The following is a 41,550-nucleotide window of genomic DNA, read 5'->3' on the forward strand; positions in this document are numbered from 1 at the left end:
GCTTATCTGTTCATGGCCGAAACGGATATTTCTCTTGCAACACCAAGTGGAACAATCGACGGCACGTTGAGTTTTTCAGACGCTCTCGAAAACCTGGATTTTGCGTTTATGGGCAGTATTTCCGCGTCTAACGGGCGCTGGTTGTTGCTTGCGGATTACAACTACACCGATTTGGCGTTCAGTAACTCAACTCCCGGCCCGGCGTTTTCGAGTTTGGATACCTCCGCCACAACACAATTTCTCAGCGGCTATGTCGGATACCAGGTTTATGAGACACCTGCGATCAGCGTGGCCTTAGCAGGCGGGTTCAGGTGGTTCAGCACGGAAACCACGTTCCGATTGCAACCGGGAGTTGCCGCCGGACGAAGTGTGACGACCGATGATAACTGGACTGATCCAATCGTCGCTGCCCGTGCACGCGTTCGGATTTCTGACAAATGGTCAGGGACCGGATTTGTGGATTACGGCGGATTTCGGAGTGGTAGCGAAACCTGGCAAGTTCTGCTGACCGCAGATTATGAAATCAATGACAGATGGCTGATCCGGGGCGGGTACCGCTATGTTTCCTTCGATCATGAGATCAACGGCAATGATTTCAAGTTTGACCAATCAGGTCCGCTGCTGGGCGCAACTTACAGGTTCTGAAGATAACGTCAGGCGCAACCCCGGTACTAGTCAATTAAATAAAAGCGGTTGAGCGCTGTTGTTAACAAGGGGCGTTGTTGCCCGCCAGACCGGAACGCACAACTTGATGTCTTGTAAGCAGTTGTTTTTATACAATTATTTATTGACTTTGGTGGGTGGCGGAGACGAAGGGATTCGAACCCTCGAGACGGTTTCCCGCCTACTCCCTTAGCAGGGGAGCGCCTTCGACCACTCGGCCACGTCTCCGCCGACGGGTATATCCGTGCAAGCAACGGAAATACAAGGTCAATTCCGCAGTGTTTGGATTTTTTTACAGATCCATCCGAACTCTTTGAAATAGAACGGAATCGCGCCGGTTTGCATCCACTATTGGTAAGAGCGGGTTCACTTTCTTCAGGCCCGATGCAATTCGCAATATCCTTAGAATCGCGGGCCTCACCTGTGGCATCTGGCCTTATGTGCGAGAATCTGAACGTGGCAAGTCTACAGCCGCGCTCAAGTGTTCGGTCGGCTTTGCAACGTGAAACCGGGCCACGATTTTTTGCGTGATTGCCTTCCGCACGCCAGCGAGAATCTGACAACTTATTGAAAAAGCGTAGAAAACACATTCCCTTTTTTGAAGTCACGATCTGGTAACGCCGTGATGCGATTCGTTCTGTTGTCGATGAGGAGAAAATCATGTCGCAACATACCGTTCCGTCTGAACCAGGGCAGAACCCTGATGAAGCCAATCAAAAGGTAGGTCGGGGTCGACGCCATTTGAGTATGTTGACGCGTTCCTCTCAGGAGGTTTTCAAGGATCACAACGGTGAATCGGACCTTTTTGAAGGAACATGGCCCACGAATTTCTCGAAGGGTTTGTGTCATGACGGAAACGGAGTTGTCGACGCGCAGGTCTATGCCGAATTTCTGGAAGAAGTGGCGGATCCGACCTGCACCGACAATCTTGGCAATCGGTTGGCGTTGTTCGACACGCCAGCCTATTCCGGGCCCTTCCGCACCGCGCCATCAGAGGGTGGTGAATTTAGGTGGCGTGCGTGGGAAGGGCCAATCCTGGGCCATCGGCTTGGTCTCAACGGATGTGACGCAGGGGGTTTGGGAATTGCCCCTGCGCCCCGGCTTGGCTCGGATGAACTGGCGGCGGAGATGGCCGAGATCTACGCGATGGCCTATCTGCGGGATGAGTCATTTGAAGCCATCAGAGATGGTGCCGGTGATGTGGTCAACGTGGTAAGTGCCCTTGGTCAGATGGAATGGTTCCGGCGCGATGGCAGCCCTCGGGACGCTGATCGCGCAGAGATTGGAAAGGTTTCATCGGCGCGGCGGGTTCGGGATGGTGGCGGCCTGACCCCTCAAACCCTGTTTCGTGGTTGCTCGCAGGGCTGTGCGCAGGGGCCATATCTGTCGCAGTTCCTGGTACAAGGCCACGACCCACTGACAGCAGAACAGGCGCGCCGACAAAAGCAAAAGCTGACTCAGGCAATGGCCGCCGGGGCGGTTCCCTTCGGCGCTTTGAGGATCGACCAGAAGATCCTGCCGCAGGCAGCGGGAGTGGATTACTTGCGGGATTGGGCTGAGTGGTTGGACGTTCAGAATGGGGCGGACACAACGGCCGAACAAGCCTTTGAGAGCGATGGATCGAAATTCATTGAGACACCGCGCGACCTTGCCTCTTACGTGCATTTTGACAGAATTTATCAGGCTTTTTTCAATGCTTGCCTGCTGATGCTAGGACAGGGCACGCCGACAGACGAAGGTCTGCCTGATGATGGATTTGCTGGTGTGCGTGATCCAGGCTCTGCTTGGGGCGGTGCGCATGTTTTGTCCCTGCTTACGGAAACCGGAGCGCGTGCCCTGCGGGCCGTAAAACGACAGACCTTTCAGGTGCATAATCGTGCCCGACCGGAAAAGCTGGGCAGTATCACGAGTTTGATGGCGAACGGTTACGGCACGGCACTTGGCGCGGCCGAGCCTTTCGCCGCGGCCCATCTGGGAAAACTCGAAGCTGCGACAAGCGAAGGTTTCAGCCTTTTGGATGCAATCGCCGCCTCGCCTTCGGTGAAGCGGTTTGCGCATAACGCCATGTCCCATAAAGGCTTGCCGCGAAATGACCGTAACTTGCTGCTGCCGGTTGCCTACCCCGAAGGCTCGCCAATGCACCCTTCTTATGGGGCGGCTCATGGTGCCGTTGCCGGGGCATGCGTCACAGTGCTCAAAGCTTTCTTCAGAACGCAGGCTTTGGATGGATCACGGGTGTCTTTGGCTGCGGCTGGTCTGCCTCGGGTCCTTGTGCCAGCTGCGGGGGGTAAGACCCTGATCGACTCGACCCGACCGGAAGACAGTGCAGACTGCCTGACGCTAAATGGCGAGCTGAACAAGTTGGCTGCGAATATTGCACTTGGGCGCAATCTGGCAGGGGTTCATTTCTACAGCGATTATTTTGACAGTATCCGGATGGGTGAGCGTATCGCGGTCGGAATACTTGCAGAGCATATGGCAAAATCACCGGCGTCATCGAAAGTGTCGCTGGAGACCTTTGACGGCGATCATCTCAGCATCTCGGGAAATCGGTCTTCTGGCAGTGAAATCCACGTAGCCAATAGTTCGCCTGAGTTGTGGTGGACCCGCCATCTGCCAGAGCAGGCAGGTTGGGGCGGATGAGGTTTCAGATTTTTTCGGAGGAAGATTTTTCATGATGCTTCCGTGCTCGTCAACGATGATGATCTCTCGAACCAGGCTGGAGCTGCCGTGGCAAATATTGATGGCGGATCAGCCCTGCGTTTCAGATACAGATCGGTGTTCCTCGATGGCCGTTTTTCAATCGCCAGGTTGCGCCGATAGGGGCGTGAGTGAAGCTGCCCTGTCGGACTGGAACTCGAGAATTGAAGGAATCTTCAATAGCAATGGAGTGAGCCCGTTCCTGGTCATGGACCCAGACGACATCGTCGATGGTCAGATATCGACGGGGTTTAAATGGTCTGCCAACCCGCGCGAGCCTCGGGATTGTCTGGGCGAGGAGTTGGCCGCCAGCCTTTCGGATCAGGGTTGGGCAAGCAGGGCTGAGCTGCACAATGAATTTCTGGAATATGCGCTGATTTTACGGCCCGATTCCGAAGGTAAAATGCGGCCGAAGCGCTTTGTCGCCACGACCGAACTGATGGAGTGGTGGAGAACCATGGCAGTGTTTGATCTGGATCACTTCCTTTCGGTCGTCGAAACCGTATCCAAATGTTCATATTCCTGCGAAGAGTTGTTCGGGGTTTCGCGAGCAGACTGGTGCGCATTGGACGTGCCTCAACGCATCGCTCGTTTTCACAAAAGACTGGTGGGAACAGATTTTGCCCATCCACCAGAGCATCCGTTGAATATCGAACATGCTCTGTTCATGATCAGAGAGACGAACAGCCTGAGCGACCTGATCGCCATAATGCATCTTTCCTCATTCCCCTATGTTGTCGGCCATGGTGAAAACAGAAGGCCCGCGCGACTTGATGAGGTGTTACATTTTGCCGACCGACTGGATCTGTATTGTCGCCATGCGGGATCTGGGTTGGCGGGTGAAGCCCTTGATCTGGCCTTCTCCAGGGGCACGGCGACACCGACAGGGCGCGCAATGGCGTTCGCGAATCCTCTGGGGCTTTGTATTCGGGCGTTTCACATGTCCGAACTGTTCGTGGATGCGGCGAATGTGCCGGCAGATTGGGTGCGTTACCCGCGCGGTGAAGCCGGGATGCCAATGCGCCTTGAGTTTGGGCCGGGTGACGATGATCCGCGGTTTCTGGACGATATCACCTTGGGAACAGGGTCAATCGCACGGCCTGAGTCGGGTTATGCGCTTGCCAGCCTGATCGAGGTTGGCCCCTTGATAACTGTAGCGGCCAAACCACGCGCGATCACAAGGGTCGAATTTGTTGAGGTGCCGCCAGTTGATCCAAGCGATATCGTTTGTGGACTGCCGGAAACCCAACGATGCAAACAGATTTCTGAATTTGCGGACCGGACCGAAACTGAGGTTTTTGGCAACGTGGCGCCAACTTGCCAATTCAGTCACTGACAGACGTTTCAAACCGGCACGGCTTTGACAACGGGCAAAGGTATTTCCGGTGCGGTCATATCGAATATGGCAATCGGACGACCGGCCGCGTTGGCCGTTGCTGTCAATGCGGTCATCAGCGTCGGGTCGGGGCTTTGCCAGGCATCCACATCGAAAGAGGATGCCGGAGTTGCCGGGCGATCGGTTCGCGCGCCGCGATACAGTCGGAACAAACGCGCCTGTTCCTCATTCATCGTGTCATCTGTCACGCCGGTGTGGTCAAGCGTCACCATATTGCGCCAGGAGACAACCGCTTCGCATGCCGCGTGCCAGACACCTGTCGCCAGATCGGCGGAAAAAGCCGTTCCGTAAGTTGGTCGCCCGCCATCCGCATCGGCGCAGACCGCACGCAGCAGCAGGCCGACGCCCGAAACCATGCGAACGTGAACGCTCAGATGACGCAGGTAGGTGTTCAGCCAGCGGGTCAGATCGCGCGGCAGCGCTGTTTCGGGCAACACCTGGTCGAACCCGTGTGGTTCAAGCGCGTGTTCCAGACATTCAAGCGCGGCCCACAGCGCAGCGGCTTCATGCGTTGGTCCCGCTGCGGCCCCCTTCGACGTGATCTGCCCGCCGCTGCCCAGAGCACCCAGAGCAAGGGTATCATTTGGCAGAACATGCGTGGCACCATCCGATGAAATCAGGCTTTCGCGGGTTTCGGGCGAATCCGCGCTGTATTGCAGCGCATAACGTTCGATCGCTTCGAAACCCGAAAGCCGGGCGGCTTCGTTCCGGTTACGCGCTGTGCCAAAGGACACGCGATGTTTCATTGCGCCAGCGGGTGGCACTGTTCCGTTTCGCAAATTGATCATGCGAAAAGCGGTATGGATCGGAGCACTTTTAGGAAATTCAGCAAAAGAAGGTCCGGAAATAAGCCCTGCGTTTTCGGCCAGTTCAATCAGCGCGTCGGTCATTTTTGTTTCCGGATAGGTATGTAACGGGTTATACAAATGGTTGTGGTTGTTAAGAAAGGACTTTTAATATGGCTCGTTTGATTATTAATCCGAAATACACACTTAAGGATCTTGGCTGTGAAGTTCTGAACGCCGCCCGGAGCAACGCGCTGGGGTCACAAGAGGATCGCGACGCGGCTGAGCGAAAGATTCATGAAATCCTTGCTGATGTCGGCAATCCTGCGGTGGAGTTTGTTTATGATTCCAAGGGTAAGGTTCATATCGTCATCCCCGATCTGAGCGATAAAGAGCCAGACCCAAATCCCGATCACGAGTCTTGGTGCTGTAAGCTGGCCTATGAAGCGATGGGTGGCATTGTTGTTTATGGCTGTGGTTCCTGATTGCAGTATCTGAACTTGCCTGAGGAGTTTATTTGAGCAAGGCAAAAACCAAGATATTCCTGACCGGTCCGTTTCAGGTGATTTGCGACGACGGTCAGGATGCAACACCACGCGGCACCAAGGCGAAAGCGCTTCTCGCCTTGGTGTTGTTGTCTAAGAATGCTGTTCGCAGCAGGGCTTGGCTGCAAGACAAACTTTGGAGCAAAAGCTCACCCGCGCAGGGTGCAGCTTCGTTGCGCAAGGAACTTAGTGTCCTGACCAAGCATCTGGCCGGGTTCAAGCTGGAGTTTCTGGACATCGGGCGCGAGAATGTCTCCATCGACCTGAAAGCGCTTGAAATCGATTTGTTTGATGAACCGCTTCAACCCGATCGCGCCGAGCTTCTGGAAGGGTTGGATGTTGCAGATCCGGAGTTTGAAGACTGGTTAGCCGTTGAACGGCAAGCGTATTGGGATGTTGGTTTTGACGAAAATGCACCCGTTCCGGTCGGCGCGCGCTTTCCACCCCATTGGGGGCGCCAAAGACCGGCAATTGTAGTCGAGTCGTTTGAAGTAATCGGTGACGATAACAACATCGACGTGGCAGCGGCGTCGATACGGGATGAGCTGCTTTTCCTGTTGGGCACCCTGTCGGATGTCATCGAATTGCGCGATGCGCGCAGGCAAGAAGGGCCTGTCGACGGTTATATGCTAAGCGGCAGCGTGGTAGCGGCCGAAGGGCTGCGGGTGGCGGCACAATTAACATCAACCGTGGATCAGGTGTGCCTGTGGACCGAACGTTTCCGGTTTCGGGAAAAGGATACGTTTGACGCCGTTGAAGAAATCGCAATGAAAGTTGTCGAAGCGCTTCAATTGCGGCTGCGGGATGGTCACTGGTCCGATATCTGGTCAGCACGCGCCACATCCACCGAAGTTTGGACCGCATTTCAGAATGGTCGCATTCAGGAGAGCCTTACGACCAAGGACGGCCTGTTTCGTGCCATTCGCCAGTATGAGGTCTGTTTGCAGCGCGATCCGGACTATCTGCCTGCGCGGATCGCTGTCGGATTCTGCCGTCTGGACCTGATCCGGTTGGGCATGGAAGATTCACCGGAGCAAATGTTGGCACTGGTCGAGGCCGACTGCGCCATCATGCGTGAAAAACACCCTACGGATCCCTATTGCGCTGCGCTCGAAGCGTTTACCCACAACGTTGCTGGCCATACTGCCGAAGCTTGTCAGCTGATGCGCAAAGTTCTTGAGCGGTTCCACAGCAGCCCCGAATTGCTGGGCTACTATGGTGTTTTGTTGATGTATGATGACCGGCTTGAGGACGGAATAGCCACGTATCGGCAGGCCCTTGCGTTAACACCGCACCCGCCCATCTGGATCGAGGCCAACTTGTCCATGACCCTTGCCCTCTCCGAAGACAAGGCAGCATGGCAGCACGCGCATAATGTCTTACGAGTGGACCCCGGCAGCGTGCGCGCACGGGTCGTGTTATGCATGTTGTCTGCCGCCGCTGGCAACCAGTCACTGGCACGCCGGCACGCCCGTCGCATCCTGGAATTGCAACCGGGTTTTACGGCCAAACGCTGGGCCTGGCCTGGCTGTTTCAAAAACAGAAAATACTATGAAGAAGGCGCACGGTTGTTGGCCGAAGCAGGTCTGTGATGGTGGCTATTTGTCTTCCAGCACTTGACGGGCGACGCGGAAACACTCCAACGCCTGCGGAACACCGCAATAAATCCCGACCACGTGGATGATGGCGCGTATTTCTTCTTTGGTCACTCCGTTGGTGATGGCACCACGGCAGTGTATTTCCCATTCATGCATCTTTCCCAAAGCGCCGATCATGGACAGGTTCATCATCGATCGCGTTTTTGCGTCGATCACATCATCCCCCCAGCCAAAACCCCAGCACCAGGCGGTCATGGCTTCCTGAAACGGACGCGTGAAATCATCTGCTGCTGCAAGGTTCTTTTCCACATACTCTGCGCCCAGTGTATTCTTTCGTTGTTCCAACCCTTTCAGGAATAGGTCTTCGTCAAATAAGTCGGCCATTGCGGGTCTCCGATTTTACAGCGTGTCAGGCGGTGTTTGTATGCGGGATCGTAGTGTGATTTCATCCGGTGGTGTACCTGTATACCCGGTCCGGCATGTCCACTATGTCGATATACCCAAGTGCTTTGGGCAAGAACCGGTCGATTTCGCAAGGGTGCCATTCCTTGGGGATCCGCGTGGTTGATCTACCCGCTCAAGGGCAGGGCAAACAGGTTGTGTCTGCCTGGGGTGGGTTTCATTCCACGGCCTCGCGCATCCATTGTTGCAACTTGGCGATTGAGTGTTCGGACATCACACCGCAGCCCGGATCCAGCACCAGCGGGCCGGGGCGGTAACCACGGGATCTGAGGCCGCGATGCACGGATTCCACAAGCCGGATGTCTTCTTCGACCGTTGTTTCCCTGTCCTGAACGGCCAATTGCCTGATCACCGCGCTTTCCGAACCACCTTCGGTGTACCAACCGCGCCAGACGGTGCAGTGATCCGTGTCACTTGCGCGCCAGTGATATGTGTTCAGCACATTGCCCGGATAGCACTGGAACGAAAACATCGGCCACAGGAACCAAGACTGGTAATCGCCCGCATGAGGCACTGACAGGTCGATAGGGTAGGTCATCTTGTCGAGACTCTGACATTCGGTCGTGTGGCGCAGCACGAAACCGCCGCCTGCATCGGGTTGGATGTCGTAGGTTTCGGGCTTGACGACACCTTCAGCGAATGTCGGGTGGTTGGTCGGACAGTGATAACACTCCGAGTAATTCTCGACGCTGACCTTCCAGTTGCAGTGTTCGGGGATCTCGACCCATTCCAGCGGCTCAAGCTCGTCGACATGCGGGACAAATGCACGGATTTCCTGCCGCACTCCGGGATACCAGTCATCCATCGGGGCTGCGTTGTCGTCGAGATTGACGAAGATGAACCCATTGAAGATTTCGGTCCGGACCGCCGTCAGGCAGATTGCACTGCGGTCAAATCCGGGGACGGATTTGATATTTGGACCTGCTCGCAGCTGGCCGGACAACTCGTAGGTCCACGCGTGGTAAGGGCAGACGACGACGCGGGTGTTTCCTGCGCCCGAGACCATTTCATGCGCACGGTGCTGGCAGACGTTATAGAAAGTGCGAATTTCGCCTTCGCGCCCGCGAATGCAGAACAGGTTTTGCCCGGCGATCTCAAAAGCAAAGTAATCCCCTGTTTCCCGAACCTGCGCGACATGGCCTGCGAATTGCCATGTTCGGGCCAAAAGCCCCTGCATCTCCTTCTCGAAAATTGCAGGGTCGGTATAGTAGCGCGCGTCCAGTGAGTGGGTCAGCGGTACGTTCATTCGGGTTCCTCCGCATAGATGCCAAGCTGATGGCGACGACGATGGAAACGTTCGACTCGTTCGACGATCTCGTCGCTGGATACCGCGATCACGAAAGACAGCAGCGTTTCCAGCAGCGCGATGGTCGAAACGGATGACGGGAAAAACTGCGGGGTATCTGCTGCGACGACAAACCCGTGATGGGCGTTCCGGATCACAGGGCTGGCCGGACTGTCCGAGATACCTATGACAGTCAGGCCCTGCTGACGTGCCAGTTTGACCGCCTCGATCACTTCCGTTCGGTAGGGATGACAGGTGATCGCAATCAGCACGTCCTGCTCATCGGCCCAGGCCAGATCGTCTACCGGGGTTGAACCGGGGCGGGGGATTGCATGAAACTGCTTCATCCCGGTCGAAGCCAGATAAGTAAAGTTGCGCGCGTTGGAGTTGTTGACGCCTACGCCGAGTGTGAAAATCTGGCGAGAATTCCAGATGACTTCGGCAGCAGATTTCAGGCGGTTTGCGTCGATCCCTGCAAATGTTTCCTCGATATTCCGGATCGCGGCACCGATCATATCGGCATACAGCCCGCCCAATTCACCGGATTTGCCGATGTCCTGAAGCCATCTGGCGCGGTCTGGAAACGACACGCGCCCTTTTCGGATCGCGTCGCGAAAGGGTTCGCGAAAATCTTCGTACCCTTCAAACCCCACTTGCCGTGCCATGCGCACAAATGTGTTGGGCTTGACCTTTGCCGCCTCGGCGATTTCGCGCACGGTTGAAACCCCTACATCCGCAGGGTTTTCCAGAACGTACCGCGCGGCTTTCTGCGCCTCAGGGGTCAGGGCGTCCCACTCTTCGGTCAGGCGGTCCAGAACAGTTGATGATACATTTGTGTCATTCATGATTGACGATGGTACAAATGTGGAATTAGCCTGTCGAGCAGAAAAGCGACTCGGGAAGAGGAAAAATCATGTCCGGGAATGAACTGCCGTCACACGCACGCGTGGTCATCGTCGGAGGCGGCGTCATGGGCGTTGGTCTGGCCTACCATCTGGCCCATGAAGGCTGGGGCGAAGAGACTGTTCTGCTGGAAAAGGCCGAGCTGACCAGTGGCAGTACATGGCATGCGGCGGGGCAGATTACGCATTCAACCTCAAGCTTTGGTCTGGGCAAATGCGTCGATTACAACATCGGCTTGTATTCCGGCCTGCTGGAGGCCGAGACAGGTCAGCCTGTCACGTGGCATGGCTGTGGCTCGTTCCGCCTTGCTTATACCGAGGATGAGATGGACTGGCTGCGCCACACTTTGTCGGTTGGTCGGTCGCTGGGCTTCAATATCGAGCTTGTCGGCCCCGAGAAGGTGGCTGAACTGCATCCGTTTTATAACCTCGAGGGTGTTCTGGGCGCGCTGCACACGCCCGATGACGGCCATGTGGACCCGACCAACGTGACCATGGCGATGGCCGCCGGGGCACGCCAGAAGGGCGTGCGCATTTTCCGCAGCTGCCGGGCGACGAACATCACGCAGGGCGCAAACGGTGAATGGATTGTTGAGACCGAACGGGGAGCCATCATCTGCGAGCATGTGGTGAACGCGGGCGGCACCTACGCGCGCCAGATGGGCGAATGGTCCGGGCTGCAACTGCCGATGACGTCAATGACGCACCATTATTTCGTGACCGAGCCGGTGCCGGAATTCCAGAATCTGGACAAAGAACTGCCGGTGATCCGCGATGACCGCAAAGTCTCGGGTTATATCCGGATGGAGCAGCAGCGTGGCCTGATCGGAATATACGAGAAAGCGAATCCGAACTCGGTCTGGCATGATCATTGCCCTTGGGAGTATGAGAACTGGTTGTTCGACGCGGATTATGACCGGGTAATGCCATGGCTTGAGGAAAGCCTGAACCGGATGCCGATCTTTGCCGAGCTGGGCATTCAGCGCGATGTGCATGGGGCGATTTCGCACCCGCCTGACGGCAACCCCCTGATCGGTCCTGCGCCGGGTGTGCGGAATTACTGGTGCTGTTGCGGGACGCAGATCGGGATCGGCTGGGGCCCGGGTCTGACCCGAGAACTGGCGCGCTGGATGGTGCATGGGGCTGCCGATATCTCGATGCGGGATTTCGATCCGCGCCGCTTTGGCAGCTATGCCACCAAAGACTGGCAAGTGATCAAGGCGGAAGAAGATTACTGCTTGCGGCACGAAATCCCGTTTCCACACTTCAATCGGCTTGCAGGGCGTCCGATCAAGCCGTCGCCACTGTACGAGTTGCTGAAATCCAAGGGCGCGGTACATGAAGAGGTCTATGGCTTCGAACGCCCCCGCTGGTTCGCCCGGGACGGCGTGGAACAGCGCGATCACTATTCCTTCCGCCGCACTCCTGTCGACGACATGGTCGCGGCCGAGGTCAAGGCAGTGCGCGAACGTGTCGGCATCATGGATGTCACCGCCTTCACCAAAGTCGAAGTATCGGGGCCGGATGCCTATACCCTACTTGATCGGTTGACTGCTAACAGGATGCCACAAAAAGTTGGCTCGATCACGCTGACCCATATGTTGAACGGTCGTGGCCGGATTGAGTTGGAGACTACGATTGTCCGCATCGCCGAAGACCGCTTCTATCTGGTCTGTGCGGCGTTCTTCGAACAGCGCTTGCTTGATCACCTGGCACATCAGCGCAAGGGTGAAGTTGTGCAAATCACCGCGCTGTCTTCCGATTGGTCGGCCTTGTCGCTGAACGGTCCCAGATCACGCGAAGTTCTGGCGCGCTGTACGGATACCGATCTGAGCAATGCCGGGTTCCGCTGGCTGTCAGCGCAAGAGGTCACGATTGTCGGTCATAAACTCTGGGCGTTTCGCATGTCTTATGCGGGCGAACTGGGTTGGGAACTGCATATGCCTAACGCTGCCTGCCTTGATGTCTACAATGCGCTATGGGCTGCGGGCGAAGCGTATGGCATTGCGGACTATGGCAGCTTTGCCATGAACGTGATGCGGATGGAGAAGGGCTTCAGAGGGGCAGGTGAGCTGACCAACGAGGTCACTCTGGCCGAGGCTGGCGTGCTGCGCTTTGCCCGTACGGACAAGGATTACCTGGGCAAGGACAAGACGTTGAACACCGATTTGCCATGGATATGTGCCTATCTGCAAATCGAGCCGGATGGCGAAATTGACGGCCATGGAGGCGAGGCGGTGATGCTGGACGGGCGTGTCATAGGCTCGACGGCTTCGGTCGCATTCGGCCACACGGTCGGTAAGATATTGGCCTTTGCATACATCAAACCCCAAGCAGCAAAAGTGGGAACCGAATTGGAGGTCGTGATTCACGGCAAGCCGCGTCCGGCCCGAGTACTGGACAAGCCCGCCTACGATCCAGACAGCCTGCTGCCCCGCACAGACGCAGTAGTGGAGACCGCCTGATGAGCCTGCCCGCCACAATGAAAGCCATGGTCACGATGGGCCATGGAGGGTTAGAGCAGATAGTTCGGCACGATAACTGGCCGCGCCCTGAACCTGCGGAGGGCGAAGTGCTGATCAAGGTTGTGGCATGTGGGCTGAACAATACAGACGTCAATACGCGGTCGGGTTGGTACTCCAAGACGGTCACGGCCGCGACAACCGGTGGCGCGTTTGAACAGGTTGGTGAAGATGATCCCACCTGGGGCGGTAATCCGATCACCTTCCCGCGAATTCAAGGGGCCGATATCTGCGGATATATCGTTGCCGTCGGCGACGGTGTTGATCGCGGGCGTATCGGCGAGCGTGTCATCACGGATGGCTGGCTGCGCGATCCGGTGGAACCATACAATATGGACAAGACTGGCTATTTCGGCTCGGAACGGGATGGCGGTTTTGCCGAATACGCGACAACTCTGGCGGTGAATGCTGTGGCAATCACCTCGGACCTGACGGATGCTGAATTGGCAACTTTTTCCTGCTCTTACTCCACCGCCGAAGGCATGTTGACCCGTGCCAATGTGACCGGCGAGGATACGGTTTTGGTTCCAGGTGCTTCGGGCGGTGTGGGCGGCGCGCTTGTGCAACTGGCCAAACGGCGCGGCACACGGGTGATCGCGATGGCATCCGAATCCAAACACGCGGACGTGGCCAGACTTGACCCCGATGTCATTCTGCCACGCGCACCTGCGAACCTGCGCAAGGCGCTGGGCGCGGAAAAGATCAGTGTGGTTGCTGATGTCGTAGGCGGGCCATACTGGCCGAACCTGATCGACATATTGGAGCGGGGTGGCCGTTATACCTGTTCGGGCGCAATTGCAGGCCCGATCGTCGAACTTGATCTGCGCACATTCTACCTGCGCGACCTGACCTTCACCGGTTCGACCGTCATTGACCCTCAGGTCATGAAGAACCTCGTAACATACATCGAGGCCGGTGAGATCAAGCCAGCGCTTGCCGCGACATACGCGCTGGAGGATCTCCGAGAAGCACAAGCCGCGTTCATCGCGAAAGAGCACACCGGCAACATCGTGGTGATGCCATGACGCTTGACGATGTTCTCGAAGCTGCCCGGCAAATGCACCATGCGCATCCGGGCCTTGCTGCGTTCGCGCCTTGGCCGGGTGATCTGACCCCGACGGGGTTGGATGCCGCACCCATTCCCGCAACGAGGCTGGTGGCAGCCTTCGATCTTGTTGAAGACACGCCAACCCGTGACTTGATCGCGGCGGTCAAAGCGACTGCGCATCTGGCACATTGGAAACACACCTACACCGAAAATGAAGTTGGTGCGGATTTCCTGAACCGATACGGCTATTATGAGCTGTTCGGTCTAACCGGACATTTTCACTCGACCCTGCTGCGTGGCTACATCGCGTTTTGGGGGGCTGGCCTGAATTACGATTGGCACAGCCATCAGGCCGAAGAACTCTACCACGTTCTTGGCGGAGGTGCGTTGTTCAAGGTCGATGGGGACGAAACATATGTTGGTGCCAATCAAACGCGCTTGCACGCAAGTTGGCAAAGTCATGCCATGGTTACCACAGATCAGCCGATCCTGACTTATGTTCTGTGGCGCGGTGAAGGCATGTGTGATCTGCCCCGGATGGATATCGCATGAAGATCAAGGCTATCACAGTATATCACATCGATCTCCCGCTGGAGCATCCATATTGGTTGTCTGGTGGGCGACTGAAATTCGAAACGCTTGACGCGACACTCGTGAAAATCGAAACCGATGCGGGGTTTGTTGGCTGGGGTGAAGGGACCCCATGGGGCCATACCTATGTGCCGGCGCATGGTCCGGGTATCCGCGCCGGGATTGAAACGATGGCGCCGTTCATTCTGGGCCTTGATCCGCGGCGGGTTCTGGATGTGGAACGGGCTATGGATCTTGCCTTGCCCGGGCACCTTTATACCAAAAGCCCTATTGATATGGCCTGCTGGGATATCGCGGGTCAGGTGGCGGGCGTGCCGATTGCCGATCTGATGGGGGGTGGATCGCGGACACCGCGCCCGATTGCGTCCTCGGTCGGGGCGAAAACTGTAGACGAAACGCGCGCGGTCCTAGAGCGTTACCGCCAGCGGGGCTACATCGCACATTCCGTGAAGATTGGTGGTGACGTTGAACGGGACATCGCGCGTGTTCGCGATGTCGAGAGTATTCGGCGACCCGGCGAGATCGTTCTTTACGATGTCAATCGTGGCTGGACGCGTCAGCAAGCGTTGCGTGTGATGAGCACCTGCGCGGACCTGAATGTCATGTTCGAACAACCTTGTGAGACGCTGGAAGACATTGCTGCAATCTCGGGGCTTCACCCGTCACCCGTTTCCGTGGACGAAAGCCTTGTGACTTTGCAGGATGCGGCCCGTATCGCCCGCGATGGTCTGGCTCAGATTTTCGGAATCAAGTTGAACCGCGCCGGCGGGCTGACCAAGGCTGCACGCATGCGGGATATCGCGCTGGCCCATGGGATAGACATGTTTGTAATGGCCACAGGCGGTACGGTTCTGGCCGATACCGAAGCATTGCATCTGGCCGCGACCATCCCGGATGACAACTGCCTTGCCGTATGGGCCTGTCAGGACATGATCACGGTCGATATTGCCGGGGGGCGTGGGCCCCGGAATGTTGATGGCCATTTGCACCTGCCAGAAGAACCTGGGCTTGGCGTTCATCCGGATGAAAACACATTAGGTGATCCAGTGGGAGTATACGCTTGAAAATCAACAAGATAACGCTCTGGTCTGTCGATCTGACAAGTCATGAAACGTACCACATGGCTGAAGGTAAGACCTGCGCCACTGTGAAATCCCATGTCCTGAGCCTTGAAACGGACACCGGTCACAGGGGGTGGGGTGAGGTTTGCCCGATCCCGCATTACTTGCCGGCCTATGCGGATGGGGTGCCGGGTGCCATTGCTGAGATGGCGCCTGAAATCCTCGGGATTACCCCATTTGGTGCAGACGCCCCCATGCGCAAGCTGGACGGATTTCTGCAAGGGCATCAATACGCGAAATCGATCGTCGATATCGCGCTTTGGGACCTGTTCGGTCAGGCGGCAGGGATGCCGGTTTATGCGGTGTTGGGTGGGCGAGCGCAGGCGGATATGCCGCTCTATCATTCAATCACTTGCATTGCGCCGGACGAGATGGCGCGCATTGCTAAATCCGCTTTTCAAACTGGTATCCGCCAGTTTCAGGTTAAGCTGGGCGTCGAGGGCGATTGGCAGGCGGATGCCGAACGGTTGATCAAAGTGCGCGAAGCCGTGGGAACCGGGCCATTGGTTTACGGTGACTGGAATTGTGGAGCATCGCGATTGCAGGCGACCCGTACCGGGCGTGCGGTGGCACATCTGGACGTGATGTTGGAACAGCCCTGCAAAACGCTGGAGGACTGTGCCGCTGTCCGTCAGGCTACCGGTCTTCCGATGAAAATCGACGAGAGTGCCTTTGATCTTGCCTCGCTGATGCGTGCGCATGACCTCGGGTGCATGGATGCGGTGGCGCTTAAACTTTCAAAATTCGGCGGATTGTCGGCAATGCGTCGTGCGCGGGACCTGACCGTGCATCTGGGCGCCGAGATTTGCGCGGAATGCACATGGGGGTCTGATATTATTACCGCGGCTTCACTCCACTTTGCGGCGTCGACGCCGAAGAGCTCCCTGATGAACACGTGTGACTTGTCGTCGTACGTGGCCCCGCGTCTGTGTCCTGATGCACCAAACCGTGAAAACGGCCGGATTGCTCCGCCCGAAGGTCCGGGATTAGGTGTGACCCCTGACCTCGAAATTCTTGGCACCCCGATTTTGGAGATTGATTGAGATGCTGAAGATCCAGACACAGTCCGAGTGGATAGCACGCGCAAAAGAGGTTCTGCCAGCTGGCGGTTTCGGCAACTTCGATCCGGGCATCATCATCGCCCGTGGTGAAGGCAGCCGTGTCTGGGACGAGGACGGCAACGAATATGTCGATTACCTGATAGGGTCGGGTCCGATGCTGCTGGGCCATGGCCACCCCGAGGTGATGGAAGCCGTATTGGAACAGTTGCCAAAAGGGATGACGTTTTTTGCAAACAACAGCAAGGGCATCGAATTGGCCGAGGCCATCATCGACGCCGTTCCCTGCTGCGAGCAGGTGCGCTTTGTCGCGTCAGGCGGCGAAGCCGACATGTATGCGATTCGCCTGGCGCGGGCTTATACCGGGCGCAGCAAGATTTTGAAGTTTGAAGGCGGTTACCACGGTATGAGCGCCGAGGCGCAGATGAGCCTTGCCCCAAGCCGCAGGGTCAATTTCCCACAGGCTGTTCCCGACAGCGCCGGTATCCCCGACAGCGTGGCCGAGCAGATGCTGATCGCGCCCTTTAACGATCTGGAAGCCGTCGCTGCTTTGCTGGAGGAAAATGACGACGTTGCCGCGATTATGGTCGAGCCTTTGCAACGGATCATTCCGCCAATGCCGGGATATTTGCAAGGCCTTCGAGGCTTGTGTGATCAACATGGTGTGTTGCTGATCTTTGATGAGATCGTCACCGGATTCCGGCTGGCTTATGGCGGGGCGCAGGAACGATACGGGGTCACACCGGATATCTGCACTCTGGGTAAGATCACAGGCGGTGGCTTCCCTCTGGCTGCGCTCGGTGCCAGCGTCGAGATCATGAAGCATTTCGATAAATCGAAGGTCGGGGAAGAAGGTTGGCTGATGCAGTTGGGGACCCTATCAGGGAATCCGGTCGCCTCGGTCGCAGGGCTTAAGACGATGGAGATTCTGCGGCGTGATGGCGCGTACGAGCGTTTGCGCGCAATTGGAAAACACTTGCAGCAGATTCAGACGGACGCCTTGAATGAAGCGGGTATCGCGCATCGGATATGCGGTGACGAGACTTTGTTTGACGTCTATTTCACCAACGCCGAGTGCCGCGATTATCGAAGTGCAAACCATGATGATCCACAGCGTAACGCCACTTATAATGCGGTGCTGCGCGCTCATGGAATTTTTAAGTCTCCGGGCAAGCTTTATCCGTCGCTGGCGATCACCGATGCGGATTTGGAACAGACACGCATCGCCGTCCGTCACGCCGTTGATGCGATTTCCTGAAGGTTGGATGTATACAACGTAAACGGGTCGCTGTTGAGTTCAACAGCGACCCGCTACCTTTGGAAGTCGGGGGTCAGCCTCGCCCCCTCGAATACTGATTAAATCACCGGCAATCTGAAAACTTTTCGATACTTTCGAGACTGACCCGACTTCCTCATCGGTATGTCACTTTAATGCCCGAGAATCTCGGCGGTCACAGTGATCAAGTTCACACTGCCTTAAATTAATTTGAATTTTTCCAATCGAAAAAACCCGGACCTGCCTGTTCCAACAGGTCTGCCGCCATCGCGCGGGCCATTTCTGGCCCGTCTTTGATGGAACCGGTCACATCTCTGTTCACGGTTTCCGATCCATCTGGGCGCAGGACTTCGCCGCGCAGCCTTAAGTTGTCTCCGTCCAGTTCTGCCAGACCAGCGATCGGAGTTTCGCAAGATCCGTCCAGCGCGGCCAGCAAGACGCGTTCAGCGGCCAGCCGCCATCCTGTTTCCGTGTGATGAATCGCTTCAAGCATTTCAGCCGCGCGCATATCGTTGCTGCGCCGTTCGATGCCAATGGTACCCTGTGCAATCGCGGGCAGCATGTCATCCGGAGAAATGGCGCTGGCTGGAATCTCGTCCATGCCCAGACGGCGAATGCCAGCCATGGCCAGAAAAGTGCAATCCGCAACCCCGGCTTCCAGCTTTTTCAGCCGCGTCTGCACGTTCCCGCGAAACTCAACCACTTTCAGGTCCGGCCGCCGGTTCAGCAGCTGTGCCCGGCGCCGCAAAGACGAGGTGCCCACGACGGCCCCTTCAGGCAGATCGTGGATCGAGTTAAGGCGCGGCGAGATGAAAGCGTCACGCACATCCTCGCGCGGAAGGAATGTGTCCAGAACCAGCCCTTCGGGCTGCTCAACAGGCATGTCTTTCGTTGAATGCACGGCGATATCGATTTCGGCGCGCAACATCGCCTCTTCGATTTCCTTGGTGAACAGGCCCTTGTTGCCGATTTCCTTCAGGGGACGATCTGCATCGATCATAGCGCGATTGTCGCCAGTTGTCTTGATCACGACGATTTCAAAGGCCGCTTCGGGTAGATCAAACGCATCGCTCAGGCGCTGGCGGGTTTCATAGGCCTGAGCCAATGCCAGCGGTGAACCACGGGTGCCGATTCTGAGGGGCGATGCGGGGGTGGGCAGGGTCAAAGTCATGTGCACAGCTTTAGTCGCGTCACATTGCCCTGACAATGGGGGCTGAGCTTGACAAATTGCCGCCGAAGGACGACCCGTTGCGAAAACCGGAAGACTGGGGGCGAAAATGGCCGAGACAAAGAAACTGCTGCGGGCGCTGGCGGGCGAAATACAGGATGTGCCGCCAATCTGGATGATGCGCCAGGCGGGCCGGTATCTGCCGGAATACCGGGCTACCCGTGCCCAGGCCGGGGACTTTCTGTCATTATGCTATAACCCGGAACTGGCCGCCGAAGTCACATTGCAGCCAATCCGGCGCTATGGGTTTGATGCTGCGATCTTGTTTGCCGATATCCTGCTGGTGCCGCAGGCGCTGGGTGCGGATTTATGGTTTGTTACCGGCGAAGGCCCACGTTTGTCGACCATCACGCGGCAAGCAGAGTTTGATGCGCTGAAACCGGTTGACGCAATTCATGAGACTTTGTCGCCCGTTTATGAAACGGTCCGGATCCTGTCGCGAGAATTGCCGTCTGAGACCACGCTGATCGGGTTCGCCGGCGCGCCATGGACGGTCGCGACCTACATGATCGCCGGGCGTGGAACACCCGATCAGGGACCAGCTCACGCTCTGCGAGAAAGCGATACTGTTTTATTCGAGGCGCTGCTGGATCGCATCACGGCCGCAACAATCGAGTATCTGTCGGCTCAGATCGAGGCCGGGGCTGAGGTGGTCAAGATTTTCGACAGCTGGGCGGGTTCCCTGAAAGGTGAGGCGTTTCGCAAATACGCTGTGGAACCATGCCGTGTGATTACGCAGTCCATCAAGGAGCGTCACCCCGGCATCCCGGTGATCGGTTTCCCGCGCGAGGCGGGGGAGGGGTATGTCGGGTTTGCCAAGACGACGGGCGTGGATTGCGTCGCACTGGACAACTCGGTGTCGCCTGATTGGGCTGCCAGACATGTACAGGTTGATGGTTGTGTGCAGGGAAACCTGGCCTCGTCGCATATGGTGACCGGTGGGCAGGCTCTGGTGGAAGAGACGCGGCGGATTGTCGAGGCTTTCTCGAACGGGCCGCACATCTTCAACCTGGGACATGGGATCACGCCGGATGCCGATCCTGAGAATGTTCAGTTGATGATCGATACGGTGCGCGGGCAGTAAGCAGGTTAAAGGGGGCCAGCCCCCTTCTTGGCCTGCGGCCAATTCATCCCCCGGGATATTTCGGGCCAGATGAAGTGCGGATCAGCGCAGGCTGTCAAGCTCTGCGAGAATCTCTTTAGTATGCTCGCCGCGCATGGGGCTGGGTTTCGGGGTCCAGTCATGGCCTAAAAACCGTGGGGCGGCGGCGGCCTGAAATGCGCCGTCAAAATCCTGCCAGCAGTTGCGATGGGTGTTCATCGGGTGTGAGCGAGCTTCGTCCGGGCTGAGAACTGGGGCAACGCAGGCATCTGTTCCTTGAAACAGGGCCTCCCAATGGTCGCGTGGTTGACTGGCGAAAATATCGGTCAGACGGCGTGAAAGCGAAGGCCACAGATCACGGTCGTATTGCCGTTGAAACTCGGTATCGTTTGTGAGGCCCAGTAAGTTCAGAAATTGCATGTAAAATTTTGGTTCGAGGCATTGCACGGAAATATAGCCGCCGCAGGCGCAGGCGTAGGTGCTGCTCCAGTGGGGACCGTCCAACAGGCTTTGACCCCGGGTTTCAGACAGGTTGCCGGTTTGGCGCATTGTCATCAACAGGTTCATCATATGGGCCGAGCCGTCATAGATTGCCGCGTCAACGACAGTACCTGCGCCAGTGCGTTGCGCATTGATGAGCCCTGCCAGAACGCCTGCCACAAGATACATGGCCCCACCGCCGATATCACCCACCAACGTTGGCGGTGTCTGCGGTGCTTGGCCGGGATGTGATGCATACCAGAGCGCTCCGGACAGGGCGATGTAATTCAGGTCATGCCCCGCCGTGTCGGCCAGCGGGCTATTCTGCCCCCAGCCCGTCATGCGCCCATAGACCAGTTTTGGATTGCGGGTCAGGCAGGCATCCGGGCCGAGCCCCAGTTTTTCCATCACACCGGGGCGGAATCCTTCGATCAGCGCATCGGCTGTGTCAATAAGGCGAAGCGCGGTATCCAGATCATTGGCGTCCTTCAGATCAAGTGCGATGGATCTTTTGCCACGATCCAGCAGGGAACGTTCCGGCATGCCCGGTGTCGTGGCGCCCCCTTTGCGATGGATTGTTATCACGTCAGCGCCCAGATCTGCCAGAAACATGGCTCCAAACGGGCCGGGACCCAGACCTTCAAGTTCGACAACACGTATTCCGTTCAGCATCAGGGCCCTCCATTCCCGGCAGAGTTTGCTGGCTGGTGTCGGGATTGCAAGCCGGATGATTGCTGGCGCGGGCGGTCTTCCTTCTGGCAGTTGTTCATCACATGGTGCGGAATGGGCCTGTTATCCCTGTGTTCGGGGCGATAGGGTTTGGGCCAGAACGGGGAGCGGATATGACGACCATTTTATCCATCAGAGATCTGCGCAAATCCTACGCCGATGGGTTCGAGGCGCTGAAAGGTGTGTCTCTGGACATTGAAGAAGGCGAAATTCTTGCGCTTCTGGGGCCGAATGGGGCGGGAAAAACCACTCTGATCTCGACGATCTGTGGAATAACCACGCCAACATCCGGCACGGTCTCAGTCGGCGGGCACGACATTCAGTCGGACTATCGCGCAGCGCGCAGGATGATCGGGCTTGTCCCGCAAGAGATCGCGCTGGAACCGTTTGAAAAGGTCTGGAACACAGTTCGGCTGTCACGCGGGTTGTTTGGGCTGGGCAAAGACAACGCCCGGATCGAGGGCATTCTGCGCAAGCTCTCGCTATGGGACAAGCGCAAGAACCCTATCAAGGAGTTGTCGGGCGGCATGAAACGCCGCGTGCTGATCGCCAAGGCCTTGGCGCATGAACCACGTGTTTTGTTTCTGGATGAACCGACGGCAGGTGTGGATGTCGAGCTGCGCAAGGATATGTGGGAAATCGTGGCCGAGCTGAAACGGGACGGTGTCACCATCATTCTGACCACCCACTACATCGAAGAGGCAGAAGCCATCGCGGATCGCGTCGGCGTCATCGACAAGGGTGAGTTGCTTTTGGTGCAGGACAAAGACACGCTTATGGCGCAGATGGGCAAAAAGCAGATTGTCGTCATGCTCACCGAGCCAATCGCCAAGATTCCCGATGATTTGGCCAGCCACAATCTGACCCTCAACGGCGCGGGGGATAGCCTGATCTATACCTACGATACCCATGCGGATCGCACGGGGATAACGACCCTGTTGAATGACGTGTCGCAGGCCGGACTGGTGTTGCGCGATGTGCAGACACGGCAATCGAGCCTGGAGGAGATATTTGTCAATCTGGTATCCGGAGAGGCGGCATGAACTGGACCGCAATCGCTGCAATCTACCGGTTCGAAATGGCCCGCTTCTTTCGCACCCTGGCGCAAAGCTTCCTGTCACCGGTTCTTTCCACTTCGCTGTATTTCGTGGTATTTGGCACCGCCATCGGCAGTCGAATTCAGGAGGTCGAGGGTGTATCCTACGGCGCGTTCATCGTCCCGGGCTTGATCATGCTGTCTGTGGTGATGCTTTCGATCTCGAACGCGTCTTTCGGAATTTATTTCCCAAAGTTTCTGGGCACCATCTACGAGCTGTTGTCGGCGCCGGTGAATTTTATCGAAATCGTGATTGGGTATGTCGGTGCGGCGGCCACCAAAGCGCTGTTCGTGGGGTTGGTCATTCTGGCCACGTCGACCTTTTTCGTCGACATACGGATCGAACATCCCTTTGCCATGGCGGCGTTCTTGATCCTGTCATGTCTCAGCTTCTCGTTGCTGGGTTTTATCATCGGGATATGGGCCAGTAATTTTGAACAGATGTCATTGGTGCCGCAGCTTGTGGTCACGCCGCTTATCTTCCTTGGCGGTACGTTTTATTCAATCTCGATGCTGCCGCCTCTGTGGCAGACGATCACGTTGTTCAATCCGGTCGTCTATCTGATTTCGGGGTTTCGCTGGTCGTTTTTCGGGCTTGCGGATGTGCCCATTGCCCTGAGTTTGCTGGCCATCATAGCCTTTACCGGGGTGTGTCTGGCGGTCATTGGCTGGATCTTCAAAACCGGCTGGCGCATTCGCAGCTAACCCACGCCGGTGCGTTGCATTTTTGCCCATCGAGTGTGTGAATCTGGTTCACGTCGCGTTCAAGGTTCGAAGAGTCCCTTGTTTACGGGATGGCGGCACTCTACATCGGCACCCATGAAGCTCAGCCTGCCGTTCGTCAAAAAACATCCCTGTGTGGCCATCGTCCGCCTGTCCGGCGCCATTGGAATGGCCGGGCGCGGGTCCTTGAATGACGCCACGCTGGCGCCGGTTCTCGAGAAAGCCTTTCGCAAGGGAAAACCTGCGGCCGTGGCGCTTGAGATCAATTCACCAGGCGGATCCCCTGTCCAAAGTTCAATGATCGGTGCGCGCATTCGACGTTTATCAGAAGAACTGAGCGTGCCAGTTTTCGCTTTTGTCGAGGACGTCGCTGCATCCGGTGGGTATTGGCTGGCCGCCGCAGCGGATGAGATCTGGGCCGATGACAGTTCCGTACTGGGATCGATCGGTGTGATCTCGGCTGGGTTTGGCGCGCATGTCTTTCTGGCGCGGCAAGGGTTTGAGCGGCGGGTCCATACCGCTGGGAAATCGAAGTCCATGCTCGACCCGTTTTCACCAGAAAAGAAAGAGGATGTGGCCCGCCTGCAAGGGTTGTTGGGCGATATCCACGAGAATTTCATTGCGCATGTCAAAGATCGGCGCGGGGACAAGCTGAATCAGGAAGCTGATCTGTTCACGGGCGAGGTCTGGCTGGCGCGCCGCGCGCAGGAACTGGGGCTTATCGACGGCATCGCCCATCTGAAGCCAAAGTTGCAGGACCGTTTCGGTGACAAGGTCAAATTTCGCCGCTATGGCGTGAAAAAACCGATCTGGACCCGGTTTGGGGCCAGCCTGGCGCAGGATGCTATCGCAGGGTTAGAGGAGCGGGCAGCCTACGCGCGTTTCGGTTTGTGACGTGATCGTAAAGGCTGTCACTCTTTTTCTGATCGCTATGGGCGTATTGGCAATGTTCGGCAAGTTGCGGTTTCCCGGGCAGAAAAAGCTGAGCTCGGCAAAATGTCCGCGATGCGGTCGGTATCGCATCGGAAAGGCCCCCTGTACCTGTGAAAAAGGAGGCCGGGCTTGATCACCACGTGGCTGCTGTCTGGTCTTGGCTTGTTGATCCTGTTGCTGGCAGGCGATGCCTTGGTGCGTGGCGCAGTGAACCTGAGCCTGCGTTTAGGTGTCCCGGCTCTGATCGTCAGCCTTACGATTGTGGCCTTCGGCACGTCCGCGCCCGAGTTGCTGATTGCTATCAGCGCCGTCAAGGAACACGCACCGGGTATCGCGCTGGGCAATGTTGTCGGATCAAACACGGCCAACATCCTGTTGGTTCTTGGCCTTCCAGCGATGCTGGCAACGATCCACACCAGCGAGTGCGACAGCCGTAGGAACTATGCCTTCATGCTGATGGCGACGGCCCTGTTCATAGGGTTGGCGTTTTGTGGAACATTCACCGTCGTCAGCGGCCTGATCCTGCTGGCGGCTTTGGGCCTGGTTCTGATGAATGCCTTTCGTGAAGCAAAGGCGCACCGCAAGGCCTGTGGGGAAGCCTGTGCCGATGACGACGACCTTGAAGGCTTGGAAGAAGCCGATCCTGACATGCCTTACTGGAAGGTATCGGTTTACCTGATCCTAGGCCTTGTAGGCCTTCCAATGGGGGCGCACCTGCTGGTGGAAAATGCGACGGTCATCGCCCGGACCTATGGTGTCAGTGAGACGGTTATCGGTCTGACCCTGATTGCGGTTGGAACGTCTTTACCCGAACTGGCAACAACCGTCATGGCCGCGTTGCGCCGGCAGGCCGATGTGGCCCTAGGCAACGTGATCGGCTCGAACATGTTCAATCTGCTGGCCATTATCGGGATCGCAACCTGGTTCGGGCGTATCCCGGTTGATCCCGGTTTCCTGTATTTTGACCTTTGGGTCATGCTGAGCGCTTCGCTGCTTCTGGTTCCCTTTGTTCTTTTCAAGCAGGATATCTCTCGCGTTTGGGGTCTGGTACTGACCTTCCTTTATGCGCTTTATATCACTGTATTGCTGGTGTGATCTGACAAAACGAGGTGAAGCATGACCCGAGCTTTGGTGACCGGTGCCGGTATTCGCATTGGCCGGGCCATGGCGCTTTATCTGGCCGGACGCGGATATGATGTCGCCGTTCACTATGCGTCCTCAGAACGCCCCGCGCACGAGACTGTGGCGGAGGTTCAGGCATTGGGCCGACGGTCGGTGGCCTTGCAGGCTGATCTGCTGGACGAGGCACAGGTGCAGGACCTGCTGCCCAAAGCAGCCGAGGCTCTGGGCGGGCCGATCACCTGTCTGGTGAACAACGCCTCAATCTTTGAATATGACAGTGTTCACACCGCGACCCGTCAAAGCTGGGACCGCCATCTCGACAGCAATCTGCGCGCACCGTTCGTTTTGACCCAAGCCATGGCCGGGCAGGGGCTGGCCCCGGACACAGACGAAAATGGCGAACCCCTTGCGACCGGTCTGATCATCAACATGGTGGACATGCGTGTACGCAAGCTGACACCCGAGTTCATGTCTTACACCATTGCCAAAATGGGGCTATGGACGCTGACCCGTACCTCGGCACAGGCGCTGTCCCCGGCAATCCGGGTCAATGCCATTGGGCCTGGCCCGACGGTACAGGGGCATCGTCAAAGCGCCGAGCATTTCCAGGCGCAACGATCGAATACTGTTCTGGAACGCGGGTCAAATCCATCGGATATCACTGCCGCATTGGGGTTTTTTCTGGATGCGCACGCGGTAACGGGACAACTGATATGCGTGGATGGCGGTCAGCACCTGGGGTGGAAAACACCGGATGTTCTGGGTGTGGAATGAGCATTTCCGCTGCAAGTTTTGCACCGCGCACGTTCATGTTACCTACGTGTTACAAAAATGTCTTTTTTTTCATACACTTGCTAAATGCTTGAAAAAATAACTATCAAAATCAATAGCTTGATAATGTGCCTATTTTTTGTGCAGGTTGATGAAGTGGTAATGAAACAAGGGAAATTCTAAGACAGTGAAAACTTATCTTCACACTTATCCACAGGAATCGTGGATTTGTTTTCTCTTGATCTGAGGCCCGCAAGATTGCAGCCAGTAAAAGAGAATCATATCGGAAACCCATGACTACCCACAGTGAATCGTCCCCGACCGGTTATGCCTGCATTCAGCGTTACGCAAAGACGCTGGACAGCTCACCGGGGGTGTACAGGATGCTGGATGCCGAAAGCCGGGTTTTATACGTGGGCAAAGCGCGAAACCTGAAGGCGCGGGTATCGAACTATGCAAGGCCGGGTCATTCGGGCCGGATCGAGAAGATGATTGCCTCGACCGCTTCGATGATGTTTCTGACGACAAGAACCGAAACCGAGGCGCTGCTGCTGGAGCAGAACCTGATCAAGCAGCTTAAACCGAAATACAATGTGCTGCTGCGGGACGACAAAAGCTTTCCAAACATCCTGGTCGCCAAGGATCATGACTTTCCTCAGATCAAGAAACACCGCGGGGCCAAGAAGGAAAAAGGCGCCTATTTCGGGCCGTTTGCCAGCGCGGGTGCTGTAAACCGCACGTTGAACCAGCTGCAAAAGGCATTCCTGCTGCGGAACTGTTCGGATTCCATGTTTGACAGCCGTACGCGGCCCTGTTTGCTCTATCAGATCAAACGGTGCTCGGGGCCGTGTGTCGGTTTGATTTCGGAACAGGATTACAGTGAAAGCGTAAAGGATGCAGAACGTTTCCTGTCGGGGCGCTCGACCAAGGTGCAAGAGGAACTGGCTGAACAGATGATGGCCGCGTCCGAGGCCATGGAGTTCGAACGCGCCGCCGGTCTGCGCGACCGTATCCGTGCGCTGACGCAGGTTCAAACTTCACAGGGTATCAATCCGCGCGGTGTAACCGAGGCGGATGTGATCGGTCTTTATATGGACAGCGGGCAGGCCTGTGTTCAGGTATTCTTCATCCGTGCCAACCAGAACTGGGGCAACAAGGATTTTTACCCGCGTGTAGGACCAGATGTATCTCCGGCCGAGGTGATGGAAGCTTTCCTTGGTCAGTTCTACGACAACAAGGAACCGCCGCGGCAGTTGATTTTGTCGGACGGGATCGAAAACGCTGATCTGATGCAGGAAGCTTTGACGGAAAAAGCTGGTCGTAAGGTCGAGCTTCTCGTGCCGCAGCGTGGGGAGAAACAGGAACTGGTTGCAGGTGCATTGCGCAATGCGCGAGAGTCTCTGGCCCGGCGCATGTCGGAAAGCGCGACTCAGGCCAAGTTGCTGCGCGGTGTGGCCGAGGCGTTTGATCTGGATGGCCCGCCCGGTCGGATCGAGGTTTACGACAACTCTCATATTCAGGGCACCAACGCAGTTGGCGGCATGATCGTGGCAGGGCCCGACGGGTTCATGAAAAACGCCTATCGCAAGTTCAATATTCGTGGCGATGACCTGACGCCGGGTGATGATTTCGGCATGATGAAAGAGGTTCTGAACCGTCGCTTCACCCGCCTGCAAAAAGAAGATCCGGACCGGGACAAAGGGCTTTGGCCCGACCTTCTGCTGATCGATGGCGGTGCCGGACAGGTCAGCGCCGTGCACGAGATCATGCAGGCCCACGGGGTCGAAGACATTCCGATGGTCGGTGTTGCCAAAGGGGTCGACCGTGACCACGGCAAGGAAGAGTTTCACCGGATCGGCCAGCGCCCTTTTGCGCTGAAACGCAACGATCCCGTCTTGTACTTTGTTCAACGGCTAAGGGACGAAGCGCACCGTTTTGCCATTGGCACCCACCGTGCGAAACGCGCCAAGGCCGTTGGTGCCACGCCGCTGGATGAAATCCCAGGTGTCGGCGCAGCACGCAAGCGCGCCTTGCTGACTCACTTCGGCAGCGCCAAAGCGGTAAGCCGGGCCAATCTGGCGGACTTGAAAGCGGTCGAGGGGATCTCGGCCGGGTTGGCTCAGAAAGTCTATGATTTCTTCCACGACAAGGGTTAGACCTGTCGCCCCCGCCACAGGATATACAGGCCCGAGGCCACAATAAGCGCGCTGCCGACCCACATGGTACGGTCCAGGCTTTCGCCGAACAGGGCGATACCCAACCCGATACCGAACAGCAGTCGCGTATAGCGGAACGGGGTCACGGCAGACACTTCACCCGTGCGCATTGCGTTCATGAGCGAGGCATAGGCCATGACGCCCATCAGAACCGCGCCCGTCAGATGCAGGCTGGTGTGCATGCTAACCGGTGTCATGGGGGCGCCTTCCCACGTCCGATAGGCAAGACCCGCGACGATAATGCTGAGGAAACCATAAAACCCCAGAACTTCGGTTCCAAGTGTGGCAGGGGCCGCGCGGCTGGCCAGATCACGCCCTGCGAACCCCAACATACCCAGCACGGCCAGTATCGACAGCAGTGAAAAACTGTCTCCGGTCGGTTGCAGAATAATGACGACGCCGATCATACCGACAAAAATTGCGTTCCATCGCCGCCAACCAACCGTTTCACCAAAGAATAATGCCGCGCCCGCGACCACAACCAACGGCGTCGCTTGCAGGATCACCGTGGCCGAGGACAAGGGCGTCAACGCGATGGCGAGCACATAGAACAACCGACCAAAGACTTCGAACAGCACCCGAACTTTCATCGGGCGGGAGAGAACGTCTGGGTGTATCAGGCGTTTTCCACGAGCTGACGCCAGCGCGGCAAAGATTACGGACCCGCCCGTCCCGAACAGCACCAGTACCTGCCAGATCGGAAGTGCGGAGGATGCTGCTTTCAGCAACGCATCCTCCAGCGCAAAGCCCGCCATTGCCGCCACCATCCACAGGCTGCCGACCATGTTCGACCGGGCGTCGGTTTGAATATGCGCTGTCATCCTGTACGTTCCGCTTTGCAGTCGACGGATAATCTGACCGCAAAGACGTGAAACGCCAAGTGCACCAGGTCCAAAGCGTCGGACCTGCGGCGCTTTGACCAAGCTGTTGTGAGTGATGTAGTTTTTTACCGGTTTGTCTTTTCTGTCTTGAACCGTCGATATAGGGTCCAAGCCATGAAGTGGAATTTGCCCAATATCCTTACGGTTCTACGCCTCCTGGCTGCGCCTGGTCTGGCCGTTATGTTTTTGTACTTCACCCGGCCCTATGCGGACTGGTTCGCTTTGATCCTGTTCCTTTCGGCGGCGATCACCGATTGGTTCGATGGCTATCTGGCCCGTGCGTGGAAACAGGAAACCAAGATGGGCGCGATGCTGGACCCGATTGCCGACAAGGCAATGGTGGTGATCGCGCTGATGATTCTGGTTGGCTATTCGACCGAACACTGGACGCCATGGCTGGTGCTACCGGCCACCGTGATCTTGTTCCGCGAGGTTTTTGTCTCGGGCCTGCGCGAATATCTGGGCGATGTGGCGGGGACGCTGAAGGTTACAAAGCTGGCCAAGTGGAAAACAACAGCGCAGATGATCGCCATCGCGGTACTGTTCTCGCAGGGTATCTTTGAACACTATGCCGTGATGGCAAGTTTCGGTATGGATGCCGAGCTGGTGGAACAGATCATCGTGGGGAAGGTTGAAGACGTGAACCACCTGCGCTGGCACATCAACGGCATGTTCTGGTCGGGTCAAGTCGGGCTGTGGTTGCTGTGGATTGCGGCGGCGCTGACATTGATCACCGGCTATGATTACCTACGTAAAGCCATGCCACATCTGAAGGAGATCTGAGGGATGGATGTGCTGTATTTTGCATGGGTACGCGAACGTATCGGTTTGCCAAAGGAAAAGGTCGAGACGCAGGCAGTCACTGTCAATGATCTGGTGGCCGAGTTGAGCGCTCGGGAAGAACGCTATGCCGCGGCATTTGCCGATTTGTCTGCTCTACGCGTTGCACTGGATCAGGAGTTGTCGGACTTCGACGCCTCGCTGTCGGGCGTTCGGGAAGTGGCATTTTTTCCGCCAATGACAGGCGGTTGAGCGATGCGGATCGCCGTTCAGCAGGAAGCATTCGATCTGGGAGCCGAGGCCAACGCATTTGCTGCTGGGGATGATGCCAACGGAGCCATTGTCACTTTCACTGGCGTTGTGCGCGACCTGGCAAGCGGTGATCTGGATGTGATGGAGATTGAACACTATCCGGGTATGACGGAACGGGCCCTGACCAAGATTGCCCAGGAAGCCAAGGAACGGTGGTCATTGGGTGACGTTCTGGTGATTCACCGCCATGGCCAGCTGGCGCCGGGGGACAGGATCATGATGGTGGCGACAGCCGCGCCGCATCGTAAAGATGCTTTTGAGGCAGCGGAATATCTGATGGATTATCTGAAGTCCCGCGCACCCTTCTGGAAGAAGGAAATCACCAGATCCGGTGCGGAATGGGTTGCTGCCAAAGATGAAGACGAAGACGCGCTGACCCGGTGGTAGTGACTTAGCGCCAGCTTATACTTGCAAACTTGGGCGCCCGTGCATGGCCGTGCGTTCAATCCGCGTTGTTGATCCGCCCGCGCATTTCTTCGGCCTCCTGACGCGCGGCCCGAAGGCCATCCATCGCGGCTGCCAGCTCGGCTTCTGTCTGGGTCAGCTGGTTCGTCAATTCGGCTTCACGTTGCTGCAAATAGGTGATGGCCTGATCGCGGGTTTCCTCGGCCTCGTGCAACTCCTGACTCATCCGGTCCAGATCAGCGACGTCGCTTTGTCGTACGCGGGACAGGCGATGCGCCAGCCAATTGGCAAACCAGCCCATGCAGAAGGCTGCGAACAGGATAATGGCAGTGACAATGACGAATTCTGTTCTGTTCAACTTACTGGTCCCCTGCATCCGCACCAAGTGCGGTCGTGTCGGTTTGGTCCTCTGCGGATGTCGCAGCCTCGACCTCGAGTGCTTCAAGGCCTGTTTCGGTACTCGCAACAGGCTCAGGGCGGATCAGACGGAACTCGATCCGGCGGTTTTCTTCCCGGCCCTCTTCGGTATCGTTGTCAGCGATGGGTTGCGTTTCCCCATACCCCACAGCGGTGTAGCTACTGGTCGGAATGCGCCGCCCGCGCAATTCGTTCAGGATGGATTGTGCCCGAGCCTGGCTGAGTTGTTGGTTCATCTCTTCGCGGCCCTGACTGTCTGTGTGGCCCTGAATCTCCATTCGGATCGGACCGCAGTCGCGCAGGATATCCGCAATCTGGTTCACCACATCGCGCGAGTCTGATGCAATCGTGGCCGATCCGGGCTCAAAGGCGATCTTGCTGGTGGCCTGAATTTCGGCGATCTGGGCTTCGCAGACTTCCGGGTCGGGCAGGGCGTCCTCGGGTTCCGGTGGGGGCTGATAGGTGATGGTCAGGGTGTATTCCTGCCCCTCGCCCAACTTGTCGGACAATTGACCTGCGATACGGGCCTTGGCGTCTTCTTCGTGGCTGAGGCCGATCAGCTCGACCGTATCGGGTGTGACGGTCAATACGCCGTTGTGGAGCTGACCCAAAGCCTCCAGACCGGCCAGAACACGTACCGGCCAATCCGCTGGAAGATCCGAAACGATGCGGGTGGCGGTATATACCTGATCGGACCCAAAAGCCGCGCGCGCGTAGCTGTCGACCATGTCGCGCAGAGTTTCATCACCCAGCCGTCCGCGCAATTGCACCAGCCCTTCAGGGCTGCGGGTGGCCGAAAACTCGACCGGGCCATTTGCGTTCGTTGTTTCAGGCTCGGGCAAAACGGCGTGCAATGCGAAGACCGCAGGCAGCTCGGTTTCAAGCTCGCCCACAACCCGGTCGAACACCACGGGATCGGTTCCTTCGGCGGCGATCAGGGTAATGTCCGCGTCTGACATGGTGACCGATCCTTGACCGATCCTGAACAGCGCCTGAATGCTTTTCTCGGCTGCTTCTGGCCAGCGTGGCGATGGTTCGCCCAAGGCGACGGTGCAGGAATAAGCCCCCGTCAACCCGGCGTTTTTCGCGGCGGCCACGATACGGTCACGTGCCTTCTCATCCTGGGCGGAACAGGCGTCAAAATGCCCACCTTCTTCGTCGATCAGGTAACGCAAAGTAAAAGGCGTGACGACGGGGCGAGGTGCTGAAATCGCCAGCCCAACCCGTAGGCTGGGCGGTGCCGTACGCGTCAGGTCGCGTTCCAGTTTTTGTTTTTCTTGCTGACTGTTGGCAATTGCCGTGATCCTGACCAGATCCGGGCTGGCGGAAATTTTGGCGCGGGGCAGGTGGGTCAGGGCCTCCAACGCGTAAGAAATTGCAGCATCCCACCCATTGGGCTTTGGGTAATCTGCTGTTTCCATCAGGTCCGAAACGGCAACAGCTCTGTCCAGATTGCCAAGCCGTTGGATCAGCTTGTCCCTGTTCTCACTGGCCGGGATCAGGCCAATCACCGATATTCCACTGTCATTGCGCAGGATTTCTACCGAAAAGCGCGGTGCTGCGAGGGCGGAAGTTGCGATAACTTCCATTTCGTCGATTACGCGGGATGTATCAACTTCGGTTCCCGCGGCGGTCAGTGCGTTAAAGCGGGTCGCCTCATCTGGCGCTGTGCCGGTCAGGACCACCCGCAAACCATCGGCTTCGACCTCGGCCCAATCATGTCCTTTCAGGTCCAGCGAGCGCCGTACAGCAAGTTCCGATGATTCTTCGATCTCGGTAACGGCATAGCTGGCTGCCAGAAGCGACAGGCCGGCTGATACAAGAAAGATCAGGGAAACAGCGATAAAATACGGCAGACGCATGTTTGGGTTTGACACTCCTCAGGCGTTTGTGCCGATCTTTACAGGCCCCGTTCAGCGGGTGCAATCAGAGCAGCAAGGCGACGCAGAGGAAGATCAGCGGAATAAAGCCGGTATCGCGGTTGGCCCGAAACAGCAGCAGCAGCTTGGCGTTGTCTTCGGTATCAAGCCCGCGCAATTGCCACATCATGTGCCAGCCCATGGCCCAGGGACCGCACAGCGCGATCCCCAACGCCAGAATCGATGCATCAGGCACCCCGGCATCAATAATGGCCAGCCCCATCAGCGATACTGTTGCGACCAAAAAATACTTCAGCCATTTCGCCGTGTCGGTGCCGAACAGGCGCGCGGTGGATTTGATGCCGACCAGTTCATCATCCTCGGTATCCTGATGTGCATAGATCGTGTCATAGAACAGGGTCCAGGCGATGCCGGACAGGTACAGCGTGACAGCAGGCCAGCCGAGCGACCCGCTATGCGCCGTCCAGGCCAGTAATGCGCCCCAATTGAAGGCCAGCCCCAGAAAAACCTGAGGCCACCAGGTAAACCGCTTGGCAAACGGATAAACGGTCACCGGCAGCAGAGATAACACCCCCATGGCAATTGCCGCCTGATTGAAGCTGAGAAGAATGCCAAGCGCCAGAAGGCCTTGCAGTATCATCCAGGCCGCAGCTTGCCGGACACTGACCTGCCCCGACGGTATCGGGCGTGATCGTGTGCGTTCAACCTGTGCGTCAAATTCCCGGTCTGTAATGTCATTCCACGTGCAACCGGCACCTCGCATCAAAAAAGCTCCGAATGCGCAGCCTAGGGCAATCCACAGATCTTCCCAACGGGGTTGGCCGTCATGCAGGATGGCCAGCGCCAGCCCCCACCAACACGGAAGCAGCAACAGCCATGTGCCGATGGGCCGGTCCGCGCGGCTGAGGCGCAAATACGGTCGGGCAAAGGCTGGGGCATGGGTGTCGACCCAATTGCCGGTGACGGCATCGGCGACTTGACCATCTGGTGTTGGGGCATTGCCTTGCATATGTAGGTCTCATGAGTGCGAAAATCAGACTGTATGTAGAGCAGCCCTTGGGTCAGGGGCAATCGGTTCCTTTGACGCGCGATCAGGCGCACTATCTGTTTGGCGTCATGCGACTGCCGGTTGGCGGAGCAGTGGCGCTGTTTAACGGTAAGGATGGAGAGTGGCTGGCCGAGGTCGCCGAGTCGGGAAAGCGTGGCGGCGCTCTGACCTGTATCAGGCAAACCAAACCTTTGCAGCTGCCCCCCGATCTGTGGTTCCTGTTTGCGCCGATCAAAAAGGCGCGCACCGACTTCATTGTAGAAAAAGCCGCTGAAATGGGCGCGGCTCGCATCCTGCCAGTTCAGACCGAATTCACCAACGCAGACCGTATCCGGCAAGACCGGCTTCAGGCTCATGCAATCGAAGCAGCTGAACAATGCGGTGGAACCTACGTGCCCGAGGTGGCAGACCTTCAGCGGCTGGACCGTGTGCTGAAGACCTGGCCTGAAGGGCGGCAGTTGATGTTCTGCAACGAAGCCGAGGTCGGCTCGGCCCTGCGGCTGGCAGCGAACGAAAAAGGGCGCCCCTGGGCGATTCTCATCGGCCCGGAAGGCGGGTTTTCCAACGCTGAGCGTGCACGGCTGTCGGCTTTACCCTATGCGCATGTGGTCAGTCTTGGCCCGCGTATTCTACGGGCCGATACAGCGGCGGTGGCCGCATTGACCATGTGGCAGCAGGCATTGGGGGATTGGTCGTGATTCGCGAGGCGGTTCAATCGGATGCCCCGGCGCTTGAGAGGTTTCTGGCCCGCTACCCTGACAGTTCAATGTTTTTGCGTAGCAATTTGGCGGCTCATGGGGTGGGGTTGAATGCGAATGAGTATTCCAGCCGCTACTTCATCTGGGGTGAGGACCGGGTTCAAGGTGCCTTCGGGCTCAGCAAGAAGGGCTATCTGATGGTTCAATTGCCCGACGCCGAAACCGAAGCTGCCGAGTGTTTCGCGCGGATGATCGAAGACGAAACCGTTTTGGGTATGACGGGGGATGCACATCAGGTCGAGGTGACGTTGGGCGCTCTGGGCTTGGGGCAGGCGAAGTACCGGTTGAATCACGATGAACCGCTTTATCGACGTGACCTGCACGGTCTGACCGAGGCACCTGTTCCTTATCGCGATTTGCGCGCCGAGGATCGAGCAAGACTGCACGCTTGGTTCACGGATTACATCGAAGATACCGGACAGGCCGCGGGCGAAGAGGCGCGTGAGCTGGCCGCAGAGCGCGTCGAGGCGGAATTGACCGCAGGAAGGGCGATTGTCCTGATGGAAGGCGACGCGCCGGTTGCCATGGCGTCAGTGAATGCCAGGGTTCACGACCAAATTCAGGTCGGTGGTGTTTTTGTTCCACGAAAAAACAGAAATCGCGGCCTGGGTCGACGGGTCACGACCGCATTGATGCAGAAAGCAAAATCCGAGGGCGCGGCGGCAGCGATCCTGTTTGCGAACAACGCACCTGCCGCTCGTGCCTATGAGGCGATTGGGTTCCAACAGGTGGGTTGGTACAAGGTCGCTTTGCTTCAGGAACCGCAAAGGGTGCTCTCATGAGTTTCATCCGACCTGAAGCAAAACTGGCGCTTTGGCGTTGGCGCGAGGTTCTGGTCGCGGCTTTTGTCCTGATCCTTGGTCTGAGCTGGATCAGCGGGCCGGGCGGACTGTTGGCCTGGATAGGCTGGTTCCTGATTGTCGTGTCAGCGGCTTTGGCCGTGATCGGCATACAGCGCGCGCGCTTCAGAACAGGTGTGGGCGGGCAAGGTGTCGTGACGATTGATGAAGGTCAGATCACTTATCTGGGCCCCTTGGATGGCGGCATCGTCGCGTCCCGCGAAATTGAGCGTCTGGCTCTTGACCCGACCTCCGACCCCGCACATTGGGTTCTGGATCAGCCGGGCCAGCCTGCGCTTCACATTCCTGTGAATGCAGAAGGAGCCGAGGCGTTGTTCGACGTATTCTCAAACCTGCCGGGCCTCAAAACCGAGCAAATGCTGTCGGAACTCAACGGCAAATCGCGGCATCCGGTCGTTATCTGGGAACGCACACCGTCGCGTCCGACGCATTTGCCGTTGCATTGACACTGACGCCATTTGCGACCACGACTTGACCTTCAAAACAGACACAGCAGGATCGGAGCACGGTTCATGTCCATCCCTCAGTCCGGCGGCGGTCCGATCGAACGCCATGAACAACTGGCCGAATATCTGGAATCGGGTTGCAAACCCAAGCAAGATTGGCGCATCGGCACCGAGCATGAGAAATTCGGCTATTGCAAGGACACGCTGAAACCTCTGCCTTTTGAAGGAAAGCGATCCATTGTCGCCGTGTTGGAGGGGTTGCGGGATCGCCACGGCTGGGAAGAGGTCCGTGAATCCGGTCATCTGATCGGTCTGGAAAAGGACGGCGCAAATGTCAGCCTTGAACCGGGTGGCGCGCTGGAGCTGTCGGGCGCCCCTCTGGAGACGATCCATGAAACCTGCGATGAGGTGAATACTCACCTGCGCGAGGTGAAGGATATCGCCGATGAGATCGGTGTGGGATTCATCGGTCTGGGCGCGGCGCCGATCTGGACGCATGACCAGATGCCGCTGATGCCCAAGGGGCGGTATCGGCTGATGAACGACTATATGGAAAAAGTCGGCACCATGGGCCGCGCCATGATGCGGCGGACGTGTACCGTTCAGGTTAATATCGACTTCGGGTCCGAAGCCGACATGGTACAGAAACTGCGCGTGGCGCTGGCATTGCAGCCGGTAGCGACGGCGCTGTTTGCCAATTCTCCGTTCTTCGAAGGTAAAGTGAACGGCCAGAAAAGCTGGCGCAGCCATATCTGGCGACATTTGGACGATGCGCGCACGGGCATGTTGCCCTTCGTGTTCGAGGATGGCTTTGGATTCGAACGCTATGTCCAATACGCGCTCGATGTTCCGATGTATTTTGTCTACCGCAATGGTCAGTACATCAACGCGCTGGGCATGTCGTTCCGCGATTTCCTCAAGGGTGAATTGCCTGCATTGCCGGGAGAAACGCCGACCCTGTCGGATTGGGCCGATCACCTGACGACGGCCTTCCCCGAGGCGCGGATCAAGAAGTTCATGGAGATGCGCGGTGCGGATGGTGGCCCTTGGCGACGGCTTTGCGCCTTGCCGGCCTTCTGGGTTGGGCTCACCTATGACCAAACCGCGCTGGATGCAGCGTGGGATCTGGTCAAGGGCTGGGATGCTGAAACGCGCGAGGGGCTGCGTGTTGCGGCGGCTAAAGACGGGCTTCAGGCGCAGGTTGGCAACGTCAACATGCATGATCTGGCGCGTGAAGTCGTGGCGATCTCCGAGGCGGGCCTGAAAGCCCGCGCGCGCCCCGGTGCTGGTGGGCTGGTCCCGGATGAGACGCATTTCCTGAATGCGTTGAAGGAAAGCATCGACACCGGCAAGGTTCCGGCAGATGAGTTGCTGGAACACTACAATGGCGACTGGAATGGAGACCTGACCCGGATTTATCCCGAATACAGCTATTGATGCGCACCGTCCCGCTTGCATTCGCGGGGCGGGGCCGATAGCAGGTTCTCGACCAAATTCAGAGGGCCGTCATGGACGATCTTAAGGCAAAGTATCTGGGCCAAATCGCCCAGGCAGGCGACGAAAACGCGCTTGAGGCGATCCGCGTCGCGGCTGTTGGCAAAAAAGGCGAGGTCGCGTTGAAGATGCGCGAGCTGGGCAAGATGACGCCCGAGGAACGTCAGGTCGCAGGCCCGGCGCTGAATGCCCTGAAGGATGAGATTAACTCGGCGCTGTCCGCCAAAAAAGCCGCGCTGGCCGATGTTGCACTGGATGAGCGCCTGCGGACCGAATGGCTGGACGTCACCCTGCCGACCCGCCCGCGCCGTCAGGGGTCAATCCACCCGATCAGCCAGGCGACCGAGGAACTGACCGCGATCTTTGCTGAACTGGGCTTCTCGGTGGCCGAAGGGCCGCGTGTTGAAGACGACTGGTACAATTTCGACGCGCTGAACATCCCCGGTCACCACCCCGCACGGGCCGAGATGGACACGTTCTATATGCACCGCGCTGAAGGCGACAATCGCCCGCCGCACGTGCTGCGCACCCATACCTCGCCGGTACAGATCCGGTCGATGGAAAAGCAGGGTGCACCGATCCGCGTCATCTGTCCGGGCGGCGTGTACCGCGCCGATTACGACCAGACCCACACGCCGATGTTCCATCAGGTCGAAGGGCTGGCCATCGACAAGGACATCTCGATGGCGAACCTGAAATGGGTTCTGGAAGAATTCGTGAAAGCGTTCTTCGAGGTCGACGATGTCGAACTGCGCTTCCGCGCCTCGCATTTCCCCTTCACCGAGCCATCGGCCGAGGTCGATATCCGCTGTTCGTGGGATAACGGTCAGCTGAAGATCGGTGAGGGCGACGACTGGATGGAAATCCTTGGTTCCGGCATGGTCCACCCCAAGGTGATCGCCGCTGGAGGGATCGACCCCGAGGTCTATCAGGGTTTTGCATTCGGGATTGGCATCGACCGTCTGGCGATGCTGAAATACGGCATTCCGGATTTGCGGGCGTTCTTTGATTCTGACCTGCGCTGGCTGCGCCACTATGGGTTCGCGGCGCTGGATATGCCGAACCTGCATGGTGGTTTGTCGCGGTGAGCGAAATTGAGGTGATCACGGCGTGCGAGAACGTGTGCCGTGATTTCCATTGGATCGTAAGTCTCGACCCTCGAGTTATACAAGGGATCCTTACTCTACTAGCGGCGCTTGTTGCGGCTCTAACGGCACTACACATCGCTAAGAAAATCTACCCTATTCAAAAAGATAAAGACCGTGACATTAAGATCGATGAAGAAAAGCGATCAGTTTATCGGGACTATCTCAAAAGCGTCGACCTTATCGTCAATCAAAGACTTTACGAGAGCCAAAATGATAAACTCAAGGCATTTGCAGATTGTAAATCAGCTTTAAACGAAGTTCTGATTTTTGCTGACCAGAAAACAGCGGCAGCAATGTGGGCGCTATACAAGTCAGCTTCAATTCTCGCGAATAAAATGTCCGAAAAGCACGAAACAGACGATGTTAGTGTCGATGAGTTTTCAGATGTAATTCGGGCAGCAAACAGAGATTTTCAGCTTGCTGTTAACGCCGCGAGAAGTGAACTTAACGGGGAAAAGCTGGGCTTCAATTTAGACCTCGCGATTTTGGCTAGCAAACGCAGTTAGATGTCCCGGCGCGGAGCAAAGGCCGATAGGCCACCGCGCTATCGCCAGACCACCCGCACGGGTTGGCGATTTGTCCCCGACAGTGCAACGCTCGAACAGCGCTCGGACTTGGCCCGCATAAACTGCCCACCACAACCCAAGGATCGCCATCCCGCGGTCTGCTCATAGCGCGGCTTGATGTTTTGACCTTATGTAGGGCGGGCTTCAGCCCGCCATGTGCGATGGGTGGGTGCCGGGCTGAAGCGCGGCCTGCGTTCGGACCACACCGATATGTTAAGTGACACGGCGGAATGCCTCGTTAGGGTCGGGCGCATGATCTGTCGATTGCTCTGCCCTCTCCTGTTAATTGCCTCGCCCGCCTTTGCCATGGGTCCCTGGAAAACCGAATGCCACGGCGATATTGCCTGTGATCTTGGCGACCGCTCGTATCACGTTCTTGAACCTGATGGCTGGGATGGTGAAACACCTCTGCCGGTGCTGCTGCATTTCCATGGCTGGTCCCGGCAGGGCGCCGTGGTCGTGAACCACGAACGGATTGCCGGGGCCACGAAGCGTCGGGGTGTGCTGCTGGTGGCCCCGAACGGTTTGGGCAAAAGCTGGGATTTCTGGTCCGCAAGCTCGGATGATGTGCCTTTTGCCGACCGGGTGCTTGAGGATATCGCCAGGCGCTATCCGATAGACCCGACCCGCATCTATGTATCAGGCTATTCCTTTGGCAGTGCGATGGCGTGGCGCTTTGTCTGCGAAACCGGCGATGATATCGCGGCACTGCTGGGTGTGGCGGGAACACTCCGCCAGACCGAGACCTGCCCGCAAGCCCCGCGAGAGGCGCGGCATGTCCATGGGACAGATGACACGGTAATGGATTTCCCGTTTGGTCCGGGTGGCGACATGACATACCCGGTGGCGCTGTGGCGTGAGAAATATGGCTGCGGTGCAGCGACTCCGCGCGGTGATTGGAGTGTGGAACCGTTCCTGACGCTCAGACGAGTGGAATGGACCGATTGCGCGCAGGGGCAGGTGACGCTGGACACGCATCCCGGTGGGCATTTCATCCCCCATGGCTGGATCGGATGGCAGCTGGATGAGCTTTTGGGCCGCACCCCCACCTATCCGTGACGCGCAGAGCTTGCACCCCGGCGCATTCTTTGCCATTGCCTGTGCCGACTGAATGTTCGCCAAAAAAGGCCCCGTGCAATGAAATTCACTCTGTCCTGGCTGAAAGACCACCTCGACACTGATGCTTCGGTTGATGAAATCGCCGAGGCGCTGACCGATCTCGGGCTTGAGGTCGAAGAGATCGTGAACCCGGCCGAACGGCTGGCAGGCTTTACGCTGGGCTATGTGAAACACGCCGAAAAACACCCTGACGCAGACAAGCTGCGCGTTTGCAAGGTCGATACAGACGAGGGCGAGCTACAGATCATTTGCGGTGCACCCAATGCGCGTGAAGGGATCACGGTCGTGGTCTGCAAACCGGGCATGTACATCCCTGGCCTGGACCTGACCATCAGCGTCGGCAAGATCCGCGGTGTCGAAAGCTGTGGCATGATGGCGTCCGAGCGTGAGCTGGAACTGTCGGATGAACATGACGGCATCATCGAACTGCCCTCGGGCGAAGTGGGTGATACATTTGTGGACTGGCTTGCAGAAAACGACCCTTCCAAAGTCGACCCGATGATCGAAATCGCGATCACTCCGAACCGCCCGGATGCGCTGGGGGTTGAAGGGATTGCGCGCGATCTGGCCGCGCGTGGAATTGGCACGTTGAAGCAGCGTGACTATACGCATGTTCCGGGTGATTTCGATTGCCCGATCAAGGTGACGATCGACGAAGACACGCTGGATGGCGCGCCGCATTTCACCGGCCGTCTGATCCGTGGCGTGAAGAATGGCCCCAGCCCGCAATGGCTGCAGGATCAGTTGAAGGCCATAGGTCTGCGTCCGATCTCGGCGCTGGTGGATATCACCAATTACATGACCTACGATCACAACCGCCCGTTGCACGTGTTCGACGCCGACAAGGTGCAGGGCAACCTGCGGGTGCACCGCGCCAAAGGCGGCGAGACGCTGGTCGCACTGGATGAAAAAGAATACACGCTGCAACCCGGAATGATGGTGATTTCGGATGACAAGGGCCCGGAATCGATTGCGGGCATCATGGGCGGTGAGGAAACCGGATGTACCGAGGAAACGGTAAACGTTTTCCTCGAAAGCGCGTTCTGGGATCATGTGCAAATTGCGCTCACAGGCCGTGCGCTCA

39 protein-coding genes and 1 tRNA gene are annotated in these 41,550 nt (G+C 57.4%); 29 read left to right on the forward strand and 11 right to left on the reverse strand.

Annotated features, from left to right (window positions below; translation table 11 throughout):
* Nucleotides 1-12: 12 nt before the first annotated feature.
* Entirely contained in the window at nucleotides 13-645 is a 633-nt protein-coding gene (locus AC2FND_RS09065) for an outer membrane protein (protein ID WP_496769264.1), read from the forward strand.
* A 156-nt stretch (nucleotides 646-801) separates the two neighbouring features.
* Here the strand turns inward: AC2FND_RS09065 and AC2FND_RS09070 are convergent.
* Nucleotides 802-891, reverse strand: a tRNA-Ser gene (locus tag AC2FND_RS09070).
* A gap of 432 nt (nucleotides 892-1,323) precedes the next feature.
* Here AC2FND_RS09070 and AC2FND_RS09075 point away from each other — a divergent pair.
* Nucleotides 1,324-3,306 (forward strand): phosphatase PAP2 family protein, encoded by a 1,983-nt coding sequence (locus AC2FND_RS09075; protein WP_496769266.1) that lies wholly within the window; start codon nucleotides 1,324-1,326, stop codon nucleotides 3,304-3,306.
* A gap of 265 nt (nucleotides 3,307-3,571) precedes the next feature.
* The gene (locus tag AC2FND_RS09080; protein ID WP_496769268.1) at nucleotides 3,572-4,699 is read left to right on the forward strand and encodes a DUF8225 domain-containing protein; all 1,128 of its coding nucleotides are present in this window, start codon (nucleotides 3,572-3,574) and stop codon (nucleotides 4,697-4,699) included.
* Nucleotides 4,700-4,707: 8 nt separating this feature from the next.
* Here the strand turns inward: AC2FND_RS09080 and AC2FND_RS09085 are convergent, their stop codons facing one another.
* Nucleotides 4,708-5,649 (reverse strand): YcaO-like family protein, encoded by a 942-nt coding sequence (locus AC2FND_RS09085; protein WP_496769270.1) that lies wholly within the window; start codon nucleotides 5,647-5,649, stop codon nucleotides 4,708-4,710.
* Nucleotides 5,650-5,717: 68 nt separating this feature from the next.
* Between AC2FND_RS09085 and AC2FND_RS09090 the strand changes: the two genes are divergently transcribed.
* Both AC2FND_RS09090 and AC2FND_RS09095 read left to right on the forward strand, forming a co-directional pair.
* Nucleotides 5,718-6,029 carry a hypothetical protein gene (locus tag AC2FND_RS09090; protein ID WP_480919767.1) on the forward strand — a complete coding sequence of 104 codons (312 nt, stop codon included), beginning with the start codon at nucleotides 5,718-5,720 and terminating at the stop codon, nucleotides 6,027-6,029.
* Between the two features lie 32 nt (nucleotides 6,030-6,061).
* On the forward strand, nucleotides 6,062-7,681 hold the full coding sequence (locus tag AC2FND_RS09095; RefSeq protein ID WP_496769272.1) for a hypothetical protein: 1,620 nt from the start codon (nucleotides 6,062-6,064) through the stop codon (nucleotides 7,679-7,681).
* 6 nt (nucleotides 7,682-7,687) lie between these two features.
* Here the strand turns inward: AC2FND_RS09095 and AC2FND_RS09100 are convergent, their stop codons facing one another.
* From AC2FND_RS09100 to AC2FND_RS09110, 3 genes are all read right to left on the reverse strand, one after another.
* Nucleotides 7,688-8,071: a carboxymuconolactone decarboxylase family protein gene (locus tag AC2FND_RS09100; protein WP_496769274.1), complete on the reverse strand. Its 384-nt coding sequence runs from the start codon at nucleotides 8,069-8,071 to the stop codon at nucleotides 7,688-7,690.
* A 235-nt stretch (nucleotides 8,072-8,306) separates the two neighbouring features.
* Nucleotides 8,307-9,395 (reverse strand): aromatic ring-hydroxylating oxygenase subunit alpha, encoded by a 1,089-nt coding sequence (locus AC2FND_RS09105; protein ID WP_496769276.1) that lies wholly within the window; start codon nucleotides 9,393-9,395, stop codon nucleotides 8,307-8,309.
* Complete coding sequence (locus AC2FND_RS09110; RefSeq protein ID WP_496769277.1) at nucleotides 9,392-10,279, reverse strand: MurR/RpiR family transcriptional regulator; 888 nt, start codon at nucleotides 10,277-10,279, stop codon at nucleotides 9,392-9,394. Before AC2FND_RS09110 ends, AC2FND_RS09105 begins: the two co-directional genes overlap by 4 nt.
* Before the next feature lie 68 nt (nucleotides 10,280-10,347).
* Between AC2FND_RS09110 and AC2FND_RS09115 the strand changes: the two genes are divergently transcribed.
* Genes AC2FND_RS09115 through AC2FND_RS09140 form a run of 6 tightly spaced genes read left to right on the forward strand, consistent with a single transcriptional unit; the run spans nucleotide 10,348 to nucleotide 17,934 of the window.
* Nucleotides 10,348-12,801, forward strand: a complete 2,454-nt coding sequence (locus tag AC2FND_RS09115; protein WP_496769279.1) for an FAD-dependent oxidoreductase — start codon at nucleotides 10,348-10,350, stop codon at nucleotides 12,799-12,801.
* Nucleotides 12,801-13,883 carry an alcohol dehydrogenase family protein gene (locus AC2FND_RS09120; RefSeq protein WP_496769280.1) on the forward strand — a complete coding sequence of 361 codons (1,083 nt, stop codon included), beginning with the start codon at nucleotides 12,801-12,803 and terminating at the stop codon, nucleotides 13,881-13,883. Before AC2FND_RS09115 ends, AC2FND_RS09120 begins: the two co-directional genes overlap by 1 nt.
* Complete coding sequence (locus tag AC2FND_RS09125) at nucleotides 13,880-14,458, forward strand: dimethylsulfonioproprionate lyase family protein (protein ID WP_496769282.1); 579 nt, start codon at nucleotides 13,880-13,882, stop codon at nucleotides 14,456-14,458. Before AC2FND_RS09120 ends, AC2FND_RS09125 begins: the two co-directional genes overlap by 4 nt.
* Entirely contained in the window at nucleotides 14,455-15,561 is a 1,107-nt protein-coding gene (locus AC2FND_RS09130) for a mandelate racemase/muconate lactonizing enzyme family protein (protein WP_496769284.1), read from the forward strand. The genes AC2FND_RS09125 and AC2FND_RS09130 overlap by 4 nt, the downstream gene beginning before the upstream one ends.
* Nucleotides 15,558-16,661 (forward strand): mandelate racemase/muconate lactonizing enzyme family protein, encoded by a 1,104-nt coding sequence (locus AC2FND_RS09135; protein WP_480482976.1) that lies wholly within the window; start codon nucleotides 15,558-15,560, stop codon nucleotides 16,659-16,661. The genes AC2FND_RS09130 and AC2FND_RS09135 overlap by 4 nt, the downstream gene beginning before the upstream one ends.
* Before the next feature lies 1 nt (nucleotide 16,662).
* Nucleotides 16,663-17,934, forward strand: coding sequence for an aspartate aminotransferase family protein (locus tag AC2FND_RS09140; protein WP_496769286.1), 1,272 nt, complete (start codon nucleotides 16,663-16,665; stop codon nucleotides 17,932-17,934).
* Nucleotides 17,935-18,157: 223 nt separating this feature from the next.
* On the opposite strand, the gene hemC is transcribed toward AC2FND_RS09140, so the two are convergent.
* Complete coding sequence (gene hemC, locus AC2FND_RS09145) at nucleotides 18,158-19,123, reverse strand: hydroxymethylbilane synthase (RefSeq protein ID WP_496769288.1); 966 nt, start codon at nucleotides 19,121-19,123, stop codon at nucleotides 18,158-18,160.
* A gap of 106 nt (nucleotides 19,124-19,229) precedes the next feature.
* Between hemC and hemE the strand changes: the two genes are divergently transcribed.
* Complete coding sequence (gene hemE, locus AC2FND_RS09150) at nucleotides 19,230-20,264, forward strand: uroporphyrinogen decarboxylase (RefSeq protein ID WP_496769290.1); 1,035 nt, start codon at nucleotides 19,230-19,232, stop codon at nucleotides 20,262-20,264.
* An 81-nt stretch (nucleotides 20,265-20,345) separates the two neighbouring features.
* Here hemE and AC2FND_RS09155 read toward each other — a convergent pair whose 3' ends face one another.
* Nucleotides 20,346-21,434, reverse strand: a complete 1,089-nt coding sequence (locus tag AC2FND_RS09155) for a CaiB/BaiF CoA transferase family protein (protein WP_496769292.1) — start codon at nucleotides 21,432-21,434, stop codon at nucleotides 20,346-20,348.
* 170 nt (nucleotides 21,435-21,604) lie between these two features.
* On the opposite strand from AC2FND_RS09155, the gene AC2FND_RS09160 reads away from it, so the two are divergent.
* The 6 genes from AC2FND_RS09160 to uvrC all read left to right on the forward strand — a co-directional run bounded on the left by AC2FND_RS09160 (nucleotide 21,605) and on the right by uvrC (nucleotide 28,292).
* Nucleotides 21,605-22,534, forward strand: a complete 930-nt coding sequence (locus AC2FND_RS09160; RefSeq protein ID WP_480869882.1) for an ABC transporter ATP-binding protein — start codon at nucleotides 21,605-21,607, stop codon at nucleotides 22,532-22,534.
* Nucleotides 22,531-23,292 (forward strand): ABC transporter permease, encoded by a 762-nt coding sequence (locus AC2FND_RS09165; protein WP_209598717.1) that lies wholly within the window; start codon nucleotides 22,531-22,533, stop codon nucleotides 23,290-23,292. The genes AC2FND_RS09160 and AC2FND_RS09165 overlap by 4 nt, the downstream gene beginning before the upstream one ends.
* 114 nt (nucleotides 23,293-23,406) lie before the next feature.
* Nucleotides 23,407-24,204, forward strand: a complete 798-nt coding sequence (locus AC2FND_RS09170) for a S49 family peptidase (protein WP_496769294.1) — start codon at nucleotides 23,407-23,409, stop codon at nucleotides 24,202-24,204.
* A gap of 171 nt (nucleotides 24,205-24,375) precedes the next feature.
* Nucleotides 24,376-25,338: a calcium/sodium antiporter gene (locus AC2FND_RS09175; protein WP_496769315.1), complete on the forward strand. Its 963-nt coding sequence runs from the start codon at nucleotides 24,376-24,378 to the stop codon at nucleotides 25,336-25,338.
* Between the two features lie 21 nt (nucleotides 25,339-25,359).
* Entirely contained in the window at nucleotides 25,360-26,139 is a 780-nt protein-coding gene (locus AC2FND_RS09180) for an SDR family oxidoreductase (RefSeq protein WP_496769296.1), read from the forward strand.
* A gap of 290 nt (nucleotides 26,140-26,429) precedes the next feature.
* Nucleotides 26,430-28,292: an excinuclease ABC subunit UvrC gene (gene uvrC, locus AC2FND_RS09185; RefSeq protein ID WP_209598714.1), complete on the forward strand. Its 1,863-nt coding sequence runs from the start codon at nucleotides 26,430-26,432 to the stop codon at nucleotides 28,290-28,292.
* Here uvrC and AC2FND_RS09190 read toward each other — a convergent pair.
* A complete protein-coding gene (locus AC2FND_RS09190; protein ID WP_496769297.1) occupies nucleotides 28,289-29,173 on the reverse strand; it encodes a DMT family transporter in 885 nt (294 codons plus the stop codon). The two genes, uvrC and AC2FND_RS09190, sit on opposite strands and share 4 nt — an antisense overlap.
* A gap of 174 nt (nucleotides 29,174-29,347) precedes the next feature.
* On the opposite strand from AC2FND_RS09190, the gene pgsA reads away from it, so the two are divergent.
* From pgsA to AC2FND_RS09205, 3 genes are read left to right on the forward strand one after another with little or no spacing between them, the layout of a single operon-like run.
* Nucleotides 29,348-30,016, forward strand: coding sequence for a CDP-diacylglycerol--glycerol-3-phosphate 3-phosphatidyltransferase (pgsA, locus tag AC2FND_RS09195; RefSeq protein ID WP_480506643.1), 669 nt, complete (start codon nucleotides 29,348-29,350; stop codon nucleotides 30,014-30,016).
* A gap of 3 nt (nucleotides 30,017-30,019) precedes the next feature.
* A complete protein-coding gene (moaD, locus tag AC2FND_RS09200) occupies nucleotides 30,020-30,265 on the forward strand; it encodes a molybdopterin converting factor subunit 1 (protein WP_209506660.1) in 246 nt (81 codons plus the stop codon).
* Between the two features lie 3 nt (nucleotides 30,266-30,268).
* On the forward strand, nucleotides 30,269-30,712 hold the full coding sequence (locus AC2FND_RS09205) for a molybdenum cofactor biosynthesis protein MoaE (RefSeq protein WP_496769300.1): 444 nt from the start codon (nucleotides 30,269-30,271) through the stop codon (nucleotides 30,710-30,712).
* A gap of 55 nt (nucleotides 30,713-30,767) precedes the next feature.
* Here the strand turns inward: AC2FND_RS09205 and AC2FND_RS09210 are convergent, their stop codons facing one another.
* The 3 genes from AC2FND_RS09210 to ubiA all read right to left on the reverse strand — a co-directional run bounded on the left by AC2FND_RS09210 (nucleotide 30,768) and on the right by ubiA (nucleotide 34,036).
* Nucleotides 30,768-31,088 carry a hypothetical protein gene (locus AC2FND_RS09210; RefSeq protein ID WP_209506658.1) on the reverse strand — a complete coding sequence of 107 codons (321 nt, stop codon included), beginning with the start codon at nucleotides 31,086-31,088 and terminating at the stop codon, nucleotides 30,768-30,770.
* A gap of 1 nt (nucleotide 31,089) precedes the next feature.
* The gene (locus tag AC2FND_RS09215) at nucleotides 31,090-33,009 is read right to left on the reverse strand and encodes an OmpA family protein (protein WP_496769302.1); all 1,920 of its coding nucleotides are present in this window, start codon (nucleotides 33,007-33,009) and stop codon (nucleotides 31,090-31,092) included.
* A 64-nt stretch (nucleotides 33,010-33,073) separates the two neighbouring features.
* Entirely contained in the window at nucleotides 33,074-34,036 is a 963-nt protein-coding gene (ubiA, locus tag AC2FND_RS09220) for a 4-hydroxybenzoate octaprenyltransferase (RefSeq protein WP_496769304.1), read from the reverse strand.
* An 11-nt stretch (nucleotides 34,037-34,047) separates the two neighbouring features.
* On the opposite strand from ubiA, the gene AC2FND_RS09225 reads away from it, so the two are divergent.
* From AC2FND_RS09225 to ytpR, 8 genes are all read left to right on the forward strand, one after another.
* Nucleotides 34,048-34,773 carry a 16S rRNA (uracil(1498)-N(3))-methyltransferase gene (locus AC2FND_RS09225; protein WP_209506655.1) on the forward strand — a complete coding sequence of 242 codons (726 nt, stop codon included), beginning with the start codon at nucleotides 34,048-34,050 and terminating at the stop codon, nucleotides 34,771-34,773.
* Nucleotides 34,774-34,841: 68 nt separating this feature from the next.
* A complete protein-coding gene (locus AC2FND_RS09230; protein ID WP_496769306.1) occupies nucleotides 34,842-35,615 on the forward strand; it encodes a GNAT family N-acetyltransferase in 774 nt (257 codons plus the stop codon).
* Nucleotides 35,612-36,139, forward strand: a complete 528-nt coding sequence (locus tag AC2FND_RS09235) for a hypothetical protein (RefSeq protein ID WP_496769308.1) — start codon at nucleotides 35,612-35,614, stop codon at nucleotides 36,137-36,139. The genes AC2FND_RS09230 and AC2FND_RS09235 overlap by 4 nt, the downstream gene beginning before the upstream one ends.
* Before the next feature lie 66 nt (nucleotides 36,140-36,205).
* A complete protein-coding gene (locus AC2FND_RS09240; protein WP_496769310.1) occupies nucleotides 36,206-37,576 on the forward strand; it encodes a glutamate--cysteine ligase in 1,371 nt (456 codons plus the stop codon).
* Nucleotides 37,577-37,647: 71 nt separating this feature from the next.
* Nucleotides 37,648-38,721, forward strand: coding sequence for a phenylalanine--tRNA ligase subunit alpha (gene pheS / locus AC2FND_RS09245; RefSeq protein ID WP_496769312.1), 1,074 nt, complete (start codon nucleotides 37,648-37,650; stop codon nucleotides 38,719-38,721).
* The gene (locus tag AC2FND_RS09250) at nucleotides 38,718-39,287 is read left to right on the forward strand and encodes a hypothetical protein (RefSeq protein WP_480554260.1); all 570 of its coding nucleotides are present in this window, start codon (nucleotides 38,718-38,720) and stop codon (nucleotides 39,285-39,287) included. Before pheS ends, AC2FND_RS09250 begins: the two co-directional genes overlap by 4 nt.
* A 312-nt stretch (nucleotides 39,288-39,599) precedes the next feature.
* The gene (locus tag AC2FND_RS09255; RefSeq protein WP_480622971.1) at nucleotides 39,600-40,406 is read left to right on the forward strand and encodes a CE1 family esterase; all 807 of its coding nucleotides are present in this window, start codon (nucleotides 39,600-39,602) and stop codon (nucleotides 40,404-40,406) included.
* Between the two features lie 78 nt (nucleotides 40,407-40,484).
* On the forward strand, nucleotides 40,485-41,550 hold a 1,066-nt coding region (gene ytpR / locus AC2FND_RS09260), incomplete at its 3' end, for a YtpR family tRNA-binding protein (protein ID WP_496769313.1).

This window comes from Ruegeria sp. BHSB056 (genome assembly GCF_059613305.1).

Coding starts and splice junctions, on each gene's coding strand:
- pgsA (WP_480506643.1), top strand. CDS start 29,348: ATGAAGTGGAATTTGCCCAATATCCTTACGGTTCTACGCCTCCTGGCT.
- AC2FND_RS09140 (WP_496769286.1), top strand. CDS start 16,663: ATGCTGAAGATCCAGACACAGTCCGAGTGGATAGCACGCGCAAAAGAG.
- AC2FND_RS09075 (WP_496769266.1), top strand. CDS start 1,324: ATGTCGCAACATACCGTTCCGTCTGAACCAGGGCAGAACCCTGATGAA.
- AC2FND_RS09120 (WP_496769280.1), top strand. CDS start 12,801: ATGAGCCTGCCCGCCACAATGAAAGCCATGGTCACGATGGGCCATGGA.
- AC2FND_RS09230 (WP_496769306.1), top strand. CDS start 34,842: ATGTTTTTGCGTAGCAATTTGGCGGCTCATGGGGTGGGGTTGAATGCG.
- AC2FND_RS09170 (WP_496769294.1), top strand. CDS start 23,407: ATGAAGCTCAGCCTGCCGTTCGTCAAAAAACATCCCTGTGTGGCCATC.
- AC2FND_RS09235 (WP_496769308.1), top strand. CDS start 35,612: ATGAGTTTCATCCGACCTGAAGCAAAACTGGCGCTTTGGCGTTGGCGC.
- uvrC (WP_209598714.1), top strand. CDS start 26,430: ATGACTACCCACAGTGAATCGTCCCCGACCGGTTATGCCTGCATTCAG.
- moaD (WP_209506660.1), top strand. CDS start 30,020: ATGGATGTGCTGTATTTTGCATGGGTACGCGAACGTATCGGTTTGCCA.
- AC2FND_RS09065 (WP_496769264.1), top strand. CDS start 13: ATGGCCGAAACGGATATTTCTCTTGCAACACCAAGTGGAACAATCGAC.
- ubiA (WP_496769304.1), bottom strand. CDS start 34,036: ATGCAAGGCAATGCCCCAACACCAGATGGTCAAGTCGCCGATGCCGTC.
- AC2FND_RS09205 (WP_496769300.1), top strand. CDS start 30,269: ATGCGGATCGCCGTTCAGCAGGAAGCATTCGATCTGGGAGCCGAGGCC.
- AC2FND_RS09125 (WP_496769282.1), top strand. CDS start 13,880: ATGACGCTTGACGATGTTCTCGAAGCTGCCCGGCAAATGCACCATGCG.
- AC2FND_RS09160 (WP_480869882.1), top strand. CDS start 21,605: ATGACGACCATTTTATCCATCAGAGATCTGCGCAAATCCTACGCCGAT.
- AC2FND_RS09215 (WP_496769302.1), bottom strand. CDS start 33,009: ATGCGTCTGCCGTATTTTATCGCTGTTTCCCTGATCTTTCTTGTATCA.
- AC2FND_RS09240 (WP_496769310.1), top strand. CDS start 36,206: ATGTCCATCCCTCAGTCCGGCGGCGGTCCGATCGAACGCCATGAACAA.
- AC2FND_RS09105 (WP_496769276.1), bottom strand. CDS start 9,395: ATGAACGTACCGCTGACCCACTCACTGGACGCGCGCTACTATACCGAC.
- pheS (WP_496769312.1), top strand. CDS start 37,648: ATGGACGATCTTAAGGCAAAGTATCTGGGCCAAATCGCCCAGGCAGGC.
- AC2FND_RS09165 (WP_209598717.1), top strand. CDS start 22,531: ATGAACTGGACCGCAATCGCTGCAATCTACCGGTTCGAAATGGCCCGC.
- AC2FND_RS09130 (WP_496769284.1), top strand. CDS start 14,455: ATGAAGATCAAGGCTATCACAGTATATCACATCGATCTCCCGCTGGAG.
- AC2FND_RS09100 (WP_496769274.1), bottom strand. CDS start 8,071: ATGGCCGACTTATTTGACGAAGACCTATTCCTGAAAGGGTTGGAACAA.
- AC2FND_RS09190 (WP_496769297.1), bottom strand. CDS start 29,173: ATGACAGCGCATATTCAAACCGACGCCCGGTCGAACATGGTCGGCAGC.
- AC2FND_RS09085 (WP_496769270.1), bottom strand. CDS start 5,649: ATGACCGACGCGCTGATTGAACTGGCCGAAAACGCAGGGCTTATTTCC.
- AC2FND_RS09090 (WP_480919767.1), top strand. CDS start 5,718: ATGGCTCGTTTGATTATTAATCCGAAATACACACTTAAGGATCTTGGC.
- AC2FND_RS09110 (WP_496769277.1), bottom strand. CDS start 10,279: ATGAATGACACAAATGTATCATCAACTGTTCTGGACCGCCTGACCGAA.
- hemC (WP_496769288.1), bottom strand. CDS start 19,123: ATGACTTTGACCCTGCCCACCCCCGCATCGCCCCTCAGAATCGGCACC.
- AC2FND_RS09255 (WP_480622971.1), top strand. CDS start 39,600: ATGATCTGTCGATTGCTCTGCCCTCTCCTGTTAATTGCCTCGCCCGCC.
- AC2FND_RS09155 (WP_496769292.1), bottom strand. CDS start 21,434: ATGCTGAACGGAATACGTGTTGTCGAACTTGAAGGTCTGGGTCCCGGC.
- AC2FND_RS09115 (WP_496769279.1), top strand. CDS start 10,348: ATGTCCGGGAATGAACTGCCGTCACACGCACGCGTGGTCATCGTCGGA.
- hemE (WP_496769290.1), top strand. CDS start 19,230: ATGGCCGAGACAAAGAAACTGCTGCGGGCGCTGGCGGGCGAAATACAG.
- AC2FND_RS09180 (WP_496769296.1), top strand. CDS start 25,360: ATGACCCGAGCTTTGGTGACCGGTGCCGGTATTCGCATTGGCCGGGCC.
- AC2FND_RS09080 (WP_496769268.1), top strand. CDS start 3,572: ATGGACCCAGACGACATCGTCGATGGTCAGATATCGACGGGGTTTAAA.
- AC2FND_RS09225 (WP_209506655.1), top strand. CDS start 34,048: ATGAGTGCGAAAATCAGACTGTATGTAGAGCAGCCCTTGGGTCAGGGG.